Source organism: Pseudomonas parafulva (assembly GCF_002021815.1).
GTDB lineage: Bacteria > Pseudomonadota > Gammaproteobacteria > Pseudomonadales > Pseudomonadaceae > Aquipseudomonas > Aquipseudomonas parafulva_B.
The window spans coordinates 1,706,921-1,763,884 of the sequence record NZ_CP019952.1 but is presented as its reverse complement, the minus strand read 5'-3'; the positions used below and the strand labels follow the sequence as shown (position 1 = coordinate 1,763,884).

Here is a 56,964-nt window from a genome sequence, read left to right as displayed (position 1 = left end):
CATTGCGGCGACGCGCAAGCGGCTGGCCGACGAAGGCTTCTGCGTCGAGGTCATTGCCAGGGAAACGCCGGTTAGCCTGGATGAAAACGCCTACCGGCTGATCTACAGCGAAATCCCAGAAGCGCCCCAAGCGGACTGTTTGCTCATCGAGGGCGATGCCCTGAACGACCCCGCCCTGGAAGCATGGCTCGAACGTCAGCCAAAGTTCGACGCCGTCGCGTGCTGGTTGCTCGGTACCCATGATGCACGTGGGCACAACGCCGCGGTCGATCTGGCGCTGATGCCCACAGCCTATGAACATCGGATCTTCGTGCAGAACAGGGTCTACGAGATCGCTGATCGCATTCTTCGTTCTGGCGGTGTGCTGTCAGTGATCGACCGGGCTCAGACGCCGACCACACAGGATATGGTCGAGAAATTGCTGCAGCACCATCGCGAGCAGGCCAGCGTGACGTCCCTGGTGGTGCAACCTGTGGAACACACGCCGCACGTCGAGTCTGAGCAGCAAGGCGCCATGCGTATGATGACCACTAACCCCCTCGATGCTGCAATGGCATTCACGCCTGACGACCCGCCTACGATGTCGCTATGCTCGACGACGTCCGTCAAGCCATGAGGCAGGCGGCTCGTATCCAGGCCAGGTGTTCGGGTATGGATTGATCTGCACAGGAAAAAAGTAGGGTGTGAAAGAACTGGACCAGAGGCAGGCGCGCCCTTAGTTGTGATTCGGTTCAGTTCCTTCACACACGGGTGCAGTGTCAGGGGGAGAAGAACCGTGCACAACTGGCAAAATTGCCAGCTGTGCGGGACTTGAACTATTCATCAAACCCGCATCTTGCAGAATGTCGGTTGCCAGGTCAGTGAATATACGGCATCGGCTTGCTCGTTCGGGTCCAATGCCATGGCGGTGTTGATCCAGGCGAACGAAAAAAGAAGCAGGCTTGGGGTCAGTAGGCGCATGAAATAACAAAAACGAAAAAAGACGCCTAAGCGTCTTTTTTCGATGACCTAAGAAACCAACAGGCCTCTGTAGATCGATATTTGGAGCGGGAAACGAGACTCGAACTCGCGACCCCGACCTTGGCAAGGTCGTGCTCTACCAACTGAGCTATTCCCGCGTCGTGATGGGTGCCATTGTAGCGATATCCAAAATGGCGTCAACCCCTTGATTCAAAAAAACTTTTATTTCTGCTCCGAGCCTTCGCGCAGGTGCGGCCAGGCAGCCACTAGGTAATGCACCATCGACCACAGGGTCAAGCCCGCCGCGACTAACAACAACCCATAACCCAGGATCACCCAGAAGGTTACCGCTGGCGGGTTGCCCAGCAGGATCACCAACGCCAGCATTTGTGCAGCCGTCTTCCACTTGCCCAGGTTGGACACGGCCACGTGCGCCCGCGCGCCCAGTTCGGCCATCCACTCGCGCAGCGCCGACACCACAATCTCGCGACCGATGATGACCGCAGCGGGCAAGGTGAGCCAGAAGTTGGCGTGGGTCTGCACCAGCAGCACCAGCGCAACGGCGACCATGAGCTTGTCGGCCACCGGGTCCAGGAACGCACCGAACGGGGTGCTCTGCTGCAACCGACGCGCCAGGTAGCCATCCAGCCAGTCGGTGGCGGCGGCGACGGCAAATACGCTGCTGGCGGCCATGTAGCTCCAATGGAACGGCATGTAGAACAGCAGGATGAAAATCGGGATGAGCAGAACGCGTAGAACGGTGAGCAGGTTTGGAATATTCATCGGTACGACTGGCCGCGGGTTGAACCCGGCATTCTACTCGCTATGCAGGCTGGCATAAATCGACTCGGCAAGCTTTTTACTGATACCCGGTGCCTTGGCAATCTCGTCGACACTGGCGCGGTTGAGCTCTTGCAGGCCGCCGAAATGTTTCAGCAAGTCCCGCCTGCGCTTGGGCCCGACGCCTGCCACATCCTCCAGGCTCGACACCCGCCGGGCCTTGCCGCGACGGGCACGGTGGCCGGTGATCGCGAAGCGGTGGGCCTCGTCGCGGATCTGCTGGATCAAGTGCAGCGCTGGCGAATCACCCTTGAGGGTGAATTCGTTGTGCACATCGTTCAGGTAGAGGGTTTCGAAACCAGCCTTGCGCGTCACGCCTTTGGCCACGCCAAGCAGGGTCAACTCGCTGAACCCCAGTTCCTGCATCACATCGCGCGCCATGTTCAACTGGCCCTTGCCCCCGTCCACCAGCAGCACGTCCGGCAGCTTGCCCTCGCCATCGCGAATGCGTCCGTAACGACGGGTCAGGGCCTGGTGCATGGCGGCGTAGTCGTCGCCGGCCGTGACGCCCTCGATATTGAAGCGCCGGTAGTCCGACTTGATCGGCCCTTCCGGCCCGAACACCACGCAGCTGGCGACCGTCGCCTCGCCACTGGAGTGGCTGATGTCGTAGCACTCCAGGCGCTGCGGCACTTCGTCCAGGCCCAGTACTTCGGCCAGTGCGTCAAAGCGTGCTGCCATGTGCTGGCGATTAGCCAGGCGTGCGTTGAGCGCCTGCTCGGCATTGGTCACTGCCAACTGCTGCCAGCGCGCACGGGTGCCACGCACGCGATGGCTGATGGTCAGCTCGCGGCCGCGTAGAGCATTGAGGGCCTCGGTGATGGCCTCGAAGTCCTCGTGCACCACGTTCACGATCAGCTCCCCCGGCAACTCACGCTCCGGGTTGCCGACGTAGTACTGGGAAACGAATGCCGCCATCACCTCGGAAACGTCTTCCTCGATGCCGACCTGCGGGAAGAAGTTCTTGCTCCCTAGCACACGCCCACCACGGACGCTGATCATGTGGACGCAAGCGCCGCCGGGGTTGACGAACGCGGCAATGACGTCGACTTCGCCGCTGCCCCCTTCGATGTACTGCTGGTCCTGTACGCGGCGCAGCAGGCCGATCTGGTCGCGCAGTTCGGCTGCTTTTTCGAAATTGAGGTCCATGGCGGCCTTTTCCATCTCGGCATTGAGCTCATTGCCCAACTGCTGGCTGCGCCCTTCCAGGAACATCACCGAATGGCGTACGTCCTCGGCATATTCCTCGGCGCTGACCAGGCCGGTGCAGGGCCCCTTGCAGCGCTTGATCTGGTATTGCAGGCATGGACGGGTGCGGTTGGCGTAGTAGCTGTCTTCGCATTGCCGTACCAGAAAGGTCTTTTGCAGCACGCTGAGGCTCTCGCGGATGGCCCCAGCACTTGGGTAGGGGCCGAAGTAGCGCCCCTTGGCTTTCTTCGCGCCCCGATGAATGCCAAGCCGCGGGAACTGACCGTCGGAAAGGAATACATAAGGATAGGACTTGTCGTCACGCAGCAGGATGTTGTACGGCGGGCGCCACTCCTTGATCAGGTTCTGCTCCAGCAGCAGCGCCTCGGTTTCGTTGGCGGTGATGGTGGTTTCCACCTGGGCGATGCGGCTGACCAGTGCAGCGGTCTTGGGCGCCAGCCCGGACTTGCGAAAATAACTGGCCAAGCGTTTCTTGAGGTTCTTGGCCTTGCCCACGTAGAGCAGCCGCGCATCGGCGTCGAACATTCGGTACACACCCGGGCGACCACTGCAGGTCGCCAGGAATGCGCTGGCATCAAAGACTTCAGACATGAGGTTTACAGGCTTGCGTCAACCATACCGTGGCGAACGGCCAGCAATGTCAGTTCGACGTCGCTGGTGACCGAGAGTTTTTCAAAGATCCGGTACCGGTAGGTATTGACGGTCTTGGGCGAGAGGCACAACTTGTCGGAAATGATCTGCACTTTCTGGCAGCCGACGATCATCAGGGCAATCTGGATTTCACGCTCGGACAATGCATCGAATGGCGAGCCCTGTGGCTGGAACGATTTTAGCGCCAACTGCTGAGCGATCTGCGGGCTGATGTAGCGTTGGCCGGCAAATGCCAGGCGAATGGCCTGGACCATCTCATCGAGGCCGGCGCCCTTGGTCAGGTAGCCGGCCGCCCCGGCTTGCAGCAGGCGCGTGGGGAACGGGTCTTCTTCACACACGGTCACTGCCACCACCTTTATGTCAGGGTGGCTGCGCAGCAACTTGCGCGTGGCCTCAAGACCACCGATGCCAGGCATCTTGACGTCCATCAGCACAACGTCTGGCTTGAGCTCGCGCGCAAGCTTGAGCGCCGATTCGCCGGAGTCCCCTTCACCTACCACCTGCAAGCCGTCGATATCGGCCAGCATGCGCGTAATACCGGTTCGTACCAGATCGTGGTCGTCGACCACTAGGACCCTAATCAAGCACACACCTCTTCAGCAGGGCGATTGTATGACGCCACCTTAACAAAATTTTTCAAGACCGGCCTAGCGCATTGCTTTCGTCAGAAACGACTGACGACCTGGGTCCGAACCTATACGCCCCGGCTGCTCATGCCTGTGGTCAGACAGACGTTTCAACAGGTGGACAATCGCCGCCTTGTCGGCCTCAGCCAGGCCCCGAAGCGCGTTGAGCACGTCCGACTCCTGCGCACTAATCCCATGCAAGGGTACAGGGATGCGTACCCCGTTCAGAACATACAGCGCATCAACCCCCCTGGCCGCTACCGCAGCCAGGTAATCGACACGTGGCATGCGCTCCCCACTTTCGTATTTGCCCTGCGCGTTGGGTTCCACCCCACCGATATCGCCGAATACACGCTGGGTCATACCCAGCCGCTCACGTTCTTCCCGCAGCCGAGGGCCGATTCCATTCATCCGGGCGTCTCCTTGTCCCTGAGTATCTCCGAGCAGCGCCACGTCCGCACGCACCGCTGCCTCGTTTACAAAGGGCACTATGCCGCTGCCGGCCGACTGGGACAAGGCATCATTGCCCTGAGCAATCGATCCTGCGCTGCATGCGCACAAAACAATCATCCTCCCCCATTTCGATGAACCCTCGCCGCTGGTAAAGCCTGCGCGCCGGATTGGTGCGAAACACCATCAGCCTGAGCAGCGCCAAACGCCGTTGGGCTGCCCATTGCGCGAGCGTTTCGAGCACCCAGCTGCCAACCCCCTGCCCCTGGTAAGCGGGAAGCAAATGCAACTCCCGGATGAAAAGCGCCTGGCTATCCTGGCTGAGACTGCAGAAACCCAACACGGCGTCGGTATCGGTGTCGGTCACTAGCCACTGCTCGCGCCACTGCCAGGCCTGGTCGAAAGCCTGCTCCACCCACAGAAGGTCGTATCGGTGGTAATAAGGCAGCATGAGGCGGCGCGTCAGGTCGCGGGCGAACGTCACATCACTGTCAGTGGCAGGAATGAGTTGCAGCATCACGCGTTCTCCCGCTCAGGCAGGCTTGGCCGGAACGAACTCACGCCCTTGCGTGGGCTTGGCGCTGCAATGCATCGGTATCGACACGAACGAACACCGAATCGGCCCTGACGGTGAGCACCCCATCGGCCCACACCTCGCAGATCACCCGGCTTTTGCGTGCCACTTCTCCTTCGACTCGAGCCTTGAGCAGCAGCTCAACCCCCATGGGTGTCGGTTTGAGGTACTCAAGCCCCAGGCGGCCAGTGACGCAATCGATACGCGGCAAGCTGCCAGGCGTCCGGCCTTCGCTTCGATAGTGATAGGCCATGGCCGTCCAATTGGAGTGGCAGTCCACCAGCATTGCCAGCAATCCGCCATAGACCAACCCCGGCCAGCCGGTAAAGGTAGCGTCGGGGGTGTGTCGACAGACCAGATGAATGCCGTCTTCGGCCCAATGGCTTTGTACACGGAGCCCGTGCGGATGGGCGCTGCCACAGCCATAGCAAATGCCATCCGGGGCAGCCACTGCCTGCAGGCTCAAGGCTTGATCGTTCATACGCTTCCTGTGCTTGTTGTAATGAGGGCGCGCTACGCCCTCATTAAAGCAGATAGGTCACGCGGTTTGCAGGCTCGCCTTGCCGGGGCGCCTGGCCAGCGCCACCACGAGGATGAACGTCGTGACCCCGGCTGTCATCAATGTCTCGTACCGGTAGGCATCGCTGAACAACATGTACCCTAGCACCAGGACGATGGTGGCGATCACCAGCCAGGTGAGCCAGGGGAACAACCACATCTTCAGCTCCAGCAAGCGCCCTTCGCGCTCCGCGCGCGCGCGCATGCGCAGTTGGGACACGGCGATGACCAGATACACCAGCAACGCGATGGCACCGGTGGTGGACAGCAGAAAGCCGAACACCTTGCCTGGGAACACATAGTTGACCAGACACCCGGCAAACCCTGCCAACGTCGAGAGGATCACCGCGACCGTAGGCACGCCGGAGCCTGCAATGCGCCGGGTGATGGGCAGAGCCTGCCCGCGGGCGCCCAGCGAATACAGCATGCGCGAGGCGGTATACAGCCCCGAGTTCATGCAACTGGTCACGGCCACCAGCACCACCATGTCCACCAGCAGCTTGGCGCCAGGCACGTTCAGCACCTCAAGGACCCGTTGGAACGAGCCGACTGCCTTGAGCCCTGGGTCATTCCAGGCGACCAGCGAAACCACCAGGAAGATCGAAGCCAGGTAGAAGATCGCGATGCGATACACCACCAGGTTGGTGGCACGACGGATCTTGTCCTTGGGGTTGGCCGTTTCGTCGGCAGCGATGGTGACGATCTCCGCACCGAAGAACGAAAAGATGGTGATCAGTACACCGCCCAGTACAGTGCCAAAGCCGTTGGGCATGAAGCCTCCGGTATCCCAGAGTCTGCTGACCCCGGACACGTCGGCCAAGGGCCAAAAGCCAGTCACCGCCAGGGTACATACGACGATGAAGGCAACGATGGCCACGACCTTGATCAACGCGAACCAGTACTCGAAGGCGCCGAAGTTCTTGACGCTGATCAGGTTGGTACCTGATAGCACGAGCATGATCATGAAGGCGAACAGCCAGGACGGCACCCCGGGAAAGTAGGCATGCAGGATATCAGCGCCGGCGATGGCCTCGACCGGAATGATCAGCACCCAGAACCACCAGTACAGCCAGCCGATGGTAAAGCCCGCCCACGGGCCGATGGCCTGCGAGGCGTAGGTGGAAAAAGAACCGCTGTTGGGATTGGCGATGGCCATCTCGCCCAGCATGCGCATCACCAGCAACACCAGCAGCCCGGTCATGGCATAGGAAATGAGGATCGCCGGGCCTGCCGTGGCGATGGCGTTGGAGGAGCCAATGAACAGCCCGGCGCCTATGATGCCGGCAATGGAAATCATCGATACCTGACGGGATGTCAGGCCATGTTGCAAGGAACGCTGTTTCTTGTTGTTCGGGGAAGCCATGTTGAACCCTCTGACTGGATCGCACGGTCATTTTTTGATCCGGGTAAGTATTGAGACTTGCCAGAGGTGTCACAAACGACGTTTTATCAGTACGTAATTCCTTGAGGGAATGATTAAGCGTCCTCCTACGTGGACTACGTTCCCTAGCGTGGCGTATGAGCCTCCCTTGCAAAAGGGTGAATCATGTTGTTCAAAGAGCATGACCAGTGCACCACTGATCACAGCCTCGGGCACATCAAGAACCGTAGGAATGAAACCAATCCAATAATTCGTTTGCACCCCCTGACCCCTAGGCGCTTGGATAGGCAGTACATCGCCCACAGGTCCCCGCCTCATGAACCACGACTGCATCAGCCAATCCATCGCCATCGTTCATCCCATCACCCTTACACATGGCCGCAACGCCGAGGTGTGGGACGACCAAGGAAAACGCTACATCGATTTCGTAGGCGGCATCGGCGTGCTGAACCTGGGCCATTGCAATCCAGCGGTCGTACAAGCCATACAGGATCAAGCCAGCCGCCTGACTCACTACGCTTTCAACGCAGCCCCACATGCCCCTTACCTTGAGCTGATGGCGCAACTGAGCCAATTCATCCCGGTCGCTTACCCGCTGGCCGGCATGCTGACCAACAGCGGCGCGGAGGCGGCCGAAAATGCCCTGAAAGTAGCCCGCGCGGCGACCGGCAAGCGCGCCATCATCGCCTTCGATGGCGGCTTCCATGGCCGTACCCTGGCCACCCTGAACCTCAATGGCAAGGTCGCCCCTTACAAGCAGCGGGTCGGCGAGCTGCCGGGGCCGGTGTACCACCTGCCCTACCCCAGCACCGACACCGGGGTTACCTGCGAACAGGCCCTCAAGGCCATGGACCGCCTGTTCAGCGTCGAGCTAGCGGTGGAGGACGTGGCGGCGTTCATCTTCGAGCCGGTGCAAGGTGAAGGCGGGTTCCTCGCCCTTGACCCAACGTTCGCCCAGGCCCTGCGCCGTTTCTGCGACGAGCATGGCATCTTGATCATCATCGACGAGATCCAGTCGGGCTTCGGGCGTACCGGGCAGCGCTTCGCCTTCCCACGTTTAGGGCTTGAGCCCGATCTGCTGCTGTTGGCCAAAAGCATTGCCGGCGGCATGCCGCTGGGTGCGGTGGTCGGGCGCAAGGAACTGATGGCAGCGCTGCCCAAGGGCGGCCTGGGTGGCACTTATTCAGGCAACCCGATCGCCTGCGCAGCGGCCCTGGCCAGCCTGGCACAGATGACCGACGAGAATATCGCGACTTGGGGCGAACGCCAGGAACAGGCAATCGTGCGCCGCTTCGAGCACTGGAAGGCTACAGACCTGAGCCCGTTCATCGGCCGCTTGACCGGCGTCGGCGCCATGCGCGGGATCGAGCTCGTCAATGCCGACGGCAGCCCGGCACCGGCGCAACTGAGCAAGGTGATGGAAGCGGCACGCGCAAAAGGTCTGCTGCTGATGCCCAGCGGCAAGGCACGGCACATCATACGCCTGCTGGCACCGCTGACCATCGAGGCCTACGTGCTCGAGGAAGGCTTGGATATTCTCGAGCAGTGCCTTGCCGAGCTTGGCTCCTGAAGAGGGGCTTAGAGACCCAGCTCTTGCGGGGTAAGCATATCGGACTCGAAGGCAATCCAGCCGCCTTCGAGTTCGGCGTGGCCGTTGACGATCGGGCCGTAGTAGGTCAGGCCATTCTCCAGGGTCACGCAGATGTGCGTGGCGTTCTTTTCCGGAGCGGCCAGCGTACCGACGAAATGCACCTTCTTGAGGGTCTCGGTCACCGCTTCCAGGCCCACGCGCATGCTGGCGTTTTCCGAGGCTTCGATGTCGCCGCCTCGGTCTTCGGCGCTGATGGTGATGGTGGCGATGTACGGGTACTGGTTGCTCAAGCGGGTCTACCTCGAAACGTGGGTGGGCATAGGGGCGCGTAGAGTACGGCAGCGGCCGCGCCTTGTCTCTAGCGTTCGCCTGCCGAACCGGCGCGGTGCAGACCAACACAGGTGATCTGCCTGCAACGATCTGTTAGGGTGCCGGCCGATACACGCCCTAGCATACGAGGATCCCGAGTGAGCGCTGAAGAACCCATGATCGCCGACCTGTTCGACGTCGACAAACGCCTGTCCCTCAAGCCGGTGGTGGATTTCAACAGCTATCTGCGCAATGCGTTTGGCGAGGGGCCCTGCCGCTGCCACCGTTGCCTTGAAGGCGCCGACCAGACGAGCTACGCCCTGGCGCACACATTCTCGTTCGACGGCCGGCCATGGCATCGCCGCTTCGCCAGTACCGCCGCCAGCGACGTGGCGCAAGTCCTGAAAAAGGCCTGGCTGTCGTACACCAAGGTGGATCTGACGCTGTCCGGCATCCTCGACCTGACCACCGTACAGACCTTCACGGATGCAGCGCTGCACCCGCGCCTGCTCGCCCTGCTGCCCGCCAGCGGGCTGGCCCATGAAGCGGACGGACAGTGGCACCTGCAGGCCCCGGCTGACTGAAGCTCTGGCCTGCGGCCCATGCGGCGGGCCGCCGCCTCAGTGCTGTTCGCCGGCCCGCTTGAGCAGCTTCTTGCAACGTTCGGACAAATGCACCACCCGCAGGTGCTTGCCGACTTTGGCATAGCGCTCGCGCAAGGTTTTCAGCGCGGCAATGGCCGAATAGTCCACAAAGCTCAGGTGCTGGCAGTCCAAGGTCACCTCGGCCGGGTCATTGGCCGGGTCGAACTGGTTCAGGAACGGCGCGGTCGAGGCGAAGAACAAGGTGCCGTGCACCTGATAACGCTTGTGCCCGTGCTCGTCCTCATGGCTGTCGGCGTACAGTTCGCGCGCATGCTGCCAGGCAAAGTTCACCGCCGCGATCACGATGCCGAACAGCACGGCCATGGCCAGGTCGGTGAACACAGTCACCACGGTGACGGCGATGATCGCCAGCATGTCGTTCACCGGCACCTTGTGCAGCACCCGCAGCGACGCCCAGGCGAACGTCTGTTGCGCGACCACGAACATGACACCCACCAGGGCCGCCAAGGGGATACGTTCGATCAATGGCGAAAGGAACAGCACGAACAACAGGATCATCACCCCGGCCATCACCCCTGATAGCCGCCCTCGCCCACCGGAACTGAGGTTGATCACCGTCTGACCGATCATGGCGCATCCACCCATGCCGCCGCACAATCCCGACACCATATTGGCCGCCCCAAGCGCCACGCACTCGCGGTCCGGAAAGCCGCGGCTTTCGGTGATCTCGTCCGTCAGGTTGAGGGTGAGCAGGGTTTCGAGCAGGCCCACCATGGCCATCAATACGGCATAAGGGGCAATGATCTGCAAAGTTTCAAGGGTCCAGGGCACCGCCGGCCAAGCCAGCTGCGGAAGGCCACCGGCAATGTGGGCCATGTCACCCAGGGTGCGGGTCGGCAGGTCGAACAGGTACACCAACAGGCCTACGCCCAGGATCGCAACCAACGCCGGAGGCACGGCGCGGGTGAGCCTAGGCAGAATGTAGACCACCGCCATCGTCAAGGCCACCAGGCCGACCATCAGGTACAAGGGCACCCCGTGCAGCCAGCGCTCGCCTTGCTTGAAATGCTCAAGCTGGGCCATGGCAATGACGATCGCAAGACCATTGACGAAGCCGAGCATTACCGGGTACGGCACCAGCCTGACCAGCTTGCCCAGGCGCAATACGCCGAACAGGATCATCACTACGCCCCCGAGCAACACTGTGGCCAGCAGGTATTGCGCGCCGTGCTGCACCACCAGGGCGACGATCACGACAGCCATCGAGCCTGCAGCACCGGAAATCATCCCCGGCCGGCCGCCGAACAGCGCGGTCAGCGTGCAAATGACGAATGCGCCATAAAGGCCCATCAAGGGGTTGAGGTGTGCCACCAAGGCGAACGCGATGCATTCGGGCACGAGGGCAAACGAGGTGGTCAAGCCGGCCAGCAGGTCGGCACGTAGGCGAGCGGGTTTCATGGAATTCCTGGGTGACGGTCCAGAACGGACGGAGTGCGAAAATGAAGGCGCAATGTTACGGAATTTGTCAGGCAGGAGCCACCGATCAGCGCACCCGATCGCGGCTCTGCACCGCCAAATCCAGGGCACGCTGCATGTCCAGGCGCGCAGAACGCCCAAGGTCCGGGTCATCCAGGCGCCCGCCTCGCTCCGACGGCAAAATGGGGGCAGTCAAGTCCTCGGCATCCATCGCCTCGAAATCCTGCTGCTCGCCAAGGGTCAGCGCACTGCGACGTAGCAGCATACGCACCTGCGTCGGGGTCAGCGCCGGGTTGATCGACAGCATCGCGGCCACGGTGGCCGCCACCAAAGGCGTGGCATAGGACGTGCCGCAATGGGGTTTGGCTTCGCCGGAGGGGCGCAGGCATGCGGCGGCGCTGACATCCACGCGACTGTCGATGTTGGAGCTGTGGCGCTTGCGCACATGCCGCGGGTCACTGACGGGTACAGCGTGCTCACTGCGCTGATGGCCGCCCACCACCAGCAACTGTTCGGTGACGAAGGACGACGGCAATCGGTATTCGTCCGTGCCCGACCACGAAGCCCCATTACCCGCGGAATTCACCACAATCACATCCGGATGCTTGGCCCGCAGCCACAGGAAAAACTCCTCCAGCAGCTCTTCATAACCGCTCATGGCCAGCCCGGAACGGACCAGCGAGTCGACCTCATCTCCCTTGATGTTACGGGCACCTAGCCGGTGAATGCCCCAACTCCAGTTCAGCACCCGCACACCGTCCTGCACCAGGTTGACGGATGCGGCGATATTGGCCGTGATACCGGCGTCGGAATTACGGTCGACGATCACATCGAACCCCGGGCTTGCCTTGCCCAGCCCAGCGAGAAAGCCTTCATCCTGGGCGGCGAAAATGCCCGCCACATGAGTGCCATGGCTAGCAGACTCGCTGCCGTCCCTGGCATACACGCACGTCTGCCCGTGCTCACAGGCGCCGCGATAACGCGTGAAGCCTGCCGCATCGAAGTCCACACCCCTTTCAATCACTCCCACACGCACAGGCTGGACAGGGATTCTGGAAGCAGGGATGCGGCGCTGATAGTAGTACAAGGCGTCCATGAAGCGGTTCGCGGCCCATTCATCGGCCTGGGTGATGGCTGGTTCGGCGCGGTCGTCCCCCTCCTCGCCCCGTTCGGGAGCCGACTCTTCCACGATCACCGCATCGACACTGACCTCCGTGCCCATGCGCAGGATCATGGCGTCCCGTTGCACCAGGTCGTGCACCGGCAAGCGCAACTGGTAGACGTTCAGCGGCGCTATGGCGCCCACCACCTGCGCGCCGTACTTTTCGGCAATGCGCCTGGCCTCGTGCAGACCGTCGTATTTCTCTTCTACCAGCACACTGACCAGATTCAGGTAGGTGGTCAGGCCGTCCATGTTCTTGGCCACCTCATCGGGGCCTGCGGCGACCACATGACTGCGTTGACGAGTCAACCACACAGGGTTGCTGGCCTGCCCGTTGACCTCCAGCCACAACGGCGCACTCGGTCCAGGCTGGTCTCCAAGGGTCAGCGTGAACGTGTCACCTTGGCGCTCCAACGCTTTAGCAGGCACTGTCACACCCCCAACCTTGAATGTTGGCGGCTGTTCACCCAGCCCCGTCACGCGCAGGCACCACTGCTGGCGCTCAGTACTCAATACATCACCGCAGCGTTGCAGGTGCTGGATGCGCAGCACATCAGGCGCTGCCTGCAAACCGGCGCTCCACAAGCACCCCCATACGATGAACCAGCGTTTCATGACAGTCGCCCCCGGATGGCCTGTGATTGCGACCCACGACCCCTGCCAAGGTTCAGCCGCTGCCCTGTCCTTCGGGACCCTCCTTGTGGAAGCCGAGGTCCAAGATGGCACCGCTGACGATCCAGGAATTAATTGCTGCGAAATAGCTCAGGAAGTCCAGGCGCTGCCGATGCAGCGATTACACTCACCTTTTACGGAGACCTGCCCATGTCCACACGCCCGCTTTTCATCTCGCTGGCAATGCTGGCCAGCCTGGCCGCACAGGCCGAGACTGAGGTCGTGCCGCTGCAGCACCGCAGCAGCGCCGAATTGCTGGCGCCCGCGCAAGCCTTCATCGGCCAGGACGGCACCGTCAGTGCCTTCGAGAACAAGCTCATCGTCAATGCCAGCCCACAACGCATCGGCGAGCTGCGTAATGTGCTCAAGCAACTGGACACGGCCGCCAAGCGCTTGCTGATCAGCGTCGACACCAGCGACAGCCAATTTCAGGATACCCGCGGCAACGCCAGGATCATCCGCCACGGCACCTCCAACCGCGACGGCGGCGTACAGCAGATCCAGGCAAGCGAAGGCCAACCAGCGCTGATCCAGGTCGGCCAGAGCATCCCCGTCACCAGCTCCAGCACCGATGGATACGGGCGCATGCAGAGCGACACCCAATACCGCAATGTCACCCAAGGTTTTTACGTAACGCCGATGCTTACTGGGGACACCGTTCGCCTACAGATCAGCACCAATAATGATCGTATCAGCCGCGAACGTGCAGATGTAGTGGATGTTCAAAGCACCGACACAACCTTGACCGGCAAGGTTGGCGAGTGGATCGATATGGCCGGGTACAACCAGCAGAGCCAGGCCGGTTTCAGCAGCGCAAGCCATATCTACAGCACCGAGCGGGGAAAAAACATGACAGTGCGGGTGAAAGTCGATGTTTTGGACTGATCCCAGACAGTCTGCGGCCTCGACCAAAGGCCTCTGAACTGACTGATGAGTCGTATTAGACCAAAGATGTAGTAGACCTAAAAAAGCACTACAAAACGTTTGACAGGCACTTTTTCACGAGGGCATGATGGCCTCGCTCCCGCTAATCAGGGGCCCTGGCAAGGGCCTTCGGGGCGCCCTCTGTCACCTTGGAGGCGCCCTGTGTCCGTACAGCCCACAAGGCGGTTCGACGAGGTGGCGACTGCAACGAGCAAGTGGTTGCGAGGGACTCAAGTGCGTCACCGCCGTCACAGCATTCGCGTAGCACCGCAGCGAGGCATCCACGAGCCGACCTGCCGGGGCACCGATGGACCTGACTGCCCGCCTTACCCCTCATCCTTGCCCGATGCCGCCGTACCTGCTTTAACAGGACTGCCGCCAGCGCCCTGATCTGCCCCGAGCATCCGCACAATTAACCCAAGATCGATGCGACGAGGTTTACTTCCATGGCACTGACACGCGAACAGCAAATTGCAGCCCTTGAGAAAGACTGGGCCGAAAACCCGCGCTGGAAAGGCGTGACCCGTACCTACACCGCCGCCGATGTCGTTCGCCTGCGTGGCTCCCTGCAGCCGGAGCACACCCTGGCCCGCCTGGGTGCAGAAAAGCTGTGGAAGCTGGTTACCCAAGGTGCACATCCATCGTTCCGCCCGGAAAAAGATTTCGTCAACTGCATGGGCGCCCTCACCGGCGGCCAGGCCGTGCAGCAGGTCAAGGCAGGCATCCAGGCCATCTACCTGTCGGGCTGGCAGGTAGCTGCCGACAATAACTCCGCCGAGTCCATGTACCCCGACCAGTCGCTGTACCCGGTCGACTCCGTGCCGACGGTGGTCAAGCGCATCAACAACTCCTTCCGCCGCGCCGACCAGATCCAGTGGAAGGCTGGCAAGAACCCAGGCGATGAAGGCTATATTGACTACTTCGCGCCCATCGTGGCGGATGCCGAAGCCGGTTTTGGCGGCGTGCTCAACGCCTACGAGCTGATGAAGAACATGATCGAAGCAGGCGCTGCGGGCGTGCACTTCGAAGACCAGCTGGCCTCGGTGAAAAAATGCGGCCACATGGGCGGCAAGGTGCTGGTGCCGACCCAGGAAGCCGTGCAAAAGCTGGTCGCCGCGCGCCTGGCAGCCGACGTTTCGGGCGTACCAACGATCATCCTTGCCCGTACCGACGCTAACGCTGCCGACCTGCTGACCAGTGACTGCGACCCCTACGATCAGCCGTTCGTGATCGGCGAGCGCACCCGCGAAGGCTTCTACAAAGTGCGCGCAGGGCTAGACCAGGCCATCGCCCGCGGCCTGGCCTACGCCCCTTACGCCGACCTGATCTGGTGCGAAACCGCCAAGCCGGACCTGGACGAAGCCCGCCGCTTTGCCGAAGCGATCAAGAAGGAATATCCGGACCAGATCCTGTCGTACAACTGCTCGCCTTCGTTCAACTGGAAGAAGAACCTGGACGATGCCACCATCGCCAAATTCCAGCGCGAGCTGTCGGCCATGGGCTACAAGCACCAGTTCATCACCCTGGCCGGCATCCACAACATGTGGCATGGCATGTTCAACCTGGCGCACGACTACGCCCGCAACGACATGACCGCCTATGTGAAGCTGCAAGAGCAGGAGTTCGCCGACGCCAGCAAGGGTTACACCTTCGTGGCGCATCAGCAGGAAGTGGGTACGGGCTACTTCGATGACATGACCACCGTGATCCAGGGTGGGGCTTCGTCGGTGACTGCGCTCACCGGTTCGACTGAGGAAGAGCAGTTCCACTGATAGTGGGTTGCGGTTTAACGAAGGCCCGGGGCTTGTACAGGCCCCGGGCCTTCGTTTTGCTGAAGGTGGCCAGCTCAGGTCAAACCGAACCTGCACGTGGACCAGGGTTTCTTCGCAAAGAACAGGGGGGCTTCGCAAAGCGCGGCGAGTGCCTTAGCGTTCAACACCTATCAGTATTGCCAGTTATTTACAGCAACCCCTTCTGTAAACCTTGCGACTTGCCCAATCAGGAGTCGCATCATGCCAAATATTTCCAAAGCCGGTGAGCTGGACCCTACGTTCGCTTCGAGGGGCCGCTTTTCGCACCATCAATACAATCACGTTGGCCCAATGGCCGTGCTCGAATCAACCGGACACATCCTTGTGTCCTCGGCGCACAGGACTGAGCAACACATCAAGCTGCTACGGCTTGACGCTGGCGGAGTGCCTGACCGTGAGTTTGGCACCGACGGAGTCGCTATCGTTGAATACACCGGTGCCTTGCGGGTCTTTCTGTCCACGATCATTACGGACGAAACCGGGGGAATCTATGTGGTGGGTGACTTCAACTATGCACCCGATTCTTATTACCCCGTAGTCTTTCACTTGCTCCCTGATGGAAAGCCCGACACCCAATTTGGCGAAAATGGGCAGGCCTACCGTGTTTACCGGTCGATCAGCTCTACACGCCAGCACCGGCCAATCAATTCAACCCCCGGCTCCAAGCACAGCAGTTCAACTACCCCGCGAAGCACCAGCGGCAGCATCTGGGACGGCGTCCTCTACTTCCATTCGCGCGACCATATTGTGGCCATCACGCTAAACGGGGACTTGGATACCGAGTTCAATGGCACGGGCTTCTGGGGCGCTGCACACGAGGGGCAGCCCGTGCTGCTGGGCGCGATAGCGGTGACTGAACAAGGTATTTATGCCGCGCACACGCCCATGCCTATCGAGGATTACCAAAGCCATGTGATCGTGACTCGCCTTGATCACCGAGCCAATGTCGACGAGACGTTTGCCGCGCACGGCCATTTGCAGTTGAGCACGCCTGGACACACGCTGCTGGCAGCGCGTCTTGAGCAGTCCACGTCCAACCATCACTTCGTGCTGGCGTGCCGGACCGACATCAATACCTATGATGAAGGTACCGCGCTCATGTCCTTCAAACGCGACGGTGCGCCAAACACCCATTTCAATGCGGGGCAACCTGTCATTATTCAAAAAGACCCCTCGGTCATGGCTTCCGCGCTGGACTTGGCCTTCGATGGACAACCGGGCGATCACGAAAAAATTTACCTAGCCGTGATGTATGAAGACGAAGCAGCACGCGACCCACTAGTCCTGTTGCGCTTCAACAGCGATGGCACCCTGGACAATAACTTTGGTACGGCTGGCTGGGCATTTGTCGGGGAAAGCGGGACGGCACTGAAGGTCAGCTGTCAGGCTAATGGCCAGCCGCTTGTCGCCTGCAACCTGAAGCTTGCGACAGACCCTCGAACCGGCCTCTATCTGGTACGCCTGACACGGTAGCCGGTCGAGTTGGCCGAGTCAGAGGTTATCACTGATAAGGGTGTGGCAGCTAAGGACAAGGCCAGTGGTTCATGACACGTGGACCTTTACTTGAATACAACTTGAGTACCACCGGTACGCCTGCTTTGTAGCAGCGGCTTGCGTGGCGCCAAACCACGCAAGCCGCTGGGCTAGGACATCTAGCCGAGAATCACTGCGCCATGCCCAGCTCGGCGTCATCCATCAATGCCTTGGCCATGGCGCTGAGGTAGTGGGCCGCCCAGATCATCATTGGCCTGTCCTCCGTCAAGCCGATGATGGTCAGTTCGCGAACGTAACCCATCAACTCTGACGACTGCTCGCGAGCATCCCGGCACGGTATGCCGGGCTCGATGCGAAACAACGCGTGCGTGACGTTTTCACCTTGGCAAAAAGTTGTTTGACCGACGGTGAACTGGGCGTCTTCTGTAGTCATGTTTGAATCCCCTGAGAATTTCCGACTGCATAGCCGACCCCTGATGCGGGCAGACCCGCTCCCGCCGTCAATGTGGAACATTGCAGGCTGCGGTGATTGCGTAGGCATGGACTTACCCGCCAAAGGCCAGCTGTCGCTACACATTGATCAGCCTCAGTGCAAAGGCTTGGCACCGGCTGGCATCTGCACCTGAATCAAGGCCGACTCAAGCAAAGCCCGAAGCGCTTCGAGTTCATGCATCGAGGTCATCATGAGGATCGATGCAGGGGACTTGGGCTGTTGAAGCAAGGCCTGATGCACCACGGTCGCTGCGCAGAGTGCGTGGTCGGTGGCCTGGATCAGGGTGTCTTCGAGGGAATGAGAGATGCGAGGTGGATCGGGGACTATCTTCAACATAGCTATTTACCTTCTATGGCTGGCCACCCACCTGCTGTCAAACAGAAGGGCGGCAGCTGTACGTGGGTTGACAGACCGGCGGAAATAGCTAAGTTCCGGCGCACGCAAGCGTGCCCGCACGCACAGCCACCATATAGGAAAGCCGCGCACTATTTACCGTCACAGCCTGTCAAAGCTGTGTCGTTGATGAGCAACGACAGGCCGAGACTAGAGCGCTACCCGGGCAGCCGCAACGGAAAACAGGCGGCAAGAGTATGTTTGGGAAATGCCCTACAGGGAAGGGGTTAAATCCGACATTCCAGTGACCCCGCGCCTAACTGCACCTGGCGCTGAGCCCGCTCTGCGTACGCGATGTCGCCTAGGCTCTGTCTGAAATCCCAAGAAACTGAAATGTGGCCGCGGAACAGCCTGGGTTCGGTACAGTCGCCGACCATCAACGGAAAGGAATTCTGTGATGGCAAAGCGTTATGAGCTCTCTGATGAAGCATGGGAGGTGGTCGCCGACCTCTTTACGGCAGTCCACGTCAGGGGCAGGCCCCGCAGCAGTGATCGCTTGATGCTCGATGGTGTTCTCTGGGTGCTCTGCTCAGGAGCAGCCTGGCGAGATATGCCCGAGCGTTTCGGGTCTTGGGCGACTGTCTATCACCGCTTCCGAGTCTGGCGAAACCGCGGAACGTTCGATCAGATGCTCAGACGATTGCACCTCAGACTCAATGACAAAGGCTTGATCGATCTCCACACCTGGATGATCGATTCGACCGCTGTTAGAGCAACCCGTGCTTCATCTGGAGCGCGGAAAAAAGGGGGCCTGACGAGCCTGCCGATCACGCTCTAGGCCGAAGTCGTGGCGGCCTGAGAACCAAAATCCACATGCTCTGCGACGCCAGCGGGATACCGTTGCGCTTTCTCCTCTCTGGCGGTCAAGCCAGTGACATCAGCTACGCCCAACCACTGCTGGACGAGGTCAGCATTCCATCGAGCCGACGTGGCCGCCCGCGCAAGCGCTGTAAGTGGCTACTTGCCGACAAGGGCTACGACGCCGAAGCGCTACGCCGCTACTGCGATCAATATCGAATGCAACCCGTCATCCCGTTGCGCTCGATGAAGCGCAAGCCCAAGCCTGGCTTACCCAGACTGTTCGACCGGCCCAAATACCGACAGCGCAACATCATCGAACGCATGTTTGGCTGGTTGAAAGAGAACCGCCGGATCTTCACGCGCTTCGACAAGCTCGCAAAAAGTTACGCCGCGATGGTTTCGCTGACTTGTGTCCTGCGGTGTATGCGACGGCTTTTTTCAGACAGAGCCTAGCGCGAGCGCTGCCCATCCAATGCGTGCAACCACGACGAGGAGCAATCAGAGCACCCTGGTCTATGCTTGCAGGCACAGCGCCACGCGCGACCCCACCACCGCAAACGCGCTTTAGTATTGACCCAGGGCGGTACGCAGCGGGTCGATAAGTGCTAGAACACGAGCTTTTCGCATTTGCAAGCAGAGGAAATCTGCAGATGAACTTTACAAGACCCAGAACGGACCAAATAAGCGGCATCAGTCCAAATGATATTAATTATCATTACTCAATTCGTAATTCGTTACCACTCGCAAGAAACATAATTAACAAAAGCGCGCGCAATGCCCGAATTTCAAGGCTTTCAGCCAGTTACACGCCGAATATGTTGTTGACCCTGCGAATAAATTTGCTACGGAAATTTTACTTGGCCCGGGTTTACCCATAAAATCAGCAGGATTGATTCAGCTGCGACATTTGGTCACTGCAAGTGCGACACCACGTCGCCGCTCTACACTTATTTCAGACTGCAGAGCTGGGTCTCTGTATAAGGATTTAAAGCATGTCCGATTCGGCAGGACTCATCGCCCACAACTGGGGCTTTGCCATCTTCCTTCTGGGTGTCGTCGGCCTGTGCGCCTTCATGCTCGGCCTGTCCAGCCTGCTCGGCAGCAAGGCCTGGGGCCGCGCCAAGAACGAACCCTTCGAATCCGGCATGCTGCCCACCGGCAGCGCGCGCCTGCGCCTGTCGGCAAAATTCTATCTGGTCGCGATGCTCTTCGTGATCTTCGATATCGAAGCCCTCTTTCTCTTTGCATGGTCTGTGTCCGTCCGCGAAAGCGGCTGGACCGGGTTCGTCGAAGCACTCGTTTTCATAGCAATTCTGTTGGCAGGTCTTGTCTACCTATGGCGCGTCGGGGCCCTTGACTGGGCACCCGAAGGTCGCCGCAAGCGGCAAGCGAAGCTGAAACAATGAGGCTTTGGCATGCAATACAATCTCACCAGAATCGATCCGGACGCACCCAACGAGCAGTATCCGGTTGGTGAACGGGAAACCGTCACCGATCAACTGCTCGAAGACCAGGTCCACAAGAACATCTTCATGGGCAAGCTCGAAGATGTGCTGCGTGGCGCCGTCAACTGGGGCCGCAAGAACTCCCTGTGGCCGTACAACTTCGGCCTGTCCTGCTGCTACGTGGAAATGACCACGGCCTTCACGGCGCCCCACGACATCGCCCGCTTCGGCGCCGAAGTCATCCGGGCCTCGCCGCGCCAGGCCGACTTCATGGTCATTGCCGGTACCTGCTTCATCAAGATGGCGCCGATCATTCAGCGCCTCTACGAGCAGATGCTCGAGCCCAAATGGGTCATTTCCATGGGTTCGTGCGCCAACTCCGGCGGCATGTACGACATCTACTCGGTCGTTCAGGGGGTCGACAAGTTCCTCCCCGTGGACGTCTACGTGCCCGGCTGTCCGCCACGCCCTGAGGCTTTCCTGCAAGGCTTGATGCTGCTGCAGGAGTCGATCGGCCAGGAGCGACGTCCGCTTTCCTGGGTCGTGGGTGATCAAGGCATTTACCGTGCCGAGATGCCTGCCCAGAAAGAGCTGCGTCGTGAACAGCGCATTGCCGTCACCAACCTGCGCAGCCCCGACGAAGTCTGATCCAGCGACCTGCCGCCGGTGCCCGAGGGTGCCGGCGGCCTGGCTTCATTCTTAACGTTGACCCAAAGCGACCGAGACCATGACAGCGGACAACGCTATTTACATTCCGCCCTACAAGGCAAACGACCAAGATGTGGTCGTCGAATTGCACAACCGTTTTGGCGCCGAAGCATTCGTCGCCCAGGAAACCCGCACCGGTATGCCCGTGCTGTGGGTCAAGCGCGCCCAACTCAAGGAAGTGCTGAGCTTCCTGCGTGGCGTGGCCAAGCCTTACAGCATGCTGTACGACCTGCACGGGGTCGACGAACGCCTGCGCACCCAGCGCCGTGGCCTGCCTGCCGCCGACTTCAGCGTGTTCTACCACCTGCTGTCGATCGAGCGTAACAGCGATGTGATGATCAAGGTCTCGCTCAGCGAAGGCGACCTGAACCTGCCGTCGGTGACCAGCATCTGGCCCAACGCCAACTGGTACGAGCGTGAAGTGTGGGACATGTTCGGCATCGATTTTGCCGGCCACCCGCACCTGAGCCGCATCATGATGCCGCCGACCTGGGAAGGTCACCCACTGCGCAAGGACTACCCGGCCCGCGCCACCGAGTTCGATCCCTACAGCCTGACCCTGGCCAAGCAGCAGCTTGAGGAAGAGTCGGCGCGCTTCAACCCCGAAGCCTGGGGCATGAAACGTCAGGGCGCCAACGAGGACTACATGTTCCTCAACCTTGGCCCCAACCATCCGTCTGCCCACGGTGCCTTCCGTATCGTCCTGCAGCTCGATGGTGAAGAAATCGTCGACTGCGTACCGGACATCGGCTACCACCACCGCGGTGCCGAGAAGATGGCCGAGCGTCAGTCCTGGCACAGCTTCATTCCCTACACCGACCGTATCGACTACCTCGGCGGTGTGATGAACAACCTGCCGTACGTCCTGGCGGTAGAAAAGCTGGCCGGCATCCAGGTGCCGCAGAAGGTCGACGTGATTCGCATCATGCTCGCCGAATTCTTCCGCATCACCAGCCACCTGCTGTTCCTGGGCACCTACATCCAGGACGTGGGCGCCATGACCCCGGTGTTCTTCACCTTCACCGACCGCCAGCGCGCGTACACGGTGATCGAAGCGATCACCGGTTTCCGGCTGCACCCGGCCTGGTACCGCATCGGCGGCGTCGCCCACGACCTGCCGCGTGGCTGGGACAAGCTGGTCAAGGATTTCGTCGAGTGGCTGCCCAAGCGCCTGGACGAATACACCAAGGCCGCCCTGCAGAACAGCATTCTCAAGGGCCGTACCATTGGCGTGGCCGCCTACAACACGCAAGAGGCGCTGGCCTGGGGCACTACCGGTGCCGGCCTGCGCTCCACCGGTTGCGACTTCGACCTGCGCAAGGCGCGCCCTTACTCCGGCTACGAGAACTTCGAGTTCGAAGTGCCGCTGGCCCACAACGGCGATGCCTACGATCGCTGCATGGTCCGTGTCGAGGAGATGCGCCAGAGTATCCGCATCATCGACCAGTGCCTGCGCAACATGCCGGAAGGCCCGTACAAGGCGGACCACCCGCTGACCACGCCGCCGCCCAAAGAGCGCACCCTGCAGCACATCGAGACCTTGATCACCCACTTCCTGCAAGTGTCGTGGGGCCCGGTCATGCCGGCCAACGAGTCGTTCCAGATGATCGAAGCGACCAAGGGCATCAACAGTTACTACCTGACGAGCGACGGCGGCACCATGAGCTACCGCACCCGGATCCGCACCCCGAGCTACCCGCACCTGCAGCAGATCCCTTCGGTGATCAAAGGCAGCATGGTTGCCGACCTCATTGCGTACCTGGGCAGTATCGACTTCGTTATGGCTGACGTGGACCGCTAAGCATGAACAGCACGCTTATCCAGACAGACCGTTTCGCCCTGAGCGAAACCGAGCGCTCGGCCATCGAGCATGAAATGCACCACTACGAGGACCCGCGTGCGGCGTCCATCGAAGCCCTCAAGATCGTGCAGAAAGCCCGTGGCTGGGTGCCGGACGGCGCCATTCATGCCATCGGCGAGGTGCTGGGTATCCCGGCCAGCGACGTCGAAGGCGTCGCCACCTTTTACAGCCAGATCTTCCGCCAGCCGGTGGGCCGCCACATCATCCGCGTGTGCGACAGCATGGTGTGCTACATCGGCGGCCACGAGTCGGTGGTCAGCCAGATCCAGAGCGAGCTGGGCATTGGTTTGGGGCAAACCACTGCCGATGGCCGCTTCACCCTGCTGCCGGTCTGCTGCCTTGGAAACTGCGACAAGGCCCCGGCGCTGATGATCGACGACGACACCTTTGGCGACGTGCAGCCTGCTGGCGTCTCCAAGCTGCTGGAGGGTTACGCATGACCATCACTTCCTTCGGCCCGGCCAACCGCATCGCGCGCTCGGCTGAGACCCATCCGCTGACCTGGCGCCTGCGTGAAGACGGCGAGCCGGTCTGGCTGGCCGAGTACGAATCGAAGAACGGCTACGCCGCTGCCCGCAAGGCGCTGGCGCAGATGTCGGCTGACGAAATCGTGCAAAGCGTCAAGGACTCCGGCCTCAAGGGCCGTGGTGGCGCTGGCTTCCCCACCGGGGTGAAGTGGGGCCTGATGCCCAAGGATGAATCCATGAACATCCGTTACCTGCTGTGTAACGCCGATGAAATGGAGCCCAACACCTGGAAGGACCGCATGCTGATGGAGCAACAGCCCCATCTGCTGATCGAAGGCATGCTGATCAGCGCCCGCGCGCTGAAGGCCTACCGCGGCTATATCTTCCTGCGCGGCGAATACACCACTGCGGCGAAAAACCTCAACCGCGCCATCGATGAAGCCAAGGCCGCTGGCCTGCTGGGCAAGAACGTCCTGGGCAGCGGTTTCGATTTCGAGCTGTTCGTGCACACCGGTGCAGGCCGCTACATCTGCGGCGAAGAAACCGCGCTGATCAACTCGCTCGAAGGTCGCCGCGCCAACCCGCGTTCCAAGCCGCCCTTCCCTGCCGCCGTGGGTGTATGGGGCAAGCCGACCTGCGTGAACAACGTCGAGACCCTGTGCAACGTGCCGGCCATCGTCGCCAACGGCAACGACTGGTACAAGTCGCTGGCCCGCGAAGGCAGCGAAGACCATGGCACCAAGCTGATGGGCTTCTCCGGCAAGGTCAAGAACCCAGGCCTGTGGGAATTGCCGTTTGGCGTCACCGCACGCGAACTGTTCGAGGACTACGCTGGCGGCATGCGCGACGGCTTCCGCCTCAAGTGCTGGCAGCCAGGCGGCGCCGGCACCGGTTTCCTGCTGCCCGAGCACCTGGACGCGCAGATGTACGCAGGCGGTATCGCCAAGGTCGGCACCCGCATGGGCACAGGCCTTGCCATGGCGGTTGACGACAGCGTCAGCATGGTCTCGCTGCTGCGCAACATGGAGGAGTTCTTCGCCCGTGAGTCGTGCGGCTGGTGCACACCATGCCGTGACGGCCTGCCATGGAGCGTGAAGATGCTGCGCGCCCTGGAAAACCGCCAGGGCCGTGCCGAAGACATCGAGACCCTGCTGGGGCTGGTCAACTTCCTTGGCCCAGGCCGTACCTTCTGCGCCCACGCACCGGGTGCGGTGGAGCCGCTTGGCAGTGCCATCAAGTACTTCCGCTCGGAGTTCGAGGCCGGTGTCGCGCCGGTCGTCGCTGGCGAGGCGTTGCGCCCTGACCTGGCAAGACCGCTTCAGGCAGGGCCGACCGTAGTCGGCGCATAACAACATGTTCCAGCGGGTGGTCCGTGCCACCCGCCAGCTTGCCGACAGGCCCGACCCGATCGCGGCGTGTCGCAGGCTTACCGATTTCCATTAGCCACGCCTGCTCACGCGGGCCAACGAAGAACTTTGAACAATGGCCACTATCCACGTAGACGGCAAAGCGCTCGAAGTCAACGGTGCAGACAACCTGTTACAGGCCTGTCTGTCACTTGGCCTCGACATCCCTTATTTCTGCTGGCACCCGGCGCTTGGCAGCGTCGGTGCCTGTCGCCAGTGCGCGGTCAAGCAGTACACCGACGAGAACGACACCCGCGGGCGTATCGTCATGTCCTGTATGACGCCTGCATCCGACGGCACCTGGATCTCCATCGACGATGACGAGTCCAAGGCGTTTCGCGCCAGCGTCGTCGAATGGCTGATGACCAACCACCCGCACGACTGCCCCGTGTGCGAGGAAGGCGGTCACTGCCACCTGCAAGACATGACGGTGATGACCGGCCACAACGAGCGCCGCTATCGCTTCACCAAGCGCACTCACCAGAACCAGGACCTTGGCCCGTTCATCGCCCATGAGATGAACCGCTGCATCGCCTGCTACCGCTGCGTGCGTTACTACAAGGACTATGCCGGTGGCACCGACCTGGGTGTCTATGGCGCCCATGACAACGTCTATTTCGGCCGCGTCGAAGACGGCGTGCTGGAAAGCGAGTTCTCGGGCAACCTGACCGAAGTCTGCCCAACCGGCGTGTTCACCGACAAGACCCACTCCGAACGCTATAACCGCAAGTGGGACATGCAGTTTGCCCCGAGCATCTGCCACGGTTGCTCCAGTGGCTGCAACATCAGCCCAGGCGAGCGTTACGGTGAACTGCGCCGCATCGAGAACCGTTTCAACGGCTCGGTGAACCAGTACTTCCTGTGCGACCGGGGCCGCTTCGGCTATGGCTACGTCAACCGCACGGATCGTCCACGCCAGGCGCAACTGGCCGACGGCACCAAGCTGGGCCTGGACGCTGCCCTGGACAAAGCCGCCGACCTGCTGCGCGGCCGCACCATCGTCGGTATCGGTTCGCCACGCGCCAGCCTGGAAAGCAACTATGGCCTGCGCGAACTGGTCGGTGCCGAGTATTTCCACTGTGGGATGGAAGCCGGTGAACTGGCGCGCGTGCGCCTGGCGCTGGAGGTGCTGAACAACAGCCCCCTGCCCGTTCCGACCCTGCGCGACATCGAAGACCACGACGCGGTATTCGTGCTCGGTGAAGACCTGACCCAGACCGCTGCCCGTGTCGCCCTGGCCGTGCGCCAGGCCACCAAGGGCAAGGCCGAGGCCATGGCCGAGGCGATGAAGGTTCAGCCGTGGCTCGACGCCGCCGTCAAGAACATCGGTCAGCATGCGCTGTACCCCCTGTTCATCGCCAGCCTGGCCGAGACCAAGCTCGACGACGTGGCCGAGGAGTGCGTGCATGCAGCCCCGGCGGACCTGGCCCGCCTTGGTTTTGCCGTGGCCCATGCCATCGACCCAAGTGCACCCGCCGTCGCCGGCCTGGACGACGAGGCCAAGGCCCTGGCCCAGCGCATCGCCGATGCCCTGATCGCCGCCAAGCGCCCGCTGGTGATTGCCGGCACCTCGCTGGCCGATGCCTCGCTGATCGAGGCCGCCGCCAACATCGCCAAAGCCCTGAAGCTGCGCGACAAACAAGGCTCGCTGAGCCTGGTGGTGCCTGAAGCCAACAGCCTTGGCCTGGCCATGCTGGGTGGCGAATCGGTCGACGCTGCACTGGATGCGGTCATCGACGGCAAGGCCGACGCCATCGTGGTGCTGGAAAACGACCTCTACGCCCGAGTGCCTGCGGCCAAAGTGGATGCTGCCCTGGCAGCGGCCAAGGTGGTCATCGTTGCCGATCACTCCAGAACCCCGACGGTCGAGCGCGCTCACCTGGTATTGCCAGCCGCTTCCTTCGCCGAAGGCGACGGCACCCTGGTCAGCCAGGAAGGCCGTGCCCAGCGCTTCTTCCAGGTGTTCGACCCGCAGTACCTGGACAGCAGCATCCAGGTCCACGAAGGCTGGCGCTGGATGCACGCCCTGCGTGCAACCCTGCTGGCTAAGCCCGTGGACTGGACCCAACTGGACCACGTGACCCACGCCTGCGCCCAGGCGGCACCGCAACTGGCTGGCATCGTCGACGCCGCGCCAAGCGCCGCCTTCCGCATCAAGGGCCTGAAGCTTGCCCGCGAGCCGCTGCGCTACTCCGGTCGCACCGCCATGCGCGCCAACATCAGCGTGCACGAGCCGCGTACCCCGCAAGACCGCGATACCGCCTTTGCCTTCTCGATGGAAGGGTATTCGGGCTCGGCCGAGCCGCGTCAGCAGGTCCCGTTCGCCTGGTCGCCAGGCTGGAACTCGCCCCAGGCCTGGAACAAGTTTCAGGACGAGGTGGGCGGTCACTTGCGTGCCGGCGACCCCGGCGTACGCCTGATCGAATCCCAAGGTGATGGCCTGGCCTGGTTCACCACGGTGCCTGGCGCCTTCAACCCGGCCCGCGGCACCTGGACGGCAGTACCGTTCTTCCACCTGTTCGGCAGCGAAGAAAGCTCCTCGCGTGCCGCGCCAGTGCAAGAGCGCATTCCGGCTGCCTACGTGGCCCTGGCCAAGTCCGAAGCCGATCGCCTGGGCGTCAACGAAGGCGCCCTGCTGGACCTGAACGTCGCGGGTGTGGCGCTACGCTTGCCGCTGCGTATCAATGAAGCGCTGGGCGCTGGCCTGGTCGCGCTGCCCAAGGGCCTGGCCGGCATCCCGCCAGCCGTGTTCGGGGCATCCGTCGAAGGCCTGCAGGAGGCAGCACAATGAGCTGGTTCACCCCCGAAGTGATCGACGTGATCCTCACCGTGCTACGGGCCATCGTGGTCCTGTTGGCGGTGGTGGTCTGCGGCGCGCTGCTCAGCTTCATCGAGCGGCGCCTGCTGGGCTGGTGGCAGGACCGTTACGGTCCGAACCGCGTCGGCCCGTTCGGCATGTTCCAGATCGCTGCCGACATGCTCAAGATGTTCTTCAAGGAAGACTGGAACCCGCCCTTCGTCGACCGCGTGATCTTCACCCTGGCACCGGTCGTGGCCATGAGCGCCCTGCTGATTGCCTTCGTGGTCATCCCGATCACCCCGACCTGGGGCGTGGCCGACTTGAATATCGGCCTGCTGTTCTTCTTCGCCATGGCCGGTCTGTCGGTGTATGCCGTGCTGTTTGCCGGCTGGTCCTCGAACAACAAGTACGCCTTGCTGGGCAGCTTGCGGGCCTCGGCCCAGACCGTGTCGTACGAAGTGTTCCTGGGCCTGGCGCTGATGGGCGTGGTGGTGCAGGTCGGCTCGTTCAACATGCGCGACATCGTCGAGTACCAGGCGCAGAACCTGTGGTTCATCATTCCGCAGTTCTTCGGCTTCTGCACCTTCTTCATCGCTGGCGTGGCCGTGACTCACCGTCACCCCTTCGACCAGCCGGAAGCGGAACAGGAACTGGCCGACGGCTACCACATCGAGTATGCCGGCATGAAGTGGGGCATGTTCTTCGTCGGTGAGTACATCGGCATCATCCTCATCTCGGCGCTGCTGGTCACCCTGTTCTTCGGCGGCTGGCACGGCCCGTTCGGCATCCTGCCGCAACTGTCGTTCCTGTGGTTCGCCCTGAAGACCGCGTTCTTCATCATGCTGTTCATCCTGCTGCGCGCCTCCATTCCGCGCCCACGCTATGACCAGGTGATGGACTTCAGCTGGAAGTTCTGCCTGCCGCTGACCCTGATCAATTTGCTGGTGACCGCTGCGATCGTGCTTTACAACACGCCAGCCGTCGCGGCCCAGTGAGGATTTGACCCATGTTCAAGTATATCGGCGACATCGTTAAGGGCACCGGCACCCAGCTGCGCAGCCTGGCCATGGTGTTCTCCCACGGGTTCCGCAAGCGCGACACCCTGCAGTACCCCGAAGAACCCGTGTACCTGCCGCCACGCTACCGTGGCCGCATCGTCCTGACGCGCGACCCCGACGGCGAAGAGCGCTGCGTGGCCTGCAACCTGTGCGCGGTAGCCTGCCCGGTGGGCTGCATCTCGCTGCAGAAGGCAGAAACCGACGACGGCCGTTGGTACCCGGAGTTCTTCCGCATCAACTTCTCGCGCTGCATCTTCTGCGGCCTGTGCGAAGAAGCGTGCCCGACCACCGCAATCCAGCTGACTCCGGATTTCGAAATGGCCGAGTTCAAGCGTCAGGACCTGGTGTACGAGAAAGAAGATCTGCTGATCTCCGGCCCCGGCAAGAACCCTGACTACAACTTCTACCGTGTTGCGGGCATGGCAATCGCTGGCAAGCCGAAAGGCGCTGCGCAGAACGAAGCCGAGCCGATCAACGTGAAGAGCTTGCTCCCATAAGGACAGAAAGATGGAATTCGCTTTCTACTTCGCATCCGGGATCGCCGTGGTCTCCACCCTTCGGGTGGTGACCGGCACAAACCCCGTGCACGCCCTGCTCTACCTGATCATCTCGCTGATTTCCGTGGCGATGATCTTCTTTTCCCTTGGCGCGCCGTTCGCGGGCGCCCTGGAAGTGATCGCCTATGCCGGCGCCATCATGGTGCTGTTCGTCTTCGTGGTGATGATGCTTAACCTGGGGCCGGCGTCGGTCGCCCAGGAGCGCGGCTGGCTCAAGCCCGGTATCTGGGCAGGGCCGGTGATCCTCGGCGCCCTGTTGCTGGTGGAACTGCTGTATGTGCTGTTCGTCGCACCCAGCGGGGCTGCCATCAGCGGTACCACCGTGGGCCCGAAAGCAGTGGGTGTGAGCCTGTTCGGCCCCTACCTGCTGGTGGTCGAACTGGCGTCGATGCTGCTGCTCGCGGCAGCTGTCACCGCCTTCCACCTGGGCCGCAATGAGGCGAAGGAGTAAATCATGGGTGCTATCCCTCTCGAACATGGTCTGGCCGTCGCCGGCATCCTGTTCTGCTTAGGTCTGGTTGGCCTGATGGTCCGCCGCAACATCCTCTTCGTGCTCATGAGCCTGGAAGTCATGATGAACGCCTCTGCCCTGGCGTTCGTCGTCGCCGGTGCCCGTTGGGTCCAACCCGATGGCCAGGTGATGTTCATTCTGGTGATCAGCCTGGCAGCAGCCGAGGCCAGCATTGGCCTGGCCATCCTGCTGCAGCTGTATCGCCGCTTCCACACTCTCGACATCGATGCTGCCAGTGAGATGCGCGGATGAACCTTCTCTTCCTGACTTTCGTCTTTCCCCTCATCGGCTTTGTGCTGCTGTCGTTCTCGCGCGGGAGGTTCTCGGAGAACCTGTCCGCTCTGATCGGCGTCGGTTCGGTGGGCCTGTCGGCGGCCACGGCCGCCTACGTGATCTGGCAGTTCAACGTCGCCCCGCCTGAAGGCGGTGCGTACAGCCAGCTGCTGTGGCAGTGGATGTCGGTGGATGGCTTTGCGCCGAACTTCACCTTGTACCTGGATGGCCTGTCGGTCACCATGCTGGGCGTAGTGACAGGCGTGGGTTTCCTGATCCACTTGTTCGCGTCCTGGTACATGCGTGGCGAGACCGGCTACTCGCGGTTCTTCTCGTACACCAACCTGTTCATCGCCAGCATGCTGTTCCTGATCCTGGGCGACAACCTGCTGTTCATCTACTTCGGTTGGGAAGGCGTGGGCCTGTGTTCCTACCTGTTGATCGGTTTCTACTACAGCAACCGCAACAACGGTAACGCAGCGCTCAAGGCCTTTATCGTCACCCGGATTGGCGACGTGTTCATGGCCATCGGCCTGTTCATCCTGTTCGCCCAGCTGGGCACGCTGAACGTCCAGGAACTGCTGGTGCTGGCACCGCAGAAATTCCAGGCCGGTGATACCTGGATGGTGCTGGCAACACTGATGCTGCTGGGCGGTGCCGTGGGCAAATCCGCGCAGCTGCCGCTGCAGACCTGGTTGGCAGACGCCATGGCCGGCCCGACCCCAGTGTCGGCGCTGATCCACGCGGCGACGATGGTCACGGCTGGTGTCTACCTGATCGCCCGTACCAATGGCCTGTTCCTGCTGGCGCCGGACATCCTGCACCTGGTGGGCGTGGTGGGTGGCGTGACCCTGGTGCTGGCGGGCTTCGCTGCACTGGTGCAAACCGACATCAAGCGTATCCTGGCCTACTCGACCATGAGCCAGATCGGCTACATGTTCCTGGCCCTGGGCGTCGGCGCCTGGGATGCGGCGATCTTCCACCTGATGACCCACGCCTTCTTCAAGGCGCTGCTGTTCCTGGCCTCGGGTGCCGTCATCGTGGCCTGCCACCACGAGCAGAACATCTTCAAGATGGGCGGCCTGTGGAAGAAACTGCCCCTGGCCTACGCCAGCTTCGTGGTCGGTGGCGCTGCCCTGGCGGCCTTGCCGATCGTGACCGTGGGCTTCTACTCCAAGGACGAGATCCTGTGGGAAGCCTTCGCCAGCGGCAACTCCGGCCTGCTTTACGCCGGCCTGGTCGGCGCCTTCATGACGTCGCTGTACACCTTCCGCCTGATCTTCATCGCCTTCCATGGCGAAGCCAAGACCGAAGCTCATGCCGGCCACGGCATCAGCCATTGGCTGCCACTGGGCGTGCTGATCGTGCTGTCGACCTTCGTCGGCGCATGGATCACCCCGCCGCTGGCTGATGTGTTGCCACAGAGCGCAGGCCATGCCGGCGGTGAAGCCAAGCATGCGCTGGAGATCACCTCGGGCGCCATCGCCATTGCAGGTATCCTGCTCGCCGCCTTGCTGTTCCTGGGCAAGCGCAGCTTCGTCAGCGCGGTGGCCAACAGTGGTATCGGCCGCGTGCTGTCGGCCTGGTGGTTCGCGGCCTGGGGCTTTGACTGGATCTACGACAAGCTGTTCGTCAAGCCCTACCTGCTGATCAGCCACCTGCTGCGCAAAGACCCGGTTGACCGCGGTATCGGCCTGATCCCTCGCCTGGCTCGCGGTGGCCACGTGGCCATGACCAAGACCGAGACGGGCCAGCTGCGCTGGTACACCGCCTCCATCGCCATTGGCGCAGTGCTGGTACTCGGCGCTGTGGTAGTGGCCGCGGTATGACCATGAACCTTGCGAACCTTGCGACCCTGCAAAAGGAAACCAACCCGTCATGATTTTGCCTTGGCTGATCCTGATCCCCTTCATCGGCGGCTTCCTGTGCTGGCTGGGCGAGCGCTTCGGCGCTACCCTGCCGCGCTGGATCGCGCTGCTGACCATGTCCCTGTTGCTCGGCATCGGCCTGTGGCTGTGGGCTAACGGCGACTACACCCTTGCCCCTGCCCCGGGCGCCGAGCCCGCATGGGCCCTGGAATACAAAGTCCAGTGGATCCAGCGCTTCGGCATCAGCATCCACCTGGCGCTCGACGGCCTGTCGCTGCTGATGATCCTGCTCACAGGCCTGCTGGGCGTGCTGTCGGTGCTGTGCTCCTGGAAAGAGATCCAGCGCCATGTCGGCTTCTTCCACCTGAACCTGATGTGGATCCTGGGCGGTGTGGTCGGTGTGTTCCTGGCGCTGGATCTGTTCCTGTTCTTCTTCTTCTGGGAAATGATGCTGGTGCCGATGTACTTCCTCATCGCGCTCTGGGGTCATAGCTCAGCGGACGGCAAGAAGACGCGCATCTACGCGGCGACCAAGTTCTTCATCTTCACCCAGGCCAGTGGCCTGATCATGCTGGTGGCGATCTTGGGCCTGGTCCTGGTCAACTACACCAATACCGGTGTGATCACCTTCAACTACAGCGACCTGCTCAAGGCCGACCTGCCGGCCGGTACCGAGTACCTGCTGATGCTGGGCTTCTTCATTGCCTTTGCGGTGAAGCTGCCGGTGGTACCGTTCCACTCCTGGTTGCCCGATGCCCACGCCCAGGCGCCTACTGCAGGCTCCGTGGACCTGGCCGGTATCCTGCTCAAGACCGCGGCCTATGGCCTGCTGCGCTTTGCCCTGCCGCTGTTCCCCAATGCATCGGCAGAGTTCGCGCCCATCGCTATGACCCTGGGCCTGATCGGCATCTTCTACGGCGCCTTCCTGGCCTTTGCCCAGACCGACATCAAGCGCCTGATCGCCTTCTCCAGCGTCTCGCACATGGGCTTCGTGCTGATCGGCATCTATTCCGGTAGCCAGCAAGCACTGCAAGGTGCAGTCATCCAGATGCTGGCTCACGGCCTGTCGGCTGCCGCGCTGTTCATCCTGTCCGGCCAGCTGTACGAGCGTCTGCACACCCGTGACATGCGCCAGATGGGCGGGCTGTGGCACCGCATCGCCTACCTGCCTGCCATCAGCCTGTTCTTCGCTGCCGCCTCCCTGGGGCTGCCAGGTACCGGCAACTTCGTGGGTGAGTTCCTGATCCTGCTCGGCAGCTTCGTACACGTGCCGTGGATCACCGTCATCGCCACCACTGGCCTGGTGTTCGGCTCGGTCTACTCGCTGATCATGATTCATCGCGCCTACTTCGGCCCGAGCAAATCGGACACCGTACTGGCCGGCATGGACACCCGCGAGCTGGTCATGGTGCTGGGCCTGGCGGTACTGCTGGTGCTGCTGGGCGTGTATCCACAGCCGTTCCTCGACACCTCTGCCGCCACCATGAGTGGTGTGCAGCAGTGGCTCGGTTCCGCTTTCACTCAACTCGCTTCGGCCCGGTAAGAGCGCTATGGAATTCACCACTCAACACTTCATCGCATTGGCGCCGATGCTGATCACCACCATCACCACGGTGGTGGTGATGCTGGCGATCGCCTGGAAGCGCAATCACTCGCAGACATTCCTGCTGTCCACCGTGGGGCTGAACCTGGCCCTGCTCTCGATCCTGCCGGCACTGAAGGTCGCGCCCCTGGCGGTCACGTCGCTGATCACCATCGACAAGTTCGCCTGCCTGTACATGGCGATCATGCTGGTCGCGACCCTGGCGTGCGTGACGCTGGCCCATGCCTACCTGGGCGAAGGCGCCAAGGGTTTCCCGGGCAACCGCGAAGAGCTGTACCTGCTGCTGCTGATGTCGGCACTGGGCGGGCTGGTGCTGGTCAGCGCCAACCACCTGGCGGGCCTGTTCATCGGCCTGGAGTTGCTGTCGGTACCGGTCTATGGCCTGGTGGCCTACGCCTTCTTCAACAAGCGCTCGCTTGAAGCCGGCATCAAGTACATGGTGCTGTCGGCCGCAGGTTCGGCCTTCCTGCTGTTCGGCATGGCGCTGCTGTACGCAGACGCCGGTAGCCTGACCTTCGACCAGCTGGGCAAGGCACTGGCTGCCACCAGCATGCCGAGCCTGCTGGCTCAACTGGGTCTGGGCATGATGCTGGTCGGGCTGGCGTTCAAGCTGTCGCTGGTACCGTTCCACCTGTGGACGCCCGATGTGTACGAAGGTGCCCCGGCGCCGGTTGCAGCGTTCCTCGCTACGGCCAGCAAAGTAGCGGTCTTCGCAGTGGTCATCCGCCTGTTCATGCTCTCCCCTGCCGCCAGCAGCGGTGTGCTGAGCACGGTGCTTGCAGTGATCGCCGTGGCCTCGATCCTGGTCGGCAACCTGTTGGCGTTGACTCAGAACAACCTCAAGCGCCTGCTGGGTTACTCGTCCATCGCCCATTTCGGCTACCTGCTGATCGCGCTGGTCGCCAGCAAGGGCTTGGCGCTGGAGGCCATGGGCGTCTATCTGGTCACCTACGTGCTCACCAGCCTGGGGGCGTTCGGCGTCATCACCCTGATGTCCTCGCCCTACGGTGGCCGCGACGCTGACGCGCTGTACGAGTACCGCGGTCTGTTCTGGCGTCGCCCTTACCTGACTGCCGTGCTGACCGTGATGATGCTTTCGCTGGCCGGCATCCCGCTCACCGCTGGCTTCATCGGTAAGTTCTACATCATTGCCACCGGTGTCGAGTCGCAACTGTGGTGGCTAGTAGGTGCTCTGGTAATCGGTAGCGCCATTGGCGTGTACTACTACTTGCGCGTCATGGTGACCCTGTACCTGGTAGAGCCGAACCTGCGCCGTCATGATGCCCCGCTGAAATGGGAACAGCGCACCGGTGGCGTCATGCTGCTGGCCGTCGCCGTGCTTGCGTTCATTCTCGGCGTGTATCCACAGCCCTTGCTGGACCTTGTCCAGCAAGCAAGCCTGCAACTGATCGGCTGATCGGTCTGGCAACGCGAAACACCCCGCTTGTGCGGGGTGTTTTTGTATCCGCGCCATTAACGTGGTACGCCATCCTTGGCCACATCGCTGCGCCTCACTCACCGCGCCAGCACAGCGGCTGTGTCCGGTAATGCCGCCTTGCGCACGTCGCCCTTGGCGGGTGGGAGGTAAACGCCAGGGTTGGGCATGCCGCTTGGGGACAGCTCGTGGGTCATCTCGAACTCAGCCCGTACTGACCAACCGCACGCCTCGGTGGTGCATTGCAAATAGGCAATTCGCAGGAAAATATGACGGCCTTCGCTGGTACGTATGCGCATGCGGCTGTGGCAATGCGGGCAAACCAGTTTATAAGTACTCACGAGAAGTACCTGCTAGCATTGTTGCTGCTTCTGCGATGTAGGCATGATCCTAGGGCCACGTAAGTTTTGGCTGAATGCATGGCTGGGTGGCTCATCTTCAAGTTCCTCATGCGGGAATCCTCCTAAAAGCACAGGGCTGTATTCGTAACGAGTAGTTTAAGCCCATGGAATATCATTAAACCAGTGATGGATATTTGTTATGAGTACTCATGCGCTCGCTGCCGTCATGGAGCGTCTCAAGCAGCTGACCGGTACCCACACTGATGCGGAGCTTTCACGGGCGTTGTCGATCAGCCCGCAGACCTTGAGCAGCTGGAAAGTCCGCAACAGTGTCCCATATTCGTTTTGCGTAGAGATTGCCGTACACTATGCGTGCTCTCTTGACTGGTTGCTGTTGGGCAAGGGCCAAGCTGCTTTTTTTGCTCAAGAAAACGCTGAGTGGGAGTCGGATCTGCTGGGGCGATTGCGCACTCTGTCCCCCACTGACCGCCAGGCCATCCTGCTCGTGATCAAGGACAAACAACGGATACAGCTGCTGGAACAACGATTGACCGAGCTCAGTAAGGGTTCTGGCAGTAGTGCCCCTTAACCCCGACGGCGCCAACGCTGAATCAGCTCGCGCGGATCCAGCGAATCCAGCCAGACCATGACCTTCAAGCTGATGGGAATGACCACGACAGCGGCGACGAAGGCCGACATGCCAGGGGTCAGCAAAGGCGCGATGGACGAAATCAAGGGTTCGAACAGATGCCCTACCCCAACCGTCACGAACACCAGCAGTATTTTCTTGCTCAATGTAAGCCGCTTGGCCGTGTCGGTGATCAGCCGATCTCGAGCCGCACTGACCAGCAACGCGCCAAGCAAGGCGGCAAACAACACGCTGGCTTCGGCGCTCAGCAGCTCCATGACCGCCTGGAATTCCCCCCCTGCGTTAAGTCGTTCAGCCATGACGCACACCCCGGCGTGGTGAGCGTACGTAGGGCAGGCCCAGATAGAGCATGATTGCCGCGTCCACAAAGCACAGATAACAAATCCGCAGCGCGCGCCCATGGTCATGCCCGCACACATCATCCAGGCGTCTGTAGCCCAGGCTTCGCAACGCGACGCGCCAGTTGGCAAACTCGCGAGCGGCTTTGATCACGGCGCAATGAGCAGCTACCTCGATTGCCGCATCCCCCGTGGTTCGCTGCAACTTCAGGCGCTTGCGCAGCCCGTTCAGATCAATGCGTGGCCAGAATGGGTCATGGCAGTCGCCAGCACGAGCAGTGTCTTGATGGTTCATAAATCACCTCACGCTTCGGCCAAAAGGCCATAACGAATAGCCTTGATGACTGCCCCTACCCGGGTAGGCACATCGAATTTGCGCATGATGTTGGATACATGAAAATTCACCGTCGACTCCTTACAACCTAGTATCTGCCCGATTTCCCACGAGCTCTTACCGTAGGCGCACCACAGCAGTACCTGGTGTTCGCGGGGCGTCAGGCGCGCGGGGGCGATTGGGGAGTCGCCGGTAGGCGCGCCTGTGGGTTTAGCTGAGACGGATTGTTGTGGACCTCTTGGATCGGTAGCCATGTTCGAACTCCGGGTAAGTGACGACCGGCGATGCTGCCGGCCTGCAGTCACCTTACGAAGCAAGTACGCGCCTACTCTAGCGGCGGGCTTTGTACGGAAACTTCATACAATTGCGCGCCTTGGAAACCCGATGAATTCGCCGACTTTCGACGTGCTCCGAGCGCCATCTCGCTCGTCTCAATGCTGATATTCGTCCGCCATCTATCTGGAGCCCTACAATGCGTTGCGTTTTGTCCCTTACCCCCTGCGTGGGTATGCTGGGTGTGTTCATGGCCGCCCAGCCCGCGCTGGCAGCGGCGCCGGTCGAACTGGGCCAGGTGCTGATTACCGAGGAGGAACAGGACGACCTGAGCGCCGCCAGTGAGCGCTTGCGGGCCATACCGGGCGCCAGCAACATGGTGGACATGCACAGCATTGGACAAGGCCGCGTGGCCAGCAATCAGGACGTTCTGGCCTACCAGCCAGGGGTGTTCGCCCAGTCGGCAGGCAACGATGGGATCAAGCTGTCGATCCGTGGCTCGGGCATCAACCGGGCACCGGGTGCGCATGGCTCGGGTGTGTACACCCTGTTCGATGGCCTGCCCCTGACTGGACCAGGTGGCACGCCCTACGAGCTGTTCGAACCGTTATGGTTGAGCCGCGCCGAAGTGCTACGGGGGGCCAATGGCTTTGATCAAGGTGCCCTGGCCCTCGGCGGCGCGATCAACTATGTCACCCACACGGGCCGCGATGCCGCGCCATTGCAGATACGTTACGAAGTGGGCAGCCGGGGCTATCAGCATCGGCACATCAGCTCGGGCCAGGTGCTCGGTGGCCTGGATTACTACGTGGCCCTTACCGACGTCGAGTACAACGGCTATCAGCGGCACAGCAGTGGCAGCGCCAGCGGTATTGCCGCCAACATCGGCTACCGCTTCAACCCGAACCTGGAAACGCGGTTCTACCTGCGTTACCGGGAAACCGAAAACGAACTGGCCGGCCGCCTGACCAAAGACCAGATCAAGCACCACCCGCGGGCAGCCAACCCAAGCTACCTGGCTCGCGATGACAGTCGCCCGCAACCGGGCAGCACCTGGGTGGGCAACAAAACAACCTTTTACCTCGATGATGACGCCAAGCTTGAAGCTGGCCTGGTGTACCACGATTACCCCATGGACCTTCGCGAAGGGCCCATGCGCCTGAAAGTCGCCTATACCGACGTCAGCGGCACACTCGACTACAGGCGCCGCGATACGTTGTTCGGGCGTGAAAGCAAGTCCACTATCGGCTGGCGCACCACCAAACACCTGCCCAACAGCGGCGCGTCGCAGTTTGCTCGTAACGGCCATGTATTCGCAGACCGCACCCGAGACTTTACCTACCAAGGCTCAGACACCGTGTTGCACGTGGGTAACGACCTGGAGCTGGTACCCAATGTGTGGCTGACCACAGGCCTGGCCGCGATCTATACCCGCCGCGAGAGCGACGTGACCTACCCTGCCCAGGGCGGCAAGGTGTCCCTGCACGACTGGGACTATGCGCCACGGGTGGGCCTGCGCTACGACATACGCCCCGACCTGCAGGTATACGGCAACCTCAGCCGGTCGGTAGAACCGCCGCACCCTTGGTCATTGATCTGGAGTGCGCCAAGCGTTGGCGGCAAGCAGATTCAACCGATCAAAATGCAGAACCAGACCGCCACCACGCTGGAGGTGGGTGCGCGCGGCGAGTCCACGGTCGGGCGATGGGACCTTGCCTGGTACTACTCCCAGGTACGCCACGAACTGCTCGCGGTCGAGGTGGTGCCGAACTTCACCTCGGAATTCAACGCCAGCGCCACGGTGCATCAAGGGGTGGAGGCCGGGCTGGACAGCACCCTGTGGGAACAGTCTGGCATGGGCCGCCTGAGCCTGCGCCAGGCCTATACCTTCAGTGACTTCCATTACCGCGACGACGAAAAATTCGGCCACAACCGCCTGCCGGGCATCCCCATGCATTACTACCAGGCCGAGTTGCGCTTCGACTGGCCCAATGGCTTCTACGCCGGGCTCAACACGCAGATGGCGTCCAAGGTGCAAGTGGACTACGCCAACAGCTACCACGCCGACGATTACGCTACGCTCGGTGCCCGTCTCGGTTGGGACTCGCCGCAGCGTGACTGGCAGACATGGCTGGACCTACGCAACCTGACCAACAAACGTTACGCGGCGACCGTTACCCCAGGCTTCAATGACGCAGGGCGCGACATTGCCCGCTCGACCCCGGGGGAAGGCGCTGCGGTCTATGCCGGAGTGTCCTATACCTTCCATTGACTGCCACAATCGAGCATTCTCTGGCTGACAAACATTGCGCCGGCCGGCTGGCCCGCGCAATGTGGCGCCGCCTAGCCCACCGTCATACGGACCGATTGAGCTTCACCCAAGAGGCAAACTTGTCGATGAAGCCCTGCAGAAACGGCCGGGTTTTGTCGTTGAGCTTGCCTGACTCGTCGAACAAGCTGGCAGCGCCGCCGATGTAGGCCTCCGGCATCTGCATGCACGGCATGTCCAGGAACACCAGAGACTGACGCACCGAATGGTTGGCACCAAAGCCGCCGATCGCGCCTGGCGACACACTCGCCACGGCTGCCGGTTTACCGCCCCACGCGCTTTGCCCGTAAGGCCTTGAACCCACGTCGATGGCATTTTTCAGGCAGCCTGGCATGGTCCGGTTGTACTCTGGCGTGACGAAGAGCACCGCATCGCTGCCCTTGATGTCCTCCCGAAAGCGTGTCCAGGCAGTTGGCGGAGCATCGGTTTCCAGGTCTTCGTTATACATGGGTAAGTCGCCGATCTCGACGATCTTCAGTGCCAGGCTAGACGGCGCCAGCTCAGACAGCGCGCGGGCCACCTTGCGGTTATAGGAATCCTTGCGCAGGCTACCGACGACGACGGCAACCGAATAGACCTGGGTCATGGCAATCTCCAACTTCACGTTTTCAGGGACGATGTAGTTATAGATGACCGTTTTGCGCGGCTTTGGTTTTTTTCCTGGCCGCGAAAACTTCCCTTGCCCTTGGAAGGTCTACTGCTACAGACATTTCCTACGCAATTCAGAGGGTTCCACCCAAATGGCAGCAGTAATGGTCGGCCAATTCCATGCCCGCGACGCCGAAGGCCGTATTTATCCCGTTCACGAGTTCCAGGAATCTACCCTGCAACTGGACGGCAGCACGACCGGCGCACCTATCACTACTTACCGCCTTGCCATCGGCGACCGCGTCAACTACCTGGGTGAAAATCGATTCGAGCTTGCCCGCACCGGTGTCGAAATCATTCGTATCCCATGACAGGGAGACAGTACTAGCCTGTTGCTACTCAATCATGTTTGTACCGATTTTGCGGGCCTGGATTGAACAGCAACGGGCCGTGACTTTTTCAGTCCGCTGACCGCTCGGTCAGCGCCTGCCAGAGCGAGGGGCCGCCGGCGGACTTTGCAATCGCTGCAAGACGTTCGGCATGTGATTCCAGCTCATCCGGTGTGGCCAGAATGACCCGGCCTGGCGCACGTCCGCTGATGCGGCGTATGTCAGTTCCACCACTGCCCTGCCCGTTTTCGTCCGAATCGCTGCCGTGCCCTGCCAACGACAGGCTGGTCTGGCCGCCGGTCATCGCCAGATAGACATCTGCCAGCAGCTCGGCGTCGAGCAGCGCGCCGTGCAGTTCGCGCCCCGAGTTGTCGATATCGTAGCGTTTGCACAGGGCATCCAGGCTGTTGCGTTGCCCAGGATGACGCGCCCGCGCCAGCAACAAGGTGTCGAGAATGGTGCAGTGCTGGGAGAGGTCGGCACGGTCCTGCTGCCCCAGCAGCGCGAACTCGTTGTTGATGAACCCCACGTCGAACGCTGCGTTATGGATGACCAGCGTAGCGCCCTTGATGAACGCGAAGAACTCCTCGGCTACGTCGCTGAAGCGAGGTTTGCCAACCAGAAAGGCGTCAGTGATGCCATGGACGTTGATCGCGCCCTCGTCACTTTCGCGGTCAGGCTGCAGGTAGACGTGGAAGTGCCTGCCTGTCAGACGCCTGCCGACCACCTCGACGCAGCCGATCTCGATGATGCGGTGCCCCTCGCTGACCGGCATACCCGTGGTTTCGGTATCGAGGATAACGAACCGCTTGTCTTGCTGTTGCTCCACCTGGGGACTCCAACTTGCATCGCTTACAAAGGTGCGCAGTATAACAGCAGGCCGAAGGCAAGCGCTGTGCCCCCTTCGCACCTGGGATCGAGTTCAGGGCTTCAGGCGCGGGCGCGTACTTCGTCTACGCCACGGTTGGCCAGCTGGTCCGCACGCTCGTTGCCGGGGTGGCCAATGTGGCCGCGCACCCACTTCCAGGTCACCTTGTGGCGGTTGACCTGTTCGTCCAGCAACTGCCACAGGTCGGCATTCTTCACAGGCTCCTTGGCCGCGGTCTTCCAGCCACGCTTTTTCCAGTTGACCATCCACTCGCTGATGCCTTTCATCACGTACTGCGAGTCAGTCGTCAGCACGACCTCGCACTCACGTTTGAGCGCCATGAGCCCCTGGATGGCGGCCATCAACTCCATGCGGTTGTTGGTGGTCTCACGTTCGCCGCCCCACAACTCTTTTTCAACGCCCTTGAAAATCATCAGCACACCCCAGCCGCCGGGGCCAGGGTTGCCCTTGCAGGCACCATCGGTAAACATTTCGACGCTATCGCTCATGTACCACTCGTATTCACTGCTTATCGGGATCGGGGGTCGCCGAGGTGCGGTTGACCTTGGCCAATGGCAACGGCAGTAACTTGCCCATCGGCTCGCGACGCTGGGGCCGCAGCGGCCGCAGGCCCACGACCATCTTGCGCGCCACCAGCACATAGACACCGCCGCCAGCGCTCTGCCAACCGCCCGCCATGCGTTCCCACCCTTGCAGGCGCTGCTGCCAGGCAGGCGAAGCAAGCGGCGGACGATAGCACCCGAAGCGACGTTTCTCCAAGGCAAAGCCCAGTAGATTGAGCCAGTCACCCAGTCGCGAAGGCGAGATGCAGCGAGCCTTGCGCAAAGCGCCACGGCTGAACAGGTGACGCACTCCCCAGCTGCTCCACGGGTTGATCCCGACGACCAGCAGGTGGCCGCCGGGGCGCACGGCGCTGGCGGCCTCACGCAACAGCCCATGGGGCGACAGGCTGAAATCCAGCCCATGCTGCAACACCACCACATCGGCCGCGTGCTCGCTCAACGGCCAGGCTTGTTCCTCGCAGACGATCTCCACCCCCGGCAGCGGTGCGCCGAGGCGCACGTTGCGCTGGACCTTCGGCGCACTGGGCGGGGCATCGGCGCAGGGGCCGTAGTGCACCAGGTAGCCACCGAAGAAGCGCCCCAGCTCTTCCTCCAGCAGCTTCTGTTCTTCGTGCAGCATCAACTGGCCGAGCGGGCCCTGAAACCACTCACGGGCCAGGCTGATCAGCTTGACCCAGTCCGGGTCGGCCTGGGCGAAGGCTTGGTCGGTCATTGTGCAATTCCTCGGAAGGTTCTCCCACCGCGCCATCGCGGCTAAGATGCCTTCATGTGCCAAGCAAGGCGAATCGGATTCCCACCATGATACAGATCGAAGCGTTGCCCGCTTTCTCGGACAATTACATCTGGTTGTTACAGGATACTGCCAAACGCCACTGCGCGGTGGTCGACCCTGGCGATGCCGGCCCGGTAGAACGGTGGCTGGCCGCTCACCCGGGGTGGCAGCTGACCGACATGCTCATCACTCATCACCACAATGACCATGTGGGCGGTGTGGAGCGGCTCAAGGCGTTGACTGGCGCGCACGTACACGGCCCGGCCAACGAGCGCATCCCGTGCAGGGATGTGGCACTGGACGATGGCGATCAGGTCACGGTGCTGGGAGAGGTGTATGACGTGCTTGCCGTGCCAGGCCACACGCTGGGGCATATTGCGTTCTTCAACGGTGGCGCGGCTACACCTGTACTGTTCAGTGGCGACACCCTGTTCGCAGCTGGGTGCGGGCGCATGTTCGAGGGCACTGCCGAGCAGATGCAACCGGCCCTGGCCCGCCTGGCAGCCCTGCCAGCCGAGACCCTGGTGTACTGCGCCCATGAATACACCTTGAGCAACCTGCGTTTCGCCAAGGCCGTGGAACCTGACAATGAAGATGTATTGGAGCGCTTCGAAGCGGTTTCCCGTCTGCGTGCGCAAGACCGCATTACGTTGCCCACCACCATTGCCCTGGAACGGCTGACCAACCCTTTCCTGCGCACCGCTGAAACATCTGTTAAACAAAAAGCAGACGAATGGAAGGGACATTCCAACACCTCGCATGTCGCTGTTTTTGCTGCCTTGAGGTCTTGGAAAGATAGCTTCTGATAACCCCAAGATATATCGCAAGTGGCGGTCAGAGGTTGACCCGGTCCGGAGCGGTTCCTAGAATCGCCGAAATTTTTTGCCCGGATACCTGTGCCCGCCGATGTCTTCCCGAAGCCGCAGAACCTCTCATTCCGTCGCGCTGACGCGCCTGGCCCAGGTCAGTGCGCTCGCGCTGGCCGCCACCTTGGTGGGCTGCCAGAGCACACGTCAGCTCGACGAAGCCGATAGCGTCCGCGCGCACAGCCAGAAAGCGCGAATCAAGCCAAGACCCGCGCCGTTGCTGGTCAAGCCGGTCGAGCAAGCGCCTCGGGATGTCTGGGAACGCATGCGCCAGGGCTTCGTGCTCCAGGAGTACCGCGACGTCAACCCGCGCATCGATCAGCAGCGCCTGTGGTTTGCCAGCAACCCGACGTTCATCGAAAGTGCTGGCGAGCGCGGCAGCCTCTACCTGCACTACATCGTCGAACGCCTCGAAGAGCGCGGCATGCCACTGGAGTTGGCCCTGCTGCCGGCGATCGAGAGCGCCTACAACCCTATGGCCTACTCACGCGCAAGTGCAGCCGGCATGTGGCAATTCATGCCAGCCACCGGCCGGCACTTCAACCTGCGCCAGACCAACTTCTATGACGGGCGCCGCGATGTCACCGCTTCGACCAACGCCGCGCTTGACTACCTAACCCGCCTGCACGACATGTTCAACGGCGACTGGCTGCTGGCACTGGCGGCCTACAACGCTGGAGAAGGCACGGTCAGCCGGGCGATGGAACGCAACGAGAAGCTGGGCTTGCCTACCGACTACTGGAACCTGCCGCTGCCTCAGGAAACCCGTGACTATGTGCCGAAACTGCTGGCGTTGTCCCAGGTGGTTTCCACGCCTGAAGCCTACGGCGTGAACCTGACGCCGATTGCCAACGAACCGTACTTCGAGGCCGTCGCGATCAACGACCGGCTCGACCTGACGCGGGTGGCTGCCTTCGCCGACATCGACGAAGACGAACTCATCCAGCTGAACCCAGCCTTTAAAAAGCGCATGACGGTCGATGGCCCGAAGCAGTTGCTGGTACCCACGGCCAAGGCGCAGTTGCTCTCGGCCAGCCTTTCCAACCTCAACCCCGAGCAGTTGGTCACCCTTCAGCCCCCCAAGGCAGCTTTCGCTCGCGCCGTGGCCGAAGCCCAGGCGCCTGTAGCCGCGCGCAGCTACAAGGTCAGGCGTGGTGACAACCTGGGGACCATCGCCAAGGCCAACCGTGTCTCCATTGCGGACATCAAGCGCTGGAACCGCCTTTCGGGTAGCAGCCTGCGGGCAGGCCAGGTGCTAGCCCTGCGCGGCGGCAAAGCCTCCAGTGCCGCCGCCAACCGGGTCGCCAGTTCGGCAAAACGCACCACTCAATACAAGGTGCGCAAGGGCGATTCGCTGTATCTGGTGGCCAAACGCTTCAATGTCGAGATGACCCACCTCAAGCGCTGGAACCCGCGCAGTGGCCATGCGCTGAAACCAGGCCAGACCCTGACCGTCTACGTCGGCCACTGACCCTGGCGGCAAGGAGACACCCGTACGTGCGCGTACCTGTGTTTTCTTGCCGTTTGGCGCTTGCCGCGCCAGTGCAAACTGTTACTGTAGCCCGATCAAAGCCCAATGCCTTTGGATCGGATGCCGACTTGATACGTCCCCTCCTTCTTACACTCAGCCTGGCCTTGAGCTTTCCCGCCGTCGCAACCGTAAGCGAAAGCCACGGTTACGCGCAGTTCGGCACGCTCAAATACCCGGCCTCGTTCGCCCATTTCGACTGGGTCAACCCCCAAGCCCCCAAAGGTGGCACCTTACGGGCGATGGCCTTCGGTACGTTCGACACCCTCAACCCCTATACCTTCAAGGGTACGAGCCCGGTGAGCACGCCCAACTTTCAACAGTATGGGGTCAACGAACTCAACGAAACCCTCATGGTGGGCACCGGCCAGTACGACCCCTCGGGCGATGAGCCGACCTCCAGTTATGGGCTGATCGCCCGCTCGGTCGAATACAGCCAGGACCGCAGCTGGGTGGTGTTCAACCTGCGGCCGCAAGCCCGCTGGCACGATGGCAAGCCCATCACGTCGGCAGACGTGGCCTTCTCCTTCCGCACACTGCTCAAGGAAGGCCATCCGCTTTACCGGACCAACCTGCAGGAAGTGCAGCGGGTGGACATTCTCGGTCCGCTTCGTATCCGCTTCGTGTTCAAGCGTGCCGGCAACCCGCTGCTCATCCTGCGCCTTGGGGAAATGCCCGTTCTGCCCCAGCATTACTGGCGCACACGCGACTTCAAGGCCACCACCTTCGAGCCCCCGCTGGGCAGCGGGCCCTACAGGGTGACCCAGGTACAGCCAGGCCGGCGCCTGGTATTCGAGCGGGTGAAAAACTACTGGGGCAAGGACCTGGCAGTCAATCGCGGCAAGTACAACGTCGACCGTGTCGAGTACGAGTTCTACCGCGACTCGACCGTTGCCTTCGAAGCCTTCAAGGCAGGCGAGTTCGACATCTACATAGAGCATCAAGCCAAGAACTGGGCCAACGGCTACACCTTCCCCGCCGTGCGGCGCGGCGAAGTGATCAAGGCGCAGATCCCCCACCGCATCCCGACCCAGACCCAAGGCCTGTTCATGAACAGCCGTCGGGCCACCTTCAGCGATCCACGGGTGCGCCAGGCGCTGGGCCTGATGTTCGATTTCGAGTGGACCAACCGTGCGCTGTTCAGCAGCGCCTACCGCCGTTCGACCAGTTATTACCCCAACAGCGAATTCGCAGCCGCCGGCCTGCCCCAGGGCAAGGAATGGCTGTTGCTGGCCCCGTTTCGCGATCAGCTTCCGGCCAAGCTGTTCACCGAACCCTACCAGGTCAGCCGCACGGACGGGCGCGGGATCGACCGGCAGACGTTGCGCAAGGCCCTGGCCTTGCTGGCGGAGGCCGGGTGGACGCTCAAGGGTCAGCGCCTGGTCGACAGCAAGGGCCAACCGCTGCGCATGGAAGTGCTGCTGGTAAACCCCAACCTGGAACGCATCCTGCAACCGTATGTCGAAAACCTCTCCAGCATCGGTGTAGACGCGCGCTTGCGAACCGTGGACCGCGCCCAGTACAAACAGCGACTGGACCAGTTCGACTTCGACATGATTCTGATGACCCTGAACCAGACCCTGAGCCCGGGCCTCGAGCAGTGGCTGTACTTCCATTCAAGCCAGGCGGCCACCAAAGGCAGCAAGAACTACGCCGGGGTTGACGACCCTGTGGTCGATCATCTGCTCGACACCTTGCTGGCGGCGCGCACCCGTGATGACCAGGTCGCAGCGGCGCGAGCGCTGGACCGCGTGCTGTCATGGCAGCACTACATGATTCCCAACTGGTACCTCGACAACCACCGCCTGGCCTACCGCAATCGGTTCGGCTTCGTCACCACGCCGCCCTATACCCTCGGGCTGAACAGCTGGTGGATCAAGACTTCGGAGAAAGCCCAATGACGCCCACGCATTCCTTGCGCCGGCTGGCCGGCAGCCTGTTGCTGGCCTGCCTGAGCCTTCCCGCGCTGGCAGCGCCGCAGCACGCACTCACCCTGTACGACGAGCCGCCCAAATACCCAGCGGATTTCAAGCACTTCGATTACGTAAACCCGGACGCTCCCAAGGGTGGCACCTTCCGCCAGTCCAGCTTTGGTGGGTTCGACAGCCTCAACCCCTTCATCAACAAGGGGGTATCGGCCGAAAACATCAGCATCATCTACGACACCTTGATGCGCCAGAGCCTGGACGAGCCTTTCACCGAATATGGTCTGGTCGCTCGACAGATCGAGAAGGCGCCTGACAACAGCTGGGTGCGCTTCTACCTGCGCCCCGAGGCGCGGTTCCACGATGGCCATCCCATGCGCGCCGAAGACGTGGTGTTCACCTTCAATGCGCTGATGAAGGACGGTGCCCCTCTGTACCGCCAGTACTACGCGGACGTGGCCGAGGTGGTCGCCGAAGACCCGCTCAAGGTCGTGTTCACGTTCAAGCACAAGGGCAACCGTGAACTGCCGCTGATTCTCGGCCAGTTGCCCGTGCTGCCCAAGCATTGGTACGCGCAGCGCGACTTCAACCGCGGCAACCTGGAAATTCCGCTGGGCAGCGGGCCCTACAAGGTGGCCGAGGTCAAGGCCGGGCGCTCGGTGCGCTATGAGCGGGTCAAGGACTATTGGGCCAAGGACTTGCCCATCAACCGTGGTTTCTACAATTTCGACGCCATGACCTTCGATTCCTACCGCGACACTACGGTTGCGCTGGAGGCACTGAAGGCCGGCGCCTTCGACTATTCGCTGGAGGTCAGCGCCAAGAACTGGGCCACAGCCTACAACGTGCCGGCCGTGCGCGATGGCCGCCTGATCAAGGAGGAGCTGCCCAATGGCAACCCCACCGGCATGCAGGGCTTCATCTTCAACATCCGCCGGCCGGTCTTCCAGGATATACGCGTGCGCAAGGCGCTGAGCCTGCTGCTGGACTACGAATGGACCAACAAGCAGCTGTTCAACGGCGCCTATACGCGCACCGGCAGTTACTTCGAGAATTCAGAGATGGCGGCCCGTGGCCTGCCCGGCCCTGGCGAGCTCAAAATCCTCGACCCGGTGCGCAGCCAGGTGCCTGAGCAGGTCTTCACCCAGGACTTCCATAACCCGGTCAGCGACGGCAGCGGGATGATCCGGGAACAGCAGCGCCAAGCCTACAAGTTGCTGCAGGAAGCGGGCTGGAAAATCGTCGACGACAAGATGGTCGACACCAACGGCCAGCCGGTCAGCATCGAGTTTCTGCTTGCCCAGACCGAGTTTGAGCGGGTTTTGCTGCCCTTCAAGCGCAACCTCGCGGACCTGGGTATCGAGCTAAACATCCGCCGGGTTGATGTGTCTCAGTACATCACCCGCCTGCGCTCGCGCGACTACGACATGATTGTCGGCGGCTACCCCCAGTCCAACTCCCCTGGCAACGAGCAACGGGAATTCTGGTCCAGCGCGGCCGCCGACAACCCCGGCAGCCGCAATTTCATCGGCCTGCGTGACCCTGCCATCGACCAACTGGTCGATGGCCTGATCAACGCCGAGTCGCGCCAGAGCCTGATCGACCACTGCCGCGCCCTGGACCGGGTATTGCTGTGGGGCTACTACGTGATTCCGAACTGGCACATCAAGACCTGGCGCGTGGCCTATTGGAACCACATCGGTCACCCCAAGGTTTCGCCCAAGTACGACATCGGCATCGACACCTGGTGGATCAAGCCCGGCACACCGCCCAAGGCAAGCCAGGCCACTGCCGGCGAGGCCAACTGACATGCTGGCCTATATCCTGCGGCGACTGCTGCTGATCATCCCCACATTGTTCGGCATCCTGATCATCAACTTCATCATCGTCCAGGCCGCTCCTGGCGGGCCCGTAGAGCAAATGATCGCCAAGCTCGAAGGGTTCGAAGGCGCCACCAGCCGAATCGCAGGTGGGGGCGCCGAGGTGTCGGTAGCCGGCTCCAACTACCGGGGTGCCCAAGGCCTGGACCCTGCGCTGGTGGCGGAGATCGAGCGCATGTACGGCTTCGACAAATCGCCGCCCGAACGCCTGTGGATCATGATCAAGAACTATGCCCGGCTGGATTTTGGCGACAGCTTCTTCCGTGACGCCAAGGTCATCGACCTGATCCTGGAGAAGATGCCGGTATCGATCTCGCTGGGGCTGTGGAGCACGTTGATCATGTACCTGATCTCGATCCCCCTGGGGATCGCCAAGGCGGTCAGACACGGCAGTCACTTCGATGTGTGGACCAGCTCGGCGATCATCGTGGGCTATGCCATCCCGGCGTTCCTGTTCGCGATCCTTCTGATCGTGCTGTTCGCCGGCGGCAGCTACTTCGACTGGTTCCCACTGCGCGGCCTGACCTCCAACAACTTCGATGAGCTGAGCACCACGGGCAAGGTCCTCGATTATTTCTGGCACCTGGTGTTGCCGATCACGGCCCTGGTGATTGGCAACTTCGCCACCATGACGCTGCTCACCAAGAACAGCTTTCTCGACGAGATCAACAAGCAGTACGTGGTCACCGCCAAGGCCAAGGGCCTGAGCCGGTCACGGGTCTTGTACGGCCACGTGTTCCGTAATGCCATGTTGTTGGTGATCGCAGGCTTTCCCTCGGCGTTCATCGGCATCTTCTTCACAGGCTCGCTGCTGATCGAGGTGATCTTCAGCCTCGACGGGCTGGGCCTGATGAGTTTCGAAGCGGCCATCAACCGCGATTACCCGGTGGTCTTCGGCACCCTGTTCATCTTCACCCTCCTGGGGCTGGTGGTGAAACTGATCGGCGACCTGACCTACACCTTGGTCGATCCACGCATCGACTTTGCCAGCCGGGAGCACTGACATGGCCTTGTCCCCCCTGAACCGTCGTCGCTTCGAGCGTTTCAAGGCCAACCGCCGTGGCTGGTGGTCGCTGTGGCTGTTCCTGATCCTGTTCGGGCTGAGCCTGGGCGCCGAGCTTATCGCCAACGACAAGCCCATTGCCGTGCAGTACGACGGCCAGTGGTACTTCCCTGCCTTCAAGCGTTACCCGGAAACCACGTTTGGCGGTGAGTTCCCGCTGGAAGCCAACTACAAGAGCCCCTACGTGCGTGACCTGCTGGCCAAGAAGGACAGCTTCGTGCTGTGGGCACCCATACCGTTCAGCTACCAGAGCATCAACTACGACCTGCGCGTGCCCGCCCCCGCTCCCCCCTCAGCTGACAACTGGCTGGGCACCGATGATCAAGGGCGCGACGTGTTGGCACGGGTGATCTACGGGTTCCGCATTTCAGTACTGTTCGCCCTGACCCTGACCGTGCTCAGCTCCATCATCGGCGTGATCGCCGGTGCCTTGCAGGGGTTCTATGGTGGCTGGGTGGACTTGGCTGGGCAACGCTTCCTGGAAATCTGGTCCGGCTTGCCAGTGCTCTACCTGCTGATCATCCTGGCCAGCTTCGTGCAGCCCAATTTCTGGTGGTTGCTGGGCATCATGCTGCTGTTTTCCTGGATGAGCCTGGTGGACGTGGTCCGCGCCGAATTCCTGCGCGGACGCAACCTGGAGTACGTTCGCGCCGCGCGCGCACTGGGCATGCGCAACGGCGCGATCATGTACCGGCATATCCTGCCCAATGCCATGATCTCGACCATGACGTTCATGCCGTTCATTCTCACCGGCGCGATCGGCACGCTGACCGCGTTGGACTTTCTCGGCTTCGGCCTGCCTCCGGGCGCTCCGTCGCTTGGCGAATTGGTTGCGCAGGGCAAGTCCAACCTGCAGGCGCCGTGGCTGGGCATCAGCGCATTTGCCGTGCTGGCCGTGATGCTGAGCCTGCTGGTATTTATCGGCGAGTCCGCCCGCGACGCCTTCGACCCGAGGAAGTGACATGAGCGAAGAAAACCTGATCGAAGTGCGTGACCTTGCCGTCGAGTTCGTGACCGGCGAGCACACCAACCGGGTGGTCGACGGCATCAGCTTCGACATCCGCAAAGGTGAAACGCTGGCGCTGGTCGGAGAAAGCGGTTCGGGCAAGTCAGTGACTGCCCACTCTATCCTGCGTTTGCTGCCCTACCCCCTGGCGCGTCATCCCGGTGGCACGATCCGCTATCAAGGCAAGGATTTGCTGCAGCAGAACGAAAAGAGCATGCAGCGCATTCGTGGCGACCGTATCGCGATGATCTTCCAGGAGCCGATGACCTCGCTCAACCCGCTGCACTGCATCGAAAAGCAGATCAACGAAATTCTGCTCATCCACAAGGGGCTGACCGGCAAGCAGGCCACCGCTCGCACCCTTGAGTTACTGGAGATGGTCGGCATCCCAGAGCCGCGCAAGCGCCTCAAGGCCCTACCCCATGAACTCTCGGGCGGGCAACGTCAACGTGTGATGATCGCCATGGCGTTGGCCAACGAGCCAGAATTGTTGATTGCAGACGAACCGACCACCGCGCTGGACGTGACCGTGCAACTCAAGGTGCTTGACCTGCTCAAGGCGCTGCAGGCGCGCCTGGGCATGGCCTTGTTGTTGATCAGCCATGACCTGAACCTGGTACGGCGAATCGCGCACCGGGTGTGCGTGATGCAGCAGGGGCAGATCGTCGAACAAGCCGACTGCGCCACGCTATTCGATGCCCCACAGCACCCGTATACACAGATGCTGATCAACGCCGAACCCAGCGGTTTGCCGGCGCACAACACCCCCGGCTCGCCACTGCTGGCAGTGGATGACCTGAGGGTGTGGTTTCCGATCAAGAAAGGCTTGCTGCGCCGCACCGTCGACCACGTCAAAGCCGTGGACGGTATCAATTTCAGCCTGCCCCAGGGGCAGACCCTGGGCATCGTGGGCGAGTCGGGCTCAGGCAAGTCGACCCTGGGCCTGGCGATTCTGCGCTTGATCGGGAGCCAAGGTGGCATCCGCTTCCACGGGAAAGAACTGCAAGGGCTGAACCAGCAAGCCGTACGCCCCCTGCGGCGGGAAATGCAGGTGGTATTCCAGGACCCGTTCGGCAGCCTCAGCCCGCGCATGAGCGTGGCCGAGATTGTGGGTGAAGGCCTGCGCATCCACCGTATCGGGACCGCCCAGGAACAGGAAGCCGCCATCATCGCAGCGCTGCAGGAGGTCGGACTCGACCCGCAGACGCGCCATCGCTACCCCCATGAGTTCTCAGGCGGCCAGCGCCAGCGCATCGCGATCGCCAGAGCCCTGGTGCTCAAGCCGGCGCTGATCCTGCTGGACGAGCCCACCTCCGCGCTGGACCGGACGGTACAGCGCCAGGTGGTTGAGCTGCTGCGCAACCTGCAGCAGAAATACAACCTCACCTACCTGTTCATCAGTCACGACCTGGCAGTGGTCAAGGCTTTGAGCCATCAGCTGATGGTGATCAAGCAAGGCCATGTGGTCGAGCAAGGGGATGCTCAAACCATCTTTCAGGCCCCGCAACACCCCTACACCCAGCAACTGCTGGAGGCCGCGTTCTTGCAGCCTGAAGCCCGTTAACGCCCACGGCGCGTTAACCGTGTCCCGGCCCGACGCGCTCTTCTACAGGGCGCGTCGGTTTGACACGCTGTCAGGCGGCGGCGGGCGTTTCACACTGCGCCCTGACCTGCAGGACGCTAACGCAGGTCCTTGCTGACCCGCTCGACAGCGCCGACCACGCGCTTGGCGCCTTCCTGAATACTGCTGATTACATGCCCTGCATGGTCAGCCAGCTGCAGGCCGTTAGCCGCTTCGGCACGGCTGCTTTGCACTTCGCCCACGGCCTGGGTCACCAACGCTTGGTTACGTGCCACCACCGCATCGATTTCCGCCGTGGCCGCGCTGGTACGTCCGGCCAGTTTGCGCACCTCGTCTGCCACCACGGCGAAGCCGCGCCCCTGATCACCCGCCCGCGCCGCCTCGATGGCTGCGTTGAGCGCCAACAAGTTGGTTTGCGATGCAATGGCGCCAATGGTCTGGACGATGGCACTGATCACCGTCGATTGCTGGCCGAGCGCGCTGATGGTGTCACCGGCCGACTGCAGTTGACGCGCGACCCCCTGCATGGACTGCCCCACTTCCTGCATGACCACGACCCCTTCGCTGGCGCTGCCATCGGTTTGCAGCGACACTTCCAGCGCCACCTGCGCCGCTTGCTTGACGGCCTCTTCACGCTGCACCTGGTCGGTCACCAAGGAAGCGAACTTGACCACCCTCACCAGCTTGCCGCTGGCATCGCTGACCGGGTTGTAGCTGGCCTCGAGCCAGACCTCATGCCCGTGGCGGTCCAGGCGTTTGAAACGCCCGGTCACATAGCGACCTGCGTTGAGGGTGCGCCAAAAGTTGCTGTATGCCTCGCCCTTGACCTCATCAGGGCTGCAGAACATGCGGTGATGCTGCCCCACCACGTCGTCCAGGCGGTAACCCAACGCCGTCAGGAAGTTGGGGTTGGCGGCCAGCACCTTGCCCTCAAGGTCGAACTGGATGATGGCGCTGGAGCGCAACAGGGCCTCCAGCAGCGCCTGGCTTTCTTGCGCAGGAGCGGCCAGCCAGTTCCCGAGTGGCTGCCCTACCACCGCTTCGGGCGAAACGCCCAAGGCAGTGGCGAACGCCGGGCTGCATTCGAGAGCGCGACGTTGTGCATCAAGGCGCAAGAATGCGCCGTTTTCCAAAACGTCCAGGCGCTGGCGAAGCGTAGCCAGTTCGGTTTCGCGGGCGGCCAAGGTAGCTTTGAGTTGCCGATTGAACATGGGGTCACCTGAGGGTGGGGTGCGTCAGCACCAGCGTACTGTCACTGCTTACGTGTGACAGATCAGTCAATACTTGTACAGGCCCACAGCGCGGTCTAAAGGATGCCTGGGGTCTGTCCATCACGTCCCTGATGCCGTTTCGACTCGAAGATACGGCGGTCGTTCCTATAGACAGGCTTAATAAATGTGATTGAACGGGACGAAGGCGCGGGGAAGGACGCCATCATCCAGATATCACCTTTCTGTACAAGAAATCACCTGTGTACAGGTTCAATACAAGGGCCTTTGCTCCGCGCTGCCGCGTGGAGCGTTTTCAGAAAAACTGAAGACAATCGTCTTTCTTCATCGCCCAGAACGCGCATAAATAACGTCAGTCTCCTTATGACCCGGTACGACCCATGCCTACACGTCTTCATGATGCCGCCACCGTCCTTCGCCAGATCACAGAACGTGTGAGCCTGCCAGCGCCCTGCCTAGCACTCTCCCAGGCACGTGAACTGCTCTCGGAGCATTACGGCCTCTGCGGCGAACTACAGCCGCTTGGCAGTCAACAGGATCTGAATGTGCTTATGGATACTGGCCAGGGCAAGTTCGTGCTCAAGGCGTGCCACGCCAGCTACGCCGAGCCCGAGCTGCACGCTCAGCATGCTGCGCTGGGTGTGCTGCGTGACCAGGGCTTGCCAGTGCCTTCGGTGGTTGCCGCAAAGACTGGCAACACCCTGCTGACACTGGATATCGAAGGGCAAGCGCTGAGGGTCCGGGTCTTGGAATACTTGCAAGGACAGCCCTTGACCCGATGCGGGTGGCTTCCAGCCCCTGTGATTCAGGCGATGGGCACCCTTTGCGCGCAGGTCGACAGGGCCCTTGCAGATTTCGACCACGAAGGTCTGGCACGCACGCTGCAATGGGACCCCAGGCACGCCCCGGCATTGATTGACCGCCTGCTGGCACAGGTGGAAGACCCAAGGCTACGCGGACGGCTGAGCGAGGCAGCACGAGCCGCTGCCATCCGCCTTTCCCCTCTGATGAAGCAGTTGCCCATCCAGGCCGTGCACCTGGACATCACCGATGACAACACCGTCTGGGCTCAAGATGCGCAGCGCCAGTGGCAACTGCAGGGGCTCATCGATTTCGGCGACCTGGTTCGCACCTGGCGCGTTGCCGATCTGTCGGTGACCTGCGCAGCGCTGCTGCATCATGCCGACGGTGACCCTTTCAGAGTGCTTGCCGCCGTCAGTGCCTATCAGGCGGTCAATCCGCTGACCGAGGCAGAACTACGCGCGTTGTGGCCCTTGGTGGTCAACCGTGCAATCGTGTTGGTGCTCAGCAGTGCTCAACAGCAGGCCATCGACCCCGGTAACCAGTACATTCGCGATAACGCCGCCCATGAATGGCAGATTTTCGAGACTGCGCAGGCCGCACCGTTGGCACTGATGGAAGTCGCCATTTTACAGGCAGCTGGTTCGGCGCCTTCGGCCCCCTGCTTCGTTGATTGCGCACCGCTGCTACCTACCGTGGCTGGCCACCCGGTCGCCCGCCTCGATTTGGGGGTGCTGAGCGTGCACTGCGATGCCGGCAATTGGGAGGTGCCAGGTTTCGACCAGCGCCTGCTGGCAGCCCAGTCAGCACCAGCATGCACGTTGCATGGGCAGTATCGCTTGTCCCAGACACACATCGATCGTAGCGAAGAACCGGCAACCTGCGCATTGGGGGTGGAGCTGAAACTGGAGCCTGGCACGGCCGTGCAGGCGCCGCAGGACGGCACGTGGCGGTCTGTAGATGAACAGAGCGGGTACTTGCGCAGCTCCTCATGGGACCTGTGGCTCACTGGTTTGGCACAGGCCCCCGCCGATGGGCAATGGTTGCGAAAGGGCGATGCCTTGGGCAACAGCGGGGAGAGGCTCAGCGTCCAGCTATGCCTGGACAGCAGCCTCGAACCGCCGTTCTTCGCCGCGCCCTCCCGCGCGCCAGCATGGCTGGCCCTGTGCCCTTCTCCTGCGGGCTTACTGAGGTTGGACTGCAACGCAGACGCCCTGCCAGACCCTCACGCGTTACTGGCTAGACGCGGGGCCAGTTTTGCCCGGTCGCAGAAGCATTATTACCTAGATCCACCCCAGATCGAGCGCGGCTGGCGCAACTACCTGATCGATCTGCAAGGTCGCTCTTACCTAGACATGCTCAACAACGTGGCCGTACTCGGGCATGGTCATCCGCGCATGGCGGCCGAGTCGGCACGGCAATGGTCGCTGCTCAACACCAATTCGCGCTTTCACTACGCCGCCGTCACCGAATTCTCCGAACGCCTGCTGGCCCTGGCGCCCGACGGATTCGACCGCGTTTTCATGGTCAACAGCGGTACTGAAGCCAATGACCTGGCAATCCGCCTGGCATGGGCCTACAGCGGTGGACGCGACATGCTCAGCGTACTGGAGGCCTACCATGGCTGGTCAGTGGCGACCGATGCGATCTCCACGTCCATTGCCGACAACCCGCAGGCCCTGGAAACCCGCCCCGCCTGGGTGCACCCGGTCGAAGCCCCAAACACGTTCCGCGGCCGTTTCCGAGGCCCGGACAGCGCCGCTGACTACCTGCGCGACGTCGATAACCGGCTGGCCGAACTCGATGCGAGCAGGCGCCAGCTGGCTGGAATCATCTGCGAACCTGTGTATGGCAATGCCGGCGGCATTGCCTTGCCGCCGGGCTACCTGCAAGCGGCCTATGCCAAGGTGCGCGCACGCGGCGGGGTATGCATCGCCGACGAAGTGCAGGTGGGCTATGGCCGTCTAGGGGAACATTTCTGGGGTTTCGAGGAGCAAGGCGTGGTGCCGGATATCATCACCATGGCCAAGGGCATGGGCAATGGCCAGCCGCTGGGGGTGGTAATCACGCGTCGCGAAATCGCCGAGGCGCTGGAGGCTGAGGGTTACTTCTTTTCCTCTGCCGGCGGTAGCCCGGTCAGTTGCCGCATTGGCATGGCGGTACTGGATGTGTTGCAGCAGGAGGGCCTGTGGGACAACGCCCGCGAGACGGGGCGCTATTTCAAGGCCCGCCTTCAAGCGCTGGTCGACAAGCATCCCTTGGCGGGTGCGGCGCATGGTTCGGGCTTTTATCTGGGGCTGGAACTGGTGCGAGACCGGGATACGCTGGAACCTGCGACCGAGGAAACCATGGTGCTGTGTAACCGTCTGCGCGAGCTGGGGATTTTCATGCAGCCGACGGGCGATTACCTGAACATCCTGAAGATCAAACCGCCGATGTGCACCACGCGGGCGAGTGTGGATTATTTTGTGGACTGTATTGATCGGGTGCTTTCGCAGGGCGTGTGAGGGGGATGGCCTGTTGGCCTGAATCTTTGAGCCGTCCATATGGGCCCGCGGCCACGCGGGCGACCCAAGTGGCTAGGCGGCTGACCTATCTAGCGGCATCAGTAGTGTGAATTGGGCACCGCGCTATCGTGACGTGTGCC

At 61.7% G+C, this 56,964-nt stretch carries 51 protein-coding genes, 1 tRNA gene and 2 pseudogenes (1 of these 54 running past the window's edge); 31 read left to right on the top strand and 23 right to left on the bottom strand.

Annotated features, from left to right (window positions below; genetic code table 11):
• Positions 1-616, top strand: partial view of a class I SAM-dependent methyltransferase gene (locus tag B2J77_RS07875; RefSeq protein WP_078478319.1) — the 3' portion only. It extends 302 nt beyond the left edge of the window; 616 of the gene's 918 nt are visible here — the last part of the coding sequence; the start codon falls outside the window, past its left edge; it ends in the stop codon at positions 614-616.
• Positions 617-1,042: 426 nt separating this feature from the next.
• On the opposite strand, the gene B2J77_RS07870 is transcribed toward B2J77_RS07875, so the two are convergent.
• The 8 genes from B2J77_RS07870 to B2J77_RS07835 all read right to left on the bottom strand — a co-directional run bounded on the left by B2J77_RS07870 (position 1,043) and on the right by B2J77_RS07835 (position 7,231).
• Positions 1,043-1,118, bottom strand: a tRNA-Gly gene (locus B2J77_RS07870).
• Between the two features lie 64 nt (positions 1,119-1,182).
• Complete coding sequence (gene pgsA, locus B2J77_RS07865; protein ID WP_023534788.1) at positions 1,183-1,743, bottom strand: CDP-diacylglycerol--glycerol-3-phosphate 3-phosphatidyltransferase; 561 nt, start codon at positions 1,741-1,743, stop codon at positions 1,183-1,185.
• 33 nt (positions 1,744-1,776) lie between these two features.
• Complete coding sequence (uvrC, locus tag B2J77_RS07860) at positions 1,777-3,600, bottom strand: excinuclease ABC subunit UvrC (RefSeq protein ID WP_058605068.1); 1,824 nt, start codon at positions 3,598-3,600, stop codon at positions 1,777-1,779.
• Between the two features lie 5 nt (positions 3,601-3,605).
• A complete protein-coding gene (uvrY, locus tag B2J77_RS07855) occupies positions 3,606-4,244 on the bottom strand; it encodes a UvrY/SirA/GacA family response regulator transcription factor (protein ID WP_027916239.1) in 639 nt (212 codons plus the stop codon).
• A 63-nt stretch (positions 4,245-4,307) separates the two neighbouring features.
• The gene (locus B2J77_RS07850) at positions 4,308-4,697 is read right to left on the bottom strand and encodes a helix-turn-helix domain-containing protein (RefSeq protein ID WP_058639781.1); all 390 of its coding nucleotides are present in this window, start codon (positions 4,695-4,697) and stop codon (positions 4,308-4,310) included.
• 109 nt (positions 4,698-4,806) lie between these two features.
• Positions 4,807-5,256: a GNAT family N-acetyltransferase gene (locus B2J77_RS07845; protein WP_058639782.1), complete on the bottom strand. Its 450-nt coding sequence runs from the start codon at positions 5,254-5,256 to the stop codon at positions 4,807-4,809.
• 37 nt (positions 5,257-5,293) lie between these two features.
• A complete protein-coding gene (locus B2J77_RS07840; protein WP_058639783.1) occupies positions 5,294-5,791 on the bottom strand; it encodes a PaaI family thioesterase in 498 nt (165 codons plus the stop codon).
• Between the two features lie 57 nt (positions 5,792-5,848).
• A complete protein-coding gene (locus B2J77_RS07835) occupies positions 5,849-7,231 on the bottom strand; it encodes an amino acid permease (protein ID WP_058639784.1) in 1,383 nt (460 codons plus the stop codon).
• A gap of 334 nt (positions 7,232-7,565) precedes the next feature.
• Between B2J77_RS07835 and B2J77_RS07830 the strand changes: the two genes are divergently transcribed.
• The gene (locus tag B2J77_RS07830) at positions 7,566-8,819 is read left to right on the top strand and encodes an aspartate aminotransferase family protein (RefSeq protein WP_078478318.1); all 1,254 of its coding nucleotides are present in this window, start codon (positions 7,566-7,568) and stop codon (positions 8,817-8,819) included.
• A gap of 8 nt (positions 8,820-8,827) precedes the next feature.
• On the opposite strand, the gene B2J77_RS07825 is transcribed toward B2J77_RS07830, so the two are convergent.
• Positions 8,828-9,130: a hypothetical protein gene (locus tag B2J77_RS07825; RefSeq protein ID WP_027916244.1), complete on the bottom strand. Its 303-nt coding sequence runs from the start codon at positions 9,128-9,130 to the stop codon at positions 8,828-8,830.
• Between the two features lie 177 nt (positions 9,131-9,307).
• Here B2J77_RS07825 and B2J77_RS07820 point away from each other — a divergent pair, with 177 nt between their 5' ends.
• A complete protein-coding gene (locus B2J77_RS07820) occupies positions 9,308-9,733 on the top strand; it encodes a hypothetical protein (protein WP_078478317.1) in 426 nt (141 codons plus the stop codon).
• 36 nt (positions 9,734-9,769) lie between these two features.
• On the opposite strand, the gene B2J77_RS07815 is transcribed toward B2J77_RS07820, so the two are convergent.
• Positions 9,770-11,212 carry a SulP family inorganic anion transporter gene (locus tag B2J77_RS07815; RefSeq protein WP_058639787.1) on the bottom strand — a complete coding sequence of 481 codons (1,443 nt, stop codon included), beginning with the start codon at positions 11,210-11,212 and terminating at the stop codon, positions 9,770-9,772.
• Between the two features lie 85 nt (positions 11,213-11,297).
• Entirely contained in the window at positions 11,298-13,007 is a 1,710-nt protein-coding gene (locus B2J77_RS07810) for a S8/S53 family peptidase (RefSeq protein WP_058639788.1), read from the bottom strand.
• 207 nt (positions 13,008-13,214) lie between these two features.
• Between B2J77_RS07810 and B2J77_RS07805 the strand changes: the two genes are divergently transcribed.
• The 3 genes from B2J77_RS07805 to B2J77_RS07795 all read left to right on the top strand — a co-directional run bounded on the left by B2J77_RS07805 (position 13,215) and on the right by B2J77_RS07795 (position 17,272).
• Complete coding sequence (locus tag B2J77_RS07805; RefSeq protein WP_058639789.1) at positions 13,215-13,949, top strand: secretin N-terminal domain-containing protein; 735 nt, start codon at positions 13,215-13,217, stop codon at positions 13,947-13,949.
• 485 nt (positions 13,950-14,434) lie between these two features.
• The gene (gene aceA / locus B2J77_RS07800) at positions 14,435-15,760 is read left to right on the top strand and encodes an isocitrate lyase (protein ID WP_023534769.1); all 1,326 of its coding nucleotides are present in this window, start codon (positions 14,435-14,437) and stop codon (positions 15,758-15,760) included.
• A 240-nt stretch (positions 15,761-16,000) separates the two neighbouring features.
• On the top strand, positions 16,001-17,272 hold the full coding sequence (locus B2J77_RS07795) for a hypothetical protein (RefSeq protein ID WP_078478316.1): 1,272 nt from the start codon (positions 16,001-16,003) through the stop codon (positions 17,270-17,272).
• A 190-nt stretch (positions 17,273-17,462) separates the two neighbouring features.
• Here B2J77_RS07795 and B2J77_RS07790 read toward each other — a convergent pair whose 3' ends face one another.
• Entirely contained in the window at positions 17,463-17,726 is a 264-nt protein-coding gene (locus tag B2J77_RS07790) for a DUF3077 domain-containing protein (RefSeq protein WP_078478315.1), read from the bottom strand.
• A gap of 153 nt (positions 17,727-17,879) precedes the next feature.
• Positions 17,880-18,122 carry a hypothetical protein gene (locus B2J77_RS07785; protein ID WP_058639792.1) on the bottom strand — a complete coding sequence of 81 codons (243 nt, stop codon included), beginning with the start codon at positions 18,120-18,122 and terminating at the stop codon, positions 17,880-17,882.
• A gap of 454 nt (positions 18,123-18,576) precedes the next feature.
• Between B2J77_RS07785 and B2J77_RS07780 the strand changes: the two genes are divergently transcribed.
• The 14 genes from B2J77_RS07780 (at position 18,577) to nuoN (ending at position 34,954) form a co-directional block, all read left to right on the top strand.
• A protein-coding gene (locus tag B2J77_RS07780; protein ID WP_416231883.1) for an IS5 family transposase occupies positions 18,577-19,433 on the top strand; the annotation gives its coding sequence in 2 pieces (ribosomal slippage) (positions 18,577-18,925 and positions 18,925-19,433; 858 coding nt in all).
• Positions 19,434-19,972: 539 nt separating this feature from the next.
• Positions 19,973-20,386 (top strand): NADH-quinone oxidoreductase subunit A, encoded by a 414-nt coding sequence (locus B2J77_RS07775; protein WP_008096178.1) that lies wholly within the window; start codon positions 19,973-19,975, stop codon positions 20,384-20,386.
• Positions 20,387-20,395: 9 nt separating this feature from the next.
• Positions 20,396-21,073 (top strand): NuoB/complex I 20 kDa subunit family protein, encoded by a 678-nt coding sequence (locus tag B2J77_RS07770; protein ID WP_023534774.1) that lies wholly within the window; start codon positions 20,396-20,398, stop codon positions 21,071-21,073.
• A gap of 79 nt (positions 21,074-21,152) precedes the next feature.
• Positions 21,153-22,934, top strand: coding sequence for an NADH-quinone oxidoreductase subunit C/D (gene nuoC, locus B2J77_RS07765; RefSeq protein WP_023534867.1), 1,782 nt, complete (start codon positions 21,153-21,155; stop codon positions 22,932-22,934).
• A gap of 2 nt (positions 22,935-22,936) precedes the next feature.
• Positions 22,937-23,434, top strand: coding sequence for an NADH-quinone oxidoreductase subunit NuoE (gene nuoE / locus B2J77_RS07760; RefSeq protein WP_027916252.1), 498 nt, complete (start codon positions 22,937-22,939; stop codon positions 23,432-23,434).
• Positions 23,431-24,810, top strand: a complete 1,380-nt coding sequence (gene nuoF / locus B2J77_RS07755) for an NADH-quinone oxidoreductase subunit NuoF (protein ID WP_023534745.1) — start codon at positions 23,431-23,433, stop codon at positions 24,808-24,810. The genes nuoE and nuoF overlap by 4 nt, the downstream gene beginning before the upstream one ends.
• Before the next feature lie 133 nt (positions 24,811-24,943).
• Entirely contained in the window at positions 24,944-27,658 is a 2,715-nt protein-coding gene (nuoG, locus tag B2J77_RS07750) for an NADH-quinone oxidoreductase subunit NuoG (protein WP_078478314.1), read from the top strand.
• Complete coding sequence (gene nuoH, locus B2J77_RS07745) at positions 27,655-28,662, top strand: NADH-quinone oxidoreductase subunit NuoH (RefSeq protein ID WP_027916254.1); 1,008 nt, start codon at positions 27,655-27,657, stop codon at positions 28,660-28,662. The genes nuoG and nuoH overlap by 4 nt, the downstream gene beginning before the upstream one ends.
• 11 nt (positions 28,663-28,673) lie before the next feature.
• Positions 28,674-29,222 (top strand): NADH-quinone oxidoreductase subunit NuoI, encoded by a 549-nt coding sequence (nuoI, locus tag B2J77_RS07740; RefSeq protein ID WP_023534793.1) that lies wholly within the window; start codon positions 28,674-28,676, stop codon positions 29,220-29,222.
• A 10-nt stretch (positions 29,223-29,232) separates the two neighbouring features.
• On the top strand, positions 29,233-29,733 hold the full coding sequence (nuoJ, locus tag B2J77_RS07735) for an NADH-quinone oxidoreductase subunit J (protein ID WP_023534783.1): 501 nt from the start codon (positions 29,233-29,235) through the stop codon (positions 29,731-29,733).
• A gap of 3 nt (positions 29,734-29,736) precedes the next feature.
• A complete protein-coding gene (gene nuoK / locus B2J77_RS07730; protein ID WP_003251446.1) occupies positions 29,737-30,045 on the top strand; it encodes an NADH-quinone oxidoreductase subunit NuoK in 309 nt (102 codons plus the stop codon).
• On the top strand, positions 30,042-31,895 hold the full coding sequence (gene nuoL / locus B2J77_RS07725) for an NADH-quinone oxidoreductase subunit L (protein ID WP_078478313.1): 1,854 nt from the start codon (positions 30,042-30,044) through the stop codon (positions 31,893-31,895). The genes nuoK and nuoL overlap by 4 nt, the downstream gene beginning before the upstream one ends.
• A 49-nt stretch (positions 31,896-31,944) precedes the next feature.
• Positions 31,945-33,477 carry an NADH-quinone oxidoreductase subunit M gene (nuoM, locus tag B2J77_RS07720; protein WP_058639795.1) on the top strand — a complete coding sequence of 511 codons (1,533 nt, stop codon included), beginning with the start codon at positions 31,945-31,947 and terminating at the stop codon, positions 33,475-33,477.
• 7 nt (positions 33,478-33,484) lie between these two features.
• Positions 33,485-34,954, top strand: coding sequence for an NADH-quinone oxidoreductase subunit NuoN (nuoN, locus tag B2J77_RS07715; protein WP_058605086.1), 1,470 nt, complete (start codon positions 33,485-33,487; stop codon positions 34,952-34,954).
• A gap of 98 nt (positions 34,955-35,052) precedes the next feature.
• Here the strand turns inward: nuoN and B2J77_RS07710 are convergent, their stop codons facing one another.
• Entirely contained in the window at positions 35,053-35,313 is a 261-nt protein-coding gene (locus B2J77_RS07710; RefSeq protein WP_058605087.1) for an ogr/Delta-like zinc finger family protein, read from the bottom strand.
• A gap of 199 nt (positions 35,314-35,512) precedes the next feature.
• Between B2J77_RS07710 and B2J77_RS07705 the strand changes: the two genes are divergently transcribed.
• Positions 35,513-35,902, top strand: a complete 390-nt coding sequence (locus B2J77_RS07705) for a helix-turn-helix domain-containing protein (RefSeq protein ID WP_058605088.1) — start codon at positions 35,513-35,515, stop codon at positions 35,900-35,902.
• Here B2J77_RS07705 and B2J77_RS07700 read toward each other — a convergent pair.
• From B2J77_RS07700 to B2J77_RS07690, 3 genes are read right to left on the bottom strand one after another with little or no spacing between them, the layout of a single operon-like run.
• Complete coding sequence (locus B2J77_RS07700) at positions 35,899-36,219, bottom strand: hypothetical protein (RefSeq protein WP_228385183.1); 321 nt, start codon at positions 36,217-36,219, stop codon at positions 35,899-35,901. The genes B2J77_RS07705 and B2J77_RS07700 overlap by 4 nt on opposite strands.
• Positions 36,220-36,253: 34 nt before the next feature.
• Positions 36,254-36,595, bottom strand: coding sequence for a head completion/stabilization protein (locus B2J77_RS07695; RefSeq protein ID WP_078478311.1), 342 nt, complete (start codon positions 36,593-36,595; stop codon positions 36,254-36,256).
• A gap of 8 nt (positions 36,596-36,603) precedes the next feature.
• The gene (locus B2J77_RS07690) at positions 36,604-36,888 is read right to left on the bottom strand and encodes a helix-turn-helix domain-containing protein (RefSeq protein WP_288399204.1); all 285 of its coding nucleotides are present in this window, start codon (positions 36,886-36,888) and stop codon (positions 36,604-36,606) included.
• 218 nt (positions 36,889-37,106) lie between these two features.
• On the opposite strand from B2J77_RS07690, the gene B2J77_RS07685 reads away from it, so the two are divergent.
• The gene (locus B2J77_RS07685; protein ID WP_078478310.1) at positions 37,107-39,179 is read left to right on the top strand and encodes a TonB-dependent receptor family protein; all 2,073 of its coding nucleotides are present in this window, start codon (positions 37,107-37,109) and stop codon (positions 39,177-39,179) included.
• 82 nt (positions 39,180-39,261) lie between these two features.
• On the opposite strand, the gene B2J77_RS07680 is transcribed toward B2J77_RS07685, so the two are convergent.
• The gene (locus B2J77_RS07680; RefSeq protein ID WP_078478309.1) at positions 39,262-39,822 is read right to left on the bottom strand and encodes an NADPH-dependent FMN reductase; all 561 of its coding nucleotides are present in this window, start codon (positions 39,820-39,822) and stop codon (positions 39,262-39,264) included.
• A 154-nt stretch (positions 39,823-39,976) separates the two neighbouring features.
• Here B2J77_RS07680 and B2J77_RS07675 point away from each other — a divergent pair, with 154 nt between their 5' ends.
• Entirely contained in the window at positions 39,977-40,195 is a 219-nt protein-coding gene (locus B2J77_RS07675) for a hypothetical protein (protein WP_023534782.1), read from the top strand.
• 88 nt (positions 40,196-40,283) lie between these two features.
• On the opposite strand, the gene dnaQ is transcribed toward B2J77_RS07675, so the two are convergent.
• The 3 genes from dnaQ to B2J77_RS21460 form a co-directional block, all read right to left on the bottom strand.
• Complete coding sequence (dnaQ, locus tag B2J77_RS07670) at positions 40,284-40,988, bottom strand: DNA polymerase III subunit epsilon (protein WP_230376715.1); 705 nt, start codon at positions 40,986-40,988, stop codon at positions 40,284-40,286.
• A 155-nt stretch (positions 40,989-41,143) separates the two neighbouring features.
• Positions 41,144-41,590 carry a ribonuclease HI gene (gene rnhA / locus B2J77_RS07665; RefSeq protein WP_058639800.1) on the bottom strand — a complete coding sequence of 149 codons (447 nt, stop codon included), beginning with the start codon at positions 41,588-41,590 and terminating at the stop codon, positions 41,144-41,146.
• 13 nt (positions 41,591-41,603) lie between these two features.
• Positions 41,604-42,377 carry a class I SAM-dependent methyltransferase gene (locus B2J77_RS21460; protein ID WP_058639801.1) on the bottom strand — a complete coding sequence of 258 codons (774 nt, stop codon included), beginning with the start codon at positions 42,375-42,377 and terminating at the stop codon, positions 41,604-41,606.
• Between the two features lie 86 nt (positions 42,378-42,463).
• Here B2J77_RS21460 and gloB point away from each other — a divergent pair, with 86 nt between their 5' ends.
• From gloB to B2J77_RS07625, 7 genes are all read left to right on the top strand, one after another.
• Positions 42,464-43,243, top strand: a complete 780-nt coding sequence (gloB, locus tag B2J77_RS07655; RefSeq protein ID WP_078478307.1) for a hydroxyacylglutathione hydrolase — start codon at positions 42,464-42,466, stop codon at positions 43,241-43,243.
• A 100-nt stretch (positions 43,244-43,343) separates the two neighbouring features.
• Entirely contained in the window at positions 43,344-44,774 is a 1,431-nt protein-coding gene (locus B2J77_RS07650) for a lytic transglycosylase domain-containing protein (RefSeq protein WP_078478306.1), read from the top strand.
• Between the two features lie 128 nt (positions 44,775-44,902).
• Positions 44,903-46,732, top strand: coding sequence for an extracellular solute-binding protein (locus tag B2J77_RS07645; protein WP_078478305.1), 1,830 nt, complete (start codon positions 44,903-44,905; stop codon positions 46,730-46,732).
• The gene (locus tag B2J77_RS07640; RefSeq protein WP_078478304.1) at positions 46,729-48,564 is read left to right on the top strand and encodes an extracellular solute-binding protein; all 1,836 of its coding nucleotides are present in this window, start codon (positions 46,729-46,731) and stop codon (positions 48,562-48,564) included. The genes B2J77_RS07645 and B2J77_RS07640 overlap by 4 nt, the downstream gene beginning before the upstream one ends.
• A 1-nt stretch (position 48,565) precedes the next feature.
• Positions 48,566-49,639, top strand: a complete 1,074-nt coding sequence (locus tag B2J77_RS07635) for a microcin C ABC transporter permease YejB (protein ID WP_023534831.1) — start codon at positions 48,566-48,568, stop codon at positions 49,637-49,639.
• Between the two features lies 1 nt (position 49,640).
• Entirely contained in the window at positions 49,641-50,660 is a 1,020-nt protein-coding gene (locus B2J77_RS07630; protein WP_058605100.1) for an ABC transporter permease, read from the top strand.
• A 1-nt stretch (position 50,661) separates the two neighbouring features.
• Positions 50,662-52,269, top strand: coding sequence for an ABC transporter ATP-binding protein (locus B2J77_RS07625; protein ID WP_078478303.1), 1,608 nt, complete (start codon positions 50,662-50,664; stop codon positions 52,267-52,269).
• 116 nt (positions 52,270-52,385) lie between these two features.
• Here the strand turns inward: B2J77_RS07625 and B2J77_RS21865 are convergent.
• Together B2J77_RS21865 and B2J77_RS21860 are read right to left on the bottom strand one after the other, a co-directional pair.
• Positions 52,386-52,817, bottom strand: a pseudogene (locus B2J77_RS21865) (methyl-accepting chemotaxis protein); the annotation flags it as partial.
• A 105-nt stretch (positions 52,818-52,922) separates the two neighbouring features.
• A pseudogene (locus B2J77_RS21860) lies at positions 52,923-53,498 on the bottom strand (PAS domain S-box protein); the annotation flags it as partial.
• Positions 53,499-53,896: 398 nt separating this feature from the next.
• Here B2J77_RS21860 and B2J77_RS07615 point away from each other — a divergent pair.
• The gene (locus B2J77_RS07615) at positions 53,897-56,824 is read left to right on the top strand and encodes an aminotransferase (protein ID WP_078478301.1); all 2,928 of its coding nucleotides are present in this window, start codon (positions 53,897-53,899) and stop codon (positions 56,822-56,824) included.
• The last annotated feature ends 140 nt before the right edge of the window (positions 56,825-56,964 follow it).

What these genes read in the sequence shown, in the direction of transcription:
- nuoG (WP_078478314.1), top strand. Translation starts at nt 24,944, where the DNA reads ATGGCCACTATCCACGTAGACGGCAAAGCGCTCGAAGTCAACGGTGCA.
- nuoL (WP_078478313.1), top strand. Translation starts at nt 30,042, where the DNA reads ATGAACCTTCTCTTCCTGACTTTCGTCTTTCCCCTCATCGGCTTTGTG.
- B2J77_RS07680 (WP_078478309.1), bottom strand. Translation starts at nt 39,822, where the DNA reads ATGACCCAGGTCTATTCGGTTGCCGTCGTCGTCGGTAGCCTGCGCAAG.
- B2J77_RS07675 (WP_023534782.1), top strand. Translation starts at nt 39,977, where the DNA reads ATGGCAGCAGTAATGGTCGGCCAATTCCATGCCCGCGACGCCGAAGGC.
- B2J77_RS07685 (WP_078478310.1), top strand. Translation starts at nt 37,107, where the DNA reads ATGCGTTGCGTTTTGTCCCTTACCCCCTGCGTGGGTATGCTGGGTGTG.
- B2J77_RS07850 (WP_058639781.1), bottom strand. Translation starts at nt 4,697, where the DNA reads ATGAATGGAATCGGCCCTCGGCTGCGGGAAGAACGTGAGCGGCTGGGT.
- B2J77_RS07810 (WP_058639788.1), bottom strand. Translation starts at nt 13,007, where the DNA reads ATGAAACGCTGGTTCATCGTATGGGGGTGCTTGTGGAGCGCCGGTTTG.
- B2J77_RS07805 (WP_058639789.1), top strand. Translation starts at nt 13,215, where the DNA reads ATGTCCACACGCCCGCTTTTCATCTCGCTGGCAATGCTGGCCAGCCTG.
- B2J77_RS07625 (WP_078478303.1), top strand. Translation starts at nt 50,662, where the DNA reads ATGAGCGAAGAAAACCTGATCGAAGTGCGTGACCTTGCCGTCGAGTTC.
- nuoK (WP_003251446.1), top strand. Translation starts at nt 29,737, where the DNA reads ATGGGTGCTATCCCTCTCGAACATGGTCTGGCCGTCGCCGGCATCCTG.
- B2J77_RS07775 (WP_008096178.1), top strand. Translation starts at nt 19,973, where the DNA reads ATGTCCGATTCGGCAGGACTCATCGCCCACAACTGGGGCTTTGCCATC.
- B2J77_RS07830 (WP_078478318.1), top strand. Translation starts at nt 7,566, where the DNA reads ATGAACCACGACTGCATCAGCCAATCCATCGCCATCGTTCATCCCATC.
- B2J77_RS07635 (WP_023534831.1), top strand. Translation starts at nt 48,566, where the DNA reads ATGCTGGCCTATATCCTGCGGCGACTGCTGCTGATCATCCCCACATTG.
- gloB (WP_078478307.1), top strand. Translation starts at nt 42,464, where the DNA reads ATGATACAGATCGAAGCGTTGCCCGCTTTCTCGGACAATTACATCTGG.
- B2J77_RS07795 (WP_078478316.1), top strand. Translation starts at nt 16,001, where the DNA reads ATGCCAAATATTTCCAAAGCCGGTGAGCTGGACCCTACGTTCGCTTCG.
- B2J77_RS07690 (WP_288399204.1), bottom strand. Translation starts at nt 36,888, where the DNA reads ATGGCTACCGATCCAAGAGGTCCACAACAATCCGTCTCAGCTAAACCC.
- B2J77_RS07840 (WP_058639783.1), bottom strand. Translation starts at nt 5,791, where the DNA reads ATGAACGATCAAGCCTTGAGCCTGCAGGCAGTGGCTGCCCCGGATGGC.
- B2J77_RS07785 (WP_058639792.1), bottom strand. Translation starts at nt 18,122, where the DNA reads ATGTTGAAGATAGTCCCCGATCCACCTCGCATCTCTCATTCCCTCGAA.
- nuoI (WP_023534793.1), top strand. Translation starts at nt 28,674, where the DNA reads ATGTTCAAGTATATCGGCGACATCGTTAAGGGCACCGGCACCCAGCTG.
- aceA (WP_023534769.1), top strand. Translation starts at nt 14,435, where the DNA reads ATGGCACTGACACGCGAACAGCAAATTGCAGCCCTTGAGAAAGACTGG.
- B2J77_RS07790 (WP_078478315.1), bottom strand. Translation starts at nt 17,726, where the DNA reads ATGACTACAGAAGACGCCCAGTTCACCGTCGGTCAAACAACTTTTTGC.
- B2J77_RS07650 (WP_078478306.1), top strand. Translation starts at nt 43,344, where the DNA reads ATGTCTTCCCGAAGCCGCAGAACCTCTCATTCCGTCGCGCTGACGCGC.
- B2J77_RS07815 (WP_058639787.1), bottom strand. Translation starts at nt 11,212, where the DNA reads ATGAAACCCGCTCGCCTACGTGCCGACCTGCTGGCCGGCTTGACCACC.
- nuoE (WP_027916252.1), top strand. Translation starts at nt 22,937, where the DNA reads ATGAACAGCACGCTTATCCAGACAGACCGTTTCGCCCTGAGCGAAACC.
- nuoM (WP_058639795.1), top strand. Translation starts at nt 31,945, where the DNA reads ATGATTTTGCCTTGGCTGATCCTGATCCCCTTCATCGGCGGCTTCCTG.
- B2J77_RS21460 (WP_058639801.1), bottom strand. Translation starts at nt 42,377, where the DNA reads ATGACCGACCAAGCCTTCGCCCAGGCCGACCCGGACTGGGTCAAGCTG.
- dnaQ (WP_230376715.1), bottom strand. Translation starts at nt 40,988, where the DNA reads ATGCCGGTCAGCGAGGGGCACCGCATCATCGAGATCGGCTGCGTCGAG.
- nuoC (WP_023534867.1), top strand. Translation starts at nt 21,153, where the DNA reads ATGACAGCGGACAACGCTATTTACATTCCGCCCTACAAGGCAAACGAC.
- pgsA (WP_023534788.1), bottom strand. Translation starts at nt 1,743, where the DNA reads ATGAATATTCCAAACCTGCTCACCGTTCTACGCGTTCTGCTCATCCCG.
- nuoN (WP_058605086.1), top strand. Translation starts at nt 33,485, where the DNA reads ATGGAATTCACCACTCAACACTTCATCGCATTGGCGCCGATGCTGATC.
- uvrC (WP_058605068.1), bottom strand. Translation starts at nt 3,600, where the DNA reads ATGTCTGAAGTCTTTGATGCCAGCGCATTCCTGGCGACCTGCAGTGGT.
- B2J77_RS07630 (WP_058605100.1), top strand. Translation starts at nt 49,641, where the DNA reads ATGGCCTTGTCCCCCCTGAACCGTCGTCGCTTCGAGCGTTTCAAGGCC.
- B2J77_RS07695 (WP_078478311.1), bottom strand. Translation starts at nt 36,595, where the DNA reads ATGAACCATCAAGACACTGCTCGTGCTGGCGACTGCCATGACCCATTC.
- B2J77_RS07700 (WP_228385183.1), bottom strand. Translation starts at nt 36,219, where the DNA reads ATGGAGCTGCTGAGCGCCGAAGCCAGCGTGTTGTTTGCCGCCTTGCTT.
- B2J77_RS07770 (WP_023534774.1), top strand. Translation starts at nt 20,396, where the DNA reads ATGCAATACAATCTCACCAGAATCGATCCGGACGCACCCAACGAGCAG.
- B2J77_RS07615 (WP_078478301.1), top strand. Translation starts at nt 53,897, where the DNA reads ATGCCTACACGTCTTCATGATGCCGCCACCGTCCTTCGCCAGATCACA.
- B2J77_RS07640 (WP_078478304.1), top strand. Translation starts at nt 46,729, where the DNA reads ATGACGCCCACGCATTCCTTGCGCCGGCTGGCCGGCAGCCTGTTGCTG.
- rnhA (WP_058639800.1), bottom strand. Translation starts at nt 41,590, where the DNA reads ATGAGCGATAGCGTCGAAATGTTTACCGATGGTGCCTGCAAGGGCAAC.
- B2J77_RS07835 (WP_058639784.1), bottom strand. Translation starts at nt 7,231, where the DNA reads ATGGCTTCCCCGAACAACAAGAAACAGCGTTCCTTGCAACATGGCCTG.
- nuoJ (WP_023534783.1), top strand. Translation starts at nt 29,233, where the DNA reads ATGGAATTCGCTTTCTACTTCGCATCCGGGATCGCCGTGGTCTCCACC.
- nuoF (WP_023534745.1), top strand. Translation starts at nt 23,431, where the DNA reads ATGACCATCACTTCCTTCGGCCCGGCCAACCGCATCGCGCGCTCGGCT.
- B2J77_RS07705 (WP_058605088.1), top strand. Translation starts at nt 35,513, where the DNA reads ATGAGTACTCATGCGCTCGCTGCCGTCATGGAGCGTCTCAAGCAGCTG.
- nuoH (WP_027916254.1), top strand. Translation starts at nt 27,655, where the DNA reads ATGAGCTGGTTCACCCCCGAAGTGATCGACGTGATCCTCACCGTGCTA.